The following is a 52,853-nucleotide window of genomic DNA, read 5'->3' as shown; positions in this document are numbered from 1 at the left end:
GCCCGGGCGGTGACGTCGGGGTCGATCTCGACGGTGACCACGTTGGCGTCGCCGAGCCGGTGGGACAGGAGCGCGCTGTTCCACCCCGTGCCGGTGCCGACCTCGAGGACGCGCTGCCCGGCCTCGACGTCCAGGTGCTCCAGCATCGCGGCGACCACCGAGGGCTGGGAGGCCGAGCTGGTCGGCACGCTGCCGGGCTGCTCTCCGTGGTGCCGGCCGTCGTCCCACTGCGTGACGATCGGGATGTCGGCCGCGGCGGCCGCCGCCCAGCCGTCCGGGTCGGCAGTCCTGCTGACGGCTCGGCTGGTGTTGGTGGCCAGGTCGTGCGCCCACATCAAGTCGGGCAGGAACAGGGAGCGGGGAACCGCGGTGAAGGCCGCGTCCCACGTGCGGGCGGGCCGCCCCGGGAAGGGGCGGCCCTCCTTCTGCGCGGTGCTGGTCACTTGCGGTGGCCTCCGTCACCGGGCGGCGTGCTGCCGTCGGGGTTCGGCGGGTCCGAGGGCGGCGTCCACGGGGTGCCCGGGTGCCCGTCCCCCTCGCCGCCACCGCCGCCCGAGCCTCCGCCGCCGTGGCCTCCGTCGTGGTCCATGCCGAGCTCCTTCCGTCGCTGTGATGGTGCCCTCCCGGGGCCCGGGAGGAGTAGAGGGCCGGCCCGGCCCGCGCGGGCTACGCCGGGCCGGGAGCGCGAGTGCGCAGATCCGCGTGGACGGTCTTGCCGAACGGCTCCGGCGTCACGCCCCAGTGCCCGCCGGTGAGGTGGTGGACCAGGGCCATCCCGCGACCGGACACGGCTGCGGGGCCGGCGTCGATCACGCAGGGCAGGCTGCGGGAGCCGTCGCGGACGCTGATCCGCACGCACCGCTCGGTGATCCGCTCGACGGTGACCGTCATCTTCTGTCGGCAGCCGGTCATCGCCGCGTTGCCCGCCAGCTCGCTGACGATGAGTTCGCCGGCCTCGACCAGGTCGTCCAGTCCCCAGGCGCGCAGCGTGGTGCGCACCAGGCGCCGGGCCGCCGAGGCGGACTGCGGCTCGTACGGCAGCAGCGCCCTGGCGAAGTCGGCAACGGGGGGAAGCGTCGGCGTCTCGACGGTCGTGGTCACCGTGAACCCCGCACCCGCCGGCGCTGCCCGGGCGCGGCCGTGGCCGGTGGGCGGGGTATGCGGTGCGCGGCCACGGCGGTTCTCCGCTCTCTCGTCGGCGGCGACGGCTGCGCCCACCCGACGGGGGGCGGGCGGGCGCAGCGGTCCCGGCACGCCCGCCGGGGGCCGGGTGTCCGGTCCGTCACGGCGGGCGACGGTTCGACGGTAGGGAGTGCACAGCTGGGTCCTCAACGAGGTTGCGCCTTCTTGCGCGAAGTCACCCAAGAGTGGCTATGGCCGCGGTGATCAGCTGACGGGCCCCGGCCCCGTGGACGGCCATGGCGGCCAGGTCGGTGAAGGTGCGGACGTAGTCGGCGATCTCGCGTGGCTGGGTGATCCGCAGGTAGCCGGAGGTCAGCTCGACGGCCACCTCGGCCTCGTCGAACAGGTAGAAGTCCTCGACCGGCAGGTGCGGGCGGTCGGGCCCGGTCGGGATGACGCCGACGCTGACGAACGGGCTGGCTGAGACGGCGAGCAGGTGGCCGAGCTGGGCGGCCATCGTCTCCGGGTCGCACACCGCGGCGCGCAGCACCCACTCCTCGATGAGCAGGCCGAAGCGGTGCCGGCCGGAGAACAGCATCCGCTGGCGCTCCAGTCGGGCCTCCACGGCGTCGGCGACGTCGTCGACCTCGACGCGGGCGCGCTGGATCGAGCGCAGCACGGCGGTGGTGTACTCGGGGGTCTGCACCATGCCGGGCATGACGCGGCTGGCGTAGACGCGGAACAGGTGAGTGCGGCGGTAGAGGGCGGCGACGGACTCCTGGGCGGCGCGCAGCCCGTTGCGTTCCATGCGGCGCCACTCGGTGTACATGGAGTCGACCGCGCGGGCGGCGGCGATCAGCTCGGGGACCTGGTCGTCGGCGCCGCAGGCGGTGCACCAGGCGCGCAGGTCGTCCTCGGAGGGGGCGGACTTGCCGCTCTGGATCCGGGAGGTCTTCGCCGGGTGCCACCCGCAGCGGGCGGACAGCTCGTCGCCGGTCAGGCCTGCGTCCTTGCGCAGGCCGACCAGGCGGGCGGCGAGGGCCTTGCGCGCTTCGATGACGCTGGACGACGGTGACGACGGCATGGTGCTGGCTGCCCGCTGGGGGTGGTGGTGGACGGTTGGTCAGACGGTGTACTGGGCGTGCGGGACGGCCCGTTCCCAGACCGCCTCGAAGGCGCCGGTCACCATCTTGACCACGGCCGGGTCCTCGGTGGTCTCGTGGCCGGCCCACTCGCCGTCACCGGTGAACCAGTGGAAGAGGACCAGGCGCTCGTCCACCAGCCACAGGTCGTTGCCCGGCAGGGCGAGGTCGGAGGCCTTCGAGCGGGGCAGCCAGCGGACCTGTTCGCCGAGCGCGATGTTGTGCCGCTCGGTGATCGCGTGCTCCCACCGGATGTAGGCGGTGACCGGTTCCGAGACGATGCGGGCCCGGCGCATTACCACCCCACGCCCGACGGTCTCCCGCACCAGGGCCGCCCAGGCGGTGTACTCGTCGGGCAGGTCGTACGCCTCGGGCCGATCGACCGGAAGGCCGGCGCGCCAGTCGGCGAAGACGGGGTCGTCCATGTAGGAGTCGCGCATCTCCAGGTGGCAGGCGGAGCGCTCAGCCTTCCTCAGCAGGGCGCCAAAGTCCGGCACGCTCGGCTTCATCGCACACCTTTCGCAGGAACGGGATCATCCGGACCGGGATCCGGACGACGCCCTCGTGGTCCGGGACGCCGGTGGCGTGGCCCTCCACCCACTCGGTCTCACTGATCACGCGGTACATCTCCATGTCGGGCAGCCAACCCTGAACGACGATCTCCGCCTTCTCGTCCTCCAACCAGATGGTCGGAGACCCACCGTTCGGCGTGTCCGGGTCGATGCCCCTGAACCGTAGTGCCATGACCGCTCCTTGTGCCAAGCCGGTTGCGGATCCTTGCGCCTCCACCGTTCCGCCCGGCTGACGCGCCGTCAAGAGTGCGCGGGCGCAGCCGGGCGCACGCACCGGCCGGGCGGTCCCGAGGAGAGCCTGCCGCCTCGGGCCCGGTGCGCAGTCAGGCGGCCGGATCTTCCCGTCTGCGATCAGGCCGCCGGTGCAGCGCGGCCGGTTGACCGGGTGCCCCGATGAAGGCTGCGTACGGGATCAGCCAGCCGCGGCCTGCTCCGCCTCCCAGCGTTCGGCAAGCTCTTGCTTCCAGCCCTTGGGCGGCGGCCACGGCACGCCCCAGGCCGCGAGCTGCGCCCTGGTCCAACCGCCAGCGGGGGTGCGGGCGGCTTCGATCTCATCAGGCGAAGGAGTCATGATCTGATGATGCCCGGACACGGCTGTCCGATGGCTCGGGTAGGGTGCGCTGAGTACGCAAGAGGGCGCCCGGCCACCACAATTGGCCGGGCGCCCTTCTTACTGTCCGTCGGCTCCGCGCCGGTCAGTCGGCGTTCCGCAGTCGGCGGAGAACGGCCTTGTAGACGGCGGGGTCACTGCTGTCGATGAAGGCCTCCGCGAGGATCCGCTGGATCTCCCCTGGGGTGAAGCGGCCCCGGCCGAGCGCGTTGGCGAGGTCGAGCGAGCGCCGGGAGACTGCCTGGCGTAGTTCCTTGGCCGTCAGCGGCTCGACGACGAGTTCCCCTTCGAGGATCTCGTGGTCGTCCTTCTCCTCGTTGGTCTGCTGTTCGCCGTTCGACGGCTTCTCGCCGTCGGCGGGGGTAGCAGCTCTCTCCAGCTGGGGCTGGGATGGGATCAGGGAGAGCTCGTAGGCGTTGATCGCTTCCGTGAGCCGTTCGGCGGTGACCTTCTGGCCGGCCTTCTCGATCGAGCCGACGACCTGGCGCGCGACATCGGGGCCGCGGGTGTGCAGGAAGCCGGCGATGGCCAGGGCCTGCGATTCGTTCGGGGAGGGCAACACCTTGGCGGCCACGACTTCGGAGACGATCGGCGCGGCCTCGATGAGCTGCCGGGCGCGGCGGTACCGGATGCGGAACCGGTCCCAGACGTACTGGGCGAAGGTGAGGCCGGTCGACGCCTTCGCGGTGAGGTTGTTCTCGTCGATGTGCCGCAGGATGCTGCCGACCACGATGACGTAGCGAGTCTGGGCGGACTGGATTTCGCCGTCCAGGCGCTGGTCGGCGGTGTGGACCATCTCCTCCAGCTGCTTGAGCTTGTCGGCGTCGGTGCCGGTGAGCTTGCTGAAGTCGACGGGTGCGGGAATCCCGTCTACCCGGTTGTCTTCCATCTCCTGCTTGAGCGCCTCCTGGTCGGAGGACATGGCGGTGGCCAGCTTCTCGACGCTCGTGCCCACGCTGGTGTCGATGACGAACTTCTTGCGCTCTCGGGTCTTACCGCTCACGCTGCGGCCTCCACGAATCCGAGGGAGACGATCATGTTGCGGAAGATCTTCGCGGCCTCGTCCTTCGGGGCGTACATGCACACGGGCTGTCCGCCGATCTCACGCGCTTCGGCGATCTTCGAGCGGACCGGGACCTCGCCCTTCACCGGAACGGGCAGGGTGAACAGGGCGTCGTAGACGGACTGGTTGAAGTCGGAGAACGGGCGGTCGATGCGGTTGATGACGATGCCTCGGTAGTCCATCGGCTTGCGGCCGAGGGCGTTCATCGTCTTGGCGGCCTGCGCGAGGAGCAAGTGGACGGCCCTGATGCTGAACGTGTCGACGTCCATCGGGATGACGGCGTCGGTCGCGGCAGCCAGGGCGGCGTCGGTGTCGTCGTCGATCGCCGGACGGCAGTCGAGGAGGACGTGGTCGTACTCGCCCTCGATCTGGGCCAGGAGCCGCTGGAGGCGCAGCTCGCCCATCTTCTGCTCACGCAGCCGGCCCGGCAGGAAGAACATGTCGAGAGAGGCCGGGATGAGGTCGATGCCCGGCAGGGGGTGGATGATGGCGTCGCGGATGTCGCCGCCGCCGATCATCAGTTTGGGGAGGCTGTTCGGCGCGTCCTCGTCCAGGTGCTCGACCTTGAGCGCGGTGGAGAGGTTGCCCTGCGGGTCGAAGTCGATCAGCAGGACACGGCGCCCGTACTCGGCGAGCGCGCCGCCGAGGTTGAGGGTGTCGGTCGTCTTGCCGACGCCGCCCTTCTGGTTGATCATCGCGGTTACTGTCATCGCCGCGGCCGGTGTGAGTGCCATAGCCCGTGACCCTAACCGGGCCTCCCGCCGGGATCGACAACCGCGTCCCCCACGTCGCCCGCTGGGGTGCAAAATTTTTGCACCCGGCCCCTGGCCAGTAATCAGGCCTTAGCGTCGGGGTCCACAAAAGCAAAAGGGCCCGCCTCCTCCGGCTTCCGACGCCGGGGAGGCGGGCCCTTCTAGGGTCAGTTGGTGTGCTGGCGCAGGTGCTTGGTGACCTCGGGGGCGACCAAGAGCTTGAGGTAGTTGGTGACGGTCTCGTTGCAGGCGGAGCAGGTGGCGCCGTAGCCGGTGCGGCCGGTGCAGTCGCTGTTCGGGTCCTTGGGGCGGCCGGTGCGCTGGTTGACCTGGTGCGTGCAGGGAGTGCCGTCGGCGTGGATGCCGGTGATGGGCATGGTCGTGCGGGGCATCGGGGTGGATCCCTTCCTAGGTCAGGCCGCGGCGGTGAAGGTGCGGCGTCGGCCGCGTCGGCCGCGGCCCTTGTCGGCGTACATGGCGAGGTCGGCGGCGTGGAGGAGGGTGGAGAGCTCCCGGGTGGGGTGGTCGGCGAGGGTGGCTGTGCCGAGGGATGCGCCGACGGTGAGCTGGCGGCCGTGGTGGTCGACGGGCTGTTCGAGGACCCGGCGCAGGGCTGCGAGTCGTCCGGGCAGGGCGGCGGGGTCGGTGTCGAGGACGGCGGCGAACTCGTCGCCGCCGAGCCGGCCGACGACGGCGGCCGCCCCGGCCCAGCCGGTGAGGCGACGGCCGGTGGCGGCGAGGACCGCGTCGCCCGCCTCGTGGCCGTGGGTGTCGTTGACGGCCTTGAAGTCGACCAGGTCCACCATCAGCACCGCGGGCGCGGCGGCGGTGGCGAGCAGCTGTTCGGCGGCGGTGGTGAAGGCGGCGCGGGCGGGCAGGTCGGTGAGCGGGTCGCGGCGTGCGACCTCCAGGTGCCGGGCGAGGTCGTCGCGTTCGGCGAGCAGCACCCGGGCGGCGGGCAGCAGGGCGAGCAGGTCACGGTGCAGGGCGCGGGCGGCGTCGGTGTCCTCGGAGCCAAGGGCGTGCTGGTAGCGGTCGAGGCTGGCCTCGGCGCGGGCGATCAGGGCGGTGGCGGTGGTCATGGCGGTGCTGCTCCCTTCCGGGTGCGCGACGGGAAACGGCGGCCCCGGGTGGGGCCGCCGTCTGGTTCAGGGCTGCTTGGGCTGGAGGGTGAGGAGGCGTCCGATGCGGACCTGGTGGTGGCCGGCCCAGCCCCGGCCGGGGTGGTCCGGGTCCGGGGCGAGGACGACGTGCTGTTCGGTGGCCAGCGCCCAGGAGGCCCAGGGGAGGTCGGCGATGCGCGGGGAGGGGACGAGGCGGCTCGCGCTGGCGATCCGCAGCAGGAACAGCGCTATGCGCTGGCCGTAGGCGCCGGGGGACTCGCCCCGGCCCCGGGGCGGGTTTGCCGCGGCCGCGTACTCGCCCAGCGGGCGGCGAGCGGTGCCGGCCGGTCCGTACGGGCGCTGTTCGTGCAGGCCCCAGGCGGGGTCGAGCAGGTCGGCGTCCGGTGCGCAGTAGCCGATCACGGCCTCGGTGAGGCCTCCGTCTGCGGGCCGGGTGGTGTAGAGCAGGGCGTAGGCGCCCCAGTCGGGTCCGGCGCCGCCGCCGGTGCGCAGCAGGGTGACCCTGCCCGCACCGGCGGTGTCGCCCGGCGTGGTGCGCGGGCGGGCGGCCATGGTCAGCCGGCCTGGGCGAGCGAGTGGGGGTGCGCGTCGTACCAGGCGCGCAGGACGGCCTGGGGGATGACGCCGCGGTCGGCGACGGTGTGGCCCTGCTGGGTGGCCCAGGCGCGGATCGTGTCGCGGGTGGCCTTGTCGGCGGGCTGCGCCAGGTCGGCCCCGCTCGCCGGTCCGGTCGTCCTGGCGGTGCGGGCGGTGGCGGTGGGCTTGCCGGCCTTGGCGTCGCGCAGGGCCTGCTCGGCGCGCTGCAGCCGGGCCTTGAGGGCGGCGACCTCGGCCTCGTGCTTCGCGACGGCCTGGTCGCTGGCGCGCTGCGAAAGGAGCTTGTCCAGCGACTCGCGGGTCTGCTCGGCGAGGCGGCGGATCTTCGTCTGCGGGTGCTGGTCGGCCCAGGCGAGGAGCTCGTCCACGGTGCTGCCGTAGGGCGAGGCCTGCTGCTCGGCGGCGCGGGCGGCGTCGGGGTGCTGGGCGATGAGGCGCTGGAGGTCACTCTCGTCCAGGCCGGTGGCGGCCAGGATCTTCAGCGGGCTGTCGCCCTTGGCGCGCATGGACAGGGCGACTTCGCGGGTCATCGGGTCGAGGTTCGCCAGGACGTCGGCCTGCTCGGGGCGGATGGCCGGGGAGCTGCTGAGGGTGTCGGACACGGGACTTCCTCCGGAGGGCTGGTCGAGGCGGCCGGCGGCGGCGCGGGCCGGGGTGGTGGCGAGGTGCGGCAGGAGCCGAGCGAGGTCGTCGCCGCCGTGGGGCAGGTCGAGGGCGTCGAGGAGCTGGACCAGGTCCTCCTCGTCGCGGGCGCTGCGGGCGGTACGCACGGCGGCGTCGGTGTTCTGCCGGGTCGTGGTGGGGGAAAGATCGATGCTCTCGGCGGCGATCAGGACGGTCGCCGGGTTAGCGGTGTCGCTGGGCATCGGTCAGCCGATCGCGGTCGGCGCGACGAGGAACCGGACGTCCCAGGACGCCAGGGTGTAGAGGTGCAGGACATCGAGGAGCAGTTCGTCGATCTCGGCGTCGTCGCCGGCCGGGTCGTCCGGGTCGGAGACGTAGACGCGCGGCGGGCTGGCCAGGCGCAGGTGGACGGCCAGGCGGCGGGCGGGGGCGTCGTCGGGGTCGACGTCGGCGCGCAGCTCCCAGATCTGGCCGGGCGCGGCCAGGATGAGCGGGTCGCCGTCGGTGGCGCGCTCGCAGGCCAGGCGCAGCGCGACCGGCTCGGGCAGCAGGTCGTCGTGCTGGAGGGTGTTGGCGGCGCGGCGGATGACGGCGCCGGCCAGGTGCGGGCCGAGGATCAGGTCCAGCGGCACGGTGTGGCCGTGGGGGTCGGTGCTCATGCTGCGGTCCTCCTCGGGGTGGTGGTGCGCAGGGCGGCCAGGAGTTCGGCGCGGTGCTCGGCGGCTCGGGGGTCGGCGACCGGCGGCATCGCCGACGTGGTCGTGCTCGCGGTGCGGCGGCGGGCCGGCGGGGCGGGGCACTGGGGGACGAGTTCGGCGGCCAGGCGCCGGTCGAGGTCCTCGGGCAGCACGGGAGCGGTCATCGCGGTCCCGCCTTCCGCGCGGTGACGGGGGCGATCAGGAGCCGGTGGAGCAGCGAGGTGTCGTTGCGGGCGTGGTCGGCGGGCCGCCCGCACGACCAGCAGTCGGCCTCGGGCCCGGCCCAGGCCACCTCGCAGCTGGAGCAGGCGTAGCCGCAGCGGTGCGGGCGGGGGGCGAGGCGGCCGATGGTGCGGATCGCGGCGGCGGCCTGGCGACGCTGCTCGGACGCGAGGGCAGGGGAGGAGAGGGGGAGGAAGGCGGTCGTCATACTGGGGTGTCCTTCTGATCTCGTGTCGGAGGGATGGCCCGGGTGCGGCCGGTCGGCTGTGAGAGGCAGGGTCGGCCGTGCCCGGGAAGGCCGCGGCCCGCCTGATCGATCAGGCGGGCCGCTGTGCCGTGCGGGAGGTTCAGAACGGGCGGTCGTCCGCGCCGACGTACGGCACGACGCTGGCCCAGGGGTCGTCATCCGGCAGCAGGCGGGGCGCCGGCGGCAGGCTGGCGAGGCAGCGGTGCCGGTAGCCGCCCTCGAAGGTGAAGCCGCTGCCGCCGCACTCGCAGTTCTCGCCGTGGACGTAGTGGTGGCGGCCGACCGGGCAGTCGACGGGCTCCTGATGGACCGGGACGAAGATGCCGTCGCCCTGGTCGTCCCAGGTCATGGTCTCCATCACCATCCCGGTGCCGCCGCACCCGCCGACGCAGTTCGCGTCGTGCGGCTCGTCCGGGCACGGGGATCCGTCGTCGGCGTAGTCGACCTCGCCGAGGACGTCGGCGGCCCGGCTCAGCAGCTGCTCGGCCTCGTCCATCTGGAGAGCGACCCCGAGGTGGCCGGCGGCGCGCAGGTCGGCGGCCAGGTCGCGGACCAGGTCGCCGAGCAAGTGGGCCGGGGCCTGCTCCTGGAGGGCCTGGAGGACGTCGGCGGGGTCCGTCCAGTCACCGGAAGCGAGCCAGTCGTGCAAGTGGCCGACGCCCTCGCGCAGCGGCGGGCAGGGCAGCTCGCCCCACCGCTCCGCGGTCTCGTCCAAGGCCGGCCTGGTGGTGGCGGGGCGCCGCAGGTGCAGGGCGATCCCCGCTGCGGCCAGCGCGGTGCCGGCCGCAGCGGTCAGGAGGATGGTGCGCTTCATGCTTCTCCGATCCAGGCGCCGGTGGGGTCGTCGCTGACGGCCTGCGTCCCGGCGGCGACGGGCGCGGCCGCGGTCCAGGGCAGGGCGAGGCCGTCGTGAGCGCGGCGGGGGACGAGGTGGATGTGAAGGTGCCGGACGCTCTGCGTGGCCTCGGTGCCGATGCTCGTGATGAGGTTCGCCGCGCCGGCGCTCTGCGCGAGTTCGGCGGCGCGGCGCATCGTCAGGCCGGTGACGACCGGGTCGAAGGCCGCGTCGGGGACGTGGCGGGTCGGCAGGACGAGGACGTGCCCGTCGGTGACCGGGTTCAGCGGGACGATGGCGAGCGTCTCCGGCCAGCGGCGCACGACCTGGGCGGGAGCCAGGCCCGCGCTGACCGCGCAGAACACGCACCCGCCACCGACCGGACCGGAGGTGGGGGCGGTCATCGGGCGTTCTCCACGACGGGCAGGTGGACGTGGCGGTGCGTCACGCTCACGCTCGCGCCCAGCGCCTGGCAGAGTTCGCCGACCTTGCGGGCCAGGCTGACACTGCGGTGGCGGCCCCCGCGGCAGTAGACGTGCAGGGCGACCGGCTGGCCGGGCAGGGCGGTGGCCTGGGCCAGGACGCGCAGCACGGTGCGCTCGGCGATCTCGACGGCACCGGGGGTGGCGAGCACGTAGTCGTAGACGACCTGGTCCAGCCCGGTGGAGGCGATCATCACCTCGCGGACCGCCGGGTCCTCCGGGGGATTGCGCAGCGCGGTGGTCAGGTCGAGCGTCAGGGCGTCACCGGGCGGCGGGTCCTGGTGGAGGACGCCGTAGCTGGTGATCTCCACGCGGGTGTGCGGGGCGATCAGCGGAACGAGGAGCTCGGCGATCATCTGGACGTTGCCGCCGACCCAGCTCGTCAGGTCCCGGCCGGTGCGGCCGGGGTAGTGGGCGAGGTTCTGTTCGGGGTCGGTGTGCTCGCCGGCGGTGCGCAGGTGGCCGATCGCGGCGGCGAGCTGGGCGATCAGCGGGGAGTCGATCCGCTCCAGCCGCAGCAGTCGGCGGTCGCAGGACTCGGGGGTGGCGCTGGGTTCGGGTGCCACGGTTCTCCGATCACAAGGAGTGGGTCCGGCCGGGCGGCCGCGCCGCTCGCCACGGCGCCCCGCCCCCGGGCCTGGACGGCTCGGCGGCGGGGCGCGGTGGCGGGCAGCGTCACGGCCCGGAGAACTCCGGTGCTTCAGTGGACAGGGCGGGCCATCGAGCGGCAGGCGGCGGCGTGGCTGTTCGCGTCCTCGTTGGCCTGCTTCCGCTCGTTCGGCAGGTACTGGTCGTCGAAGACGCCCACCCCGCCCCGGGTGTCGCATCCCCGGCACTGCCAGATGAAGCCGTCGACCTCGCGCCACTGGTCGCTGACGAAGGGACGGCCCTGCGGGGTGTAGCGGGTACGGAACTTGTGCCTCAGCAGGTCGACGTGGGCGCCGCCGACGGTCAGGTAGCGGGCGAGGACGTCCTCGGGCCAGGCGGTGGCCCAGGTGGTGCTGGTGCTCATCGGGGATTCCCTTCCGGGTTGGTCGCTGGTGTTGGTCAGGCGGTGCGGTGGTGCCGGATCTCGTCGAAGCCCTCGTCGGGCAGCGTGAGGCGGGCGGCGCGGGCCATCGCGTGCTGCCAGCGCAGGACGTCCTCGGGCACGCGCTCGTGGTCCGGGCGCAGGGCGTTGCGGGCCAGGCAGGTCGGCAGCGGAGCGTCCACCCACGCCGCGCTGCACCGGCGGCCGTGTTGGTGTGCCAGCTCCACCAGCTGCAGGCGGTGCAGTTGCTCGACCGAGGTGTTGTCCACGATCGACGTTCTGGCCCGGCGCAGGCGCATGCCGAGGATCTGGTGCTGGAGCAGGACCGCGTCGGCGGTGCTGTCCTGGTCGCCGGGCTCGGAGGCGACGGCGCGCAGCCGGTCCAGGCTGACGATCTGGTGCTCGGGGACGGCGGCGAGCAGGCTCGACTTGCCGCTCGCCGAACAACCGATCATCACGACCAGGTCGCCCGGTTCGACCGGGCCGAGCAGATGAGCGGTGCCGTGCTTCATGGGTGCCTCCGGGTTCGGGTGTGGGCCGGACAGCCGCGCCGCGCACCACGACACCCGCCCACCGCGCCTGGCGGGCGGGGCGGGCGGGGCGCGGTGGTGGGCAGGGCGAGGGCCCGGACGGACGGTCAGCGGTACTGGAGCTCGGCGGTGCTCTCGTCGGCGGGCAGGGCGAGGGAGGCGGCGGCGGCCACGCGGGAGCGGAGTTCCTCGGCCGCGCGGACGGTGTCCAGCAGCGCCCGGTAGAGGGCGCGCTGGGCGGGGTCGTGGAGGTGGAGGTTGGTCTCGGCGGCGGCCGCGAGGCCGTACAGGTAGACGGCGATGTCGGCGCTCTCCTGGTGCAGGTCGACCAGGCCGGGCTGGAACTCCAGCGGCGAGGTCAGCTTGCTCAGGGCGGTTCGGGTCTCGGTCTCCTGCCCGGCGCGGGCGGCATCGAGGTTGGCCTCCAGGGCGGCGGCCAGGGCGGCCGGGTCGTGCAGGGCGAGCTCGTAGCCGAGGCGGCGCACCAGGCGGGCGGGCAGGAGACGGAGCAGGCGGTTCACGGGACCTCCAGGAGGCGGCGAGTGTCGGCCGGGCGGCCGCGCCGCGCACCACGGCGCCCCGCCCCCGGGCCTGGTCGGCACGGGCGGCGGGGCGTGGTAGTGGGCAGCGTCAGCGCCGGGACGAAGTCAGCGGGCGAGAAGGAGAGCAGCGGCCGTTTCACAGCCGTGGTGGAACGCCTGGTCGAGCTCAAAGGACCCGCAAATCGGGGACAGGCGCTCGTAGAAGGCCTTCTTGCCGGTGGCCTCGGCAAGGCGGGCCAGGGGCCGGCGCCTGTCCGCGACGTAGTGGGTGGCGAACGACAGGGCCAGGGCGGCGGCGACGCGGCCCGGATTCAGGCGCAGGCCCAGCAGGCGCGAGCCGATCAGGAGGGCGCCGGCCTGGGTGGCGGTGTAGGTCGCACAGTGGTGGAGGCAGGCGAGCTGGCCTTCGCGGGTACCGTGCACGGTCTCGGTGCCGGCCTGCTCGTCGCGGTCGATGACGGGGTTGGTGTCGGTGGCGCCCTTGATCCGGGCACAGGTGTCGGTCTGGACCCACATGTCACCGATCGCCCCAGCGGCGCGCAGGAGGGCGTAGGCGGTGGCGAAGCGGGCGGCGCGGTCGGTGGCGGTCACGGTGGTTCTCCGTCCGTTGCTGAAGGTTCGGCCGGGCGGCCGCGCCGCTCACCACGGCGCTCCGCTTCCCCGGCCTGGCTGGCTGGTGAGTGGGGCGCGGTGGTGGGCAGCGTCACGGCCCGGTGGAACGGGGGATCGTCAGGCGGCGGCGAGTGCGGCGAGCTGCTCGCGTTCCTCGTCGGACAGTTCGCTGCACGGCAGGCAGGAGCCGAGTGAGCGCAGCGGCAGGCAGAAGTCGTAGGTGACTTTGCAGACCGGGCATGTCATCCGGGCCTTCATCGCGGCGGCGAGGGCGCGGGCGCGGGCCGGGGTCATCGGCCGCACCGGCTTGGCGCCAGCGACCGGGAAGAGGTGGCCGACCCGCTTGCCGCCCCGGCAAACAACCTGAGCGGCAACGGCTTGGCCCCCGGGCCGAAGGCCCATCTCGCGCAGTTGGCGGCGGGTGGCCAGCCGCTCCTTCTCGGGGCCGAACTTCCAGGGGAAGGTCGGGATGCCGTGGTGCTCGCCGGTCGGGTCGAGGTCGATCGCGCGCACTGCTGGTCTCCCGGGGTCAGTCGGTGGCCTGCTGCTCGAAGTGGTCGGCGAGGTGGCGCAGGATGCCGGCCACGGTGGCGGCCGGGATCCTGCCGTGGACGTTGGCGACGCTGTTCTTGTCGACGGTGATGATCAGCGGGTAGTCGTCGGTGTTGATCACCTTGACGTCGAAGTCGGGCACGGTTGCCTCTCGGTTGGCTGGTCAGTGGGCAGGGGAGAGGCTGGGACCGTGGGGGCGGTCCCGGCCGGGGCGGCTGGTCAGAAGTCGTGGTCGTCGCCGAGTTCGTCGGCGAGTTCGCAGGCCATGTCGTAGCTGTCGCTCAGGTGGCGCGCGGCACGGCGCAGCAGGGCGGGCTGGTCGACGTCGTCGGCGTTGTGGGCCTCGGTGAGCAGCAGGGCGGCGGATTCGAGCGTCTCGGCGTCCTGGTCGTGGCGGGCCAGCTCGAGGAAGGAGGCGGCGTCGTTCACGAGCTCGATCAGCGCGGTGGCGTCGATGCTGGTCGGGTCGTCGGGGACGGTGGAGTTGGTGTGCTGGCGGGCGATGTAGGCGAGGTCGCGGCCGTGGCGCTGGGCCAGGCTGGCGAAGGTCGGGGTGGCGGTGGCGGTCTTGGGCATGGTCACTCCCTGGTGGCGGTGTCGGCCGGGCGGCCGCGCCGCGCACCACGGCGCCCCACCGCCGGGCCTGGCTGGCTCGGGGGCGGGGCGCGGTGGTGGGCAGCGTCAGTGCCCGGTCGTCAGTGGTGGAGCAGGCTCCAGGCGATCAGCAGGACGAGGCCGATGGTGACCAGGACGGCCTTGGGGGAGATGCCGACGGCGCCTTCCAGGCGCCGGATCTCGGCGTGGATGGCGTCGCATTCGGCCTGGATGCCCGCGTGGGAGGAGCTGCCGGGGGTGAGGCCGGCCAGGATGGCGGAGCGGTGGTGGAGCCGTTCGTAGAGTGCTGCGATGCGGGCTTCGCGGGATATCGCCCAGCTCATCGGTGGTGGTGCCTTCCTGTCGGCGGTGCGGGGCAGGTGGTGGGGTGGCGGCCGGCGGGCCGCCACCCGGGGCGGGTCAGTGGCGCTGGTCGAACGGGCCGGAGGGGTTCGGCAGCGACGTGAGTCGGGCCGTTGCGGGGGAGGGCTTGGGCGCGGGGGCCTGGACGGTGATCTGCGGCTGGACTTCGGTCCGGTTGATCACCAGCGGGCGCAGGCTGAAGGTGATGCCGCGCAGGGCGAGGGCGGAGGCGGTGGCGAGGGCGGCCGCGGTGATGCCGACGGCGACCGTGCGGCCGGCGGGGTCGGTGCCGCTCCAGACCATGGCGACGGTGGCGATCGACCAGGCGGTCCAGGCCAGGCGCCAGGTCGCGGCCTGGGAGAAGCAGGCGAAGGCCCCGGCGGCGAAGCCGAAGGTCTTCCACGTGCCGTACGCGGCGGCTGCGGTGAGCGGTGCGGGCGTGTGTGCCGCGAGGTAGGCGTGGACGGGGCGGGTGATGGTGGCGGCCAGGCCGCTGCCGGGGAGCTGCTCGGGCAGGTGGACGGCGCCGATGACGGCGGCCGTGGCCTGGAGGATGACGCCGCCGGCGGTTCCGACGACCAGGACGCCGAGCGCGAGGGCCACGGTGTAGGTGAGGACGCGGACCCAGGGCTCGGCGTCGTCCCAGTCGTCGATGGCGTTCACCAGGTCGCGGCGGCGCTGGTCGAGCCAGCCGCCGGGGGCGGTGGCGGTGCGGAACTTGCGGGCGGCGGCCTCGCGCAGCGTGTCGCCCTGCTGCTCGTCGGAGGAGGGGCCGGGCTGGTGCTGTCCGAACGGGGAGGTGGGCTGGTTCACGGCAGGATTCCTGTTCTGGGTGGTGGTGCGGTAGAAGGGCGGACCGCGTCGTGCGGCCGGCCCGGCGGTGTGGTGCGAAGTAGCCGATCGGGTTGGTGACCGGCTCAGCCGTTGTGGTTGTTGATGACCCCGCGCCAGCCGGCGGACTGCTTGCCGATGGTCGTGGTGTGGGTGCGGTGGACCAGCGCCAGGACGGTGCCGGTCGCGCTGGCTCCGTCGCCGCTGGCCGTCGCGGACGCGCCCTTCGCCCCGGCGGTGACGGAGCGGAGCTTGCCGAGCAGGCCGGCCACGCCGAGCACCACGGCGGCGACGAGGACGGCGGCCCACTTGAGGAGGTCGCCGAGCTGGTCGGCGTGCGGGGCGACCTCGGCGACGGCGGCGCCGAGCATCCACACCGCCCCGCCGGCCGCCAGGGAGGCGATGGAGCCGTAGAGGACGTACTGGCGGACCGCCAGCGGCAGGCCCTGCTCGGCGGCCGTGTCGGCCACCGGCGCGAGGGCCGGGGCGGGGCTCATGGCGGCGACGGCCTGGCGGTGCTCGGCCAGCCGCTTGTTCATGGCGTCCAGGTGGGCGGAGATGTCGAAGACCGGGACGGCGGTGGCCTGGCCGTCGACGATCGCGGGCACGCACGTGGCGTCGCCGCAGTCCGCGCTCAACGGCACGGCGACGAGCTGGCCGTCCATGGTCGTCGGGGCGTAGCCGCGCTCCAGGAGGATCACGTTCGAGGGGGTGTCGGTGCCGGGCACGGTGGTCTCCTTCAGGGAAAGCGGGTGGGCGGTGCGGGGGCGCCGCGGCGCCTTCTGGGGCCGCCGGGCCCGGCCCGGTTGGCGGGCGGGGTCCGGCGGCCCCCGGAGAGGCCGGGAGCAAGGCGGCTACTGCTCGGCAGACGGCCGTGCCCGCCGCTCCAGGTGGGGCGGCGGGCACGGTCGGGGCCGATGGCGGTCAGTCGTTGATGCGGGTGGTGCGGCCAGCGGCGATGATCTGGCGGAAGAGGCGGGCCGTCTCGGGGGACTGCTTGCCGGTGCGGGATTTGCCGATCAGGTACGCGGCCTCGTCCAGGGCGACCAGGTCGACGCGGGCCGGGCCGGACGGCAGCTCGCAGCGCCGGGGCGCGGCGGGCAGCGCCCTGCGCAGGCGCAGCTCCATCAGCGCCCGGTGGGCGGCGAGCGAAGTGACGGCGTCCTCGGCGGTGCCCGTGAAGGGCTGGAACCGCACGCGCGGGTCGTGGGAGGCCTCGGCGATGAGCAGGTCGATGGTGCTGACCTGGCCGGAGATGCGCAGGCGCGCGGGACGAGCGGGGCGGCTGGGGTTCACAGGGGGTGTCCTTCCGGGAGGGTTGCGGGTCAGGAGGCGGCGTTGCTGAGCGCGGTGACCAGATTGGTGAGCAGCTGGTTGATGGCCGGGCCGACGCCGGTGGAGGAGAGCGTGAAGCCGAACAGCACGAGGGCCACGGCGGGCCAGAAGCCGACCGCGCGGCTCCGGTAGAGGACGGCGGTGATGATGCCGAAGAGAACGGCGAGGGAGACGGTGACGGCCACGGTTGGCTCCTGGCGGGTCGTTGACGGGTTGGGCGGACGAGCGGGCCGGGTGTGGCGTTTGCTGGTCCGGCCTGGTGGTACGTCAGGTTCGGGCTGCGCCCCGCACCACTGGGGTGCGGGGCTGGGAGAAGAGGGGGTCGTGGTGGCGCACGTGCACTACGCCTGCTGGAACTGCGATGCGGACAACCGCGTACACGGCGAGGGCTGCGACTGCTGCGACGTCGTGGAGGTCCCCGAGTCCTGGTTCTGCTGGAACTGCGACGCGGAGAACTTCTGCGACGACTGACCGCTGGTCAGCCGCGCAGACCGGTCAGCGCGTTGCGGACGCCGCCGAGGCTGACCTTGCGGCCGCCGTCGGCGTTGACGGCGGCGAGGACCTCCAGGTCGTCCAGGTCCTCGCCGTCGGTGCTCTCCAGCACCGCCAGCACGCGGTCGGTGAGGTTGAGCCGGGAGGCGGTCCGCGGCTCGGGAGCGGAGACGGGGATGACGGGGACCGGCGCGCTGCGCGCACCTCGCCCGCCCCCGCCGCCGCCACCGCCCCGGTTGCCGCCGCCACCGCCGCGGCCCCGGCCGCCACCGCCGCCGGTTTCGGATTCCTCGAACTTCTCCGGGCACGCGGCCTGGTAGGCCTCCATGCCGTCCAGCTTCCCGACGTAGGCCTCGCCCGCGTCCTGCCAGGACTCCTTCTCCAGCACGGCATGCGGACCGTCGCCGTACAGGGCGAGCATCTCGGGGTCCAGGCCCTCGGTCGGCACGTCGGAGCCGACCTTGAAGAACCGCATGCGGGCGGTGGGGTGCAGGCCGGAGAGGTGGTAGCCGCTGCCCTGGGTGCCGGGCCTGTCCTCGTCCGCCTCGGTGTCGTCGAACTGCGACACGAGCTCGACGGCGCCCGCGTACTTGGGGATCGCGGCGAGCTTCTGCCCGGCCGGGAGCAGGCCGTCGGAGACCAGCTGCCGCATGAGGTTGGAGGTCCAGCGCAGCAGGATGACCTCGCCCTCCTTGAGCATGGAGCGCAGGGTGTCGGAGCCGCCGAGCTCCTCGAGGTGGCCGGCCTGCGCGAACAGCGCGATGCCCATGCCCAGGCTCCGGCCGGTGCGGCCGATGTCCTTGATGTAGAACGTCGCCTCGTCCCGGTAGGGGGCGCCCTTCTCCAGGAGCCGGTTCGCCTCGTCCACCACCATGTACATCAGCGGGTCCGGGCGGTTCATCAGGAACTTGGAGCGGCCCGCCGCGGCGTAGCGGATCTCGCGGGCCTTCATGACGTTCCAGAACGTCCGCAGCTGCGCGATGGCGCCTTCCTGCGTGTAGACCGCCCAGTCGCAGTTGCCGCGCGCCTCGGGGGCGGACTGGCCGCCCTTGAGGTCGGCGTAGAACACGCCGACCCCGGAGCGCTTCATCGCGGCGAGGATGATCTGCCCGCCGGTGGACTTGCCAGCGCCGGTGGTCCCGAAGAGCAGCATGCGCTGCGCCGAGCCGGCCTTCGGGTCGTACAGGCGCAGCCGGGTGCGGCGCCCGTTGTGGTGCAGGCCGACCCAGATCCGGCCGGTGGCGTCCATGACCAGGCACTCGGGGTCGGGCAGGATCACGTCGGCGAGCGGGTCTTCGGGGTAGATGGTGACCAGGCCCCGGCTGCCGTGGGTCTCGATGGCCAGGCGGGCGGGGTCCTTGATGTTCATCGCGTCGGCGAGGCGGGCCATGTCGTAGCCGATGACGTCGCCGGGCGGGGCCTGGACGGTCAGCTCGTAGATGAGCCCCATGTCAGTGCAGTTCCTTCGTGTCGGTGTCGATGATGCGCACGCCGGTGATGACCGTGCCGGGCATGCCCTTGGGGGCGATGTTCTTCACCCAGTGCGCGTACGGGTCGAGGGCGACCTGGTCGGCGGTGCCGATGTGCAGGCGCCGCACCCCGGCGCCGCGGCCGGCCACCTTCTCGACGCGGATCTCCTCCTCGTCCCAGTCCAGGAGCGCGGACAGGGCGGTGATGGAGATCGTGGGGACCGGCGTGCCGGGCACCGCGGCGCGGATCAGGGCGGTCAGCGCCTTCTCGCCGGCGCGCTCGACGTCGGTCAGCACGGTGCCGGGGGCGACGCCGCCCTCGACGGCGACCCGCTGCGCCCACCAGATCGACATCGGGTGGGTGGAGCCGGCCGGGACGAGGGCCTGCTGCTCTTGGACCTGCTGGACGGCTTCGGGGGTGAGGGAGCGTTCGCGGCCGGCCAGGACGCGGGCCATGCGGGCCGGGCGGACCTTCCAGGTGGCCACCGCCCATGCGGCGTCCAGCGCGAGCTCCCACCAGTGCAGGCCGTGGACCAGGCGCTCGGTGACGAGCAGTCCGGCCGCGCCGGCGGGGGCCACGAGGTAGAGGGCGGTGGCGGCGTCGCGGATGCGGCCGCTCGGAAGGGTGGCCGACCAGATCAGCCCCCAGGCGGTGGCTGCCCCGGCGCCGCCGAGCGTGACGGCGAAGGGCAGGGGGTCGGTGGTGAGCGCGCCGGCCGCGAGTCCCGCCGTGGTGGCGAGGGTGGCGGTGCGGCCGACGTAGCCGCGGGCGACGGCGATGCGCCCGCGCAGCGGGCCGAGGGACATCATCGGAAGGCTCTCCTTCGCGGGTGCCGCCGGGGAAGCGGCGGGGCGGGGTGTGCGAAGGGGCGGCCGGTCCGTCCCGTTCAGCGGGGGCGGTGCCGGCCGCCCCGGGTGGGGTCAGCGGTTGGCGTAGAACTCGCGGTCGGCCAGCTCGCCCTCCTTGGCGGCGATCACGTCGTCGACCGGCCCGTAGTCGGCCTCGTGCGCGTCGGCGGTCTGCTGGAAGAGGGTGGAGAGCTCGGCGGTGGCGGCGGCCATGGCCTCGGCCTCCTCCAGGACGGAGAGCATCACCGCGGCGGCGTCGCGGTGCTCACCGACGGTGTCCCGGTCGACGTTCATCCCGGCGGCCTGGTCCGCGAGGCGCTGCACCGACTTGGCGCAGCCCTCGACGTACTCGTAGGTGCCGGTGACCTGCTCGGACAGGTAGGCCAGGCGCACCGCGGCGATGGCGAGCTGGCCGACGACGATGCCGTAGCTGACGGCGTCGCGGATCACCTCGCCGGCGGCGGCGAGCACCCCGCCGGTGGAGATCTCCAGATCGGCGCCGCCGCCGACGGGCCGGTCGGTGGGGGCGTCGTGGACGGCGGCCGGGGCGCTGCTGGTGATGGGCGCGAGATCGGTGTCGGACATCGGCTCTCCCTTCCTACTTCTCGTGGTAGTCGCGCTCGGCGGGGGCGGCGTGGCCCATGTCGCGCGTGATGTCGGCGACCGGCTTGTCACGGCGGGCCGCGTTCGTGCCGGCCGCGGCGATGGCCTCGGCGGCGGCCGGGATCGCCTCGGCGACCGCGTCGGCCTTCGCCTTGACCTCCTCGGTCTTGTCGATCAGGGAGGCGACCATGGACTCCAGGACGCCCGGCACCTTCAGGTCGACGACCTTGGCGTGCAGGGCCTCCAGGCGGCCGAGCAGCTTCTCGCAGCCCTCCGCCGCCAGGCGCGCGTCGTCGGCGCCCTGCAGAATCTCCTCCGCCATGTCGGCATCCGCCTCGATGACGTCGTGGATCGTCAGGTCCGAGTCACCGGCGTACTGGGTGCCGGAGCCCGTTCTGGGCACGGGGATGGTCACGTGTCGTCCTCCAACGGGTGATGCCGGCGGCATCGGGGTCGGGCGGGTGGTTCCGGGCCGGGCGTGCGGGCCGTTGTACGGGGCGCGCGGCAGCGAGGCCTGGCCCCGGCCGATCGCCGGGGCGGCCTTGTCGGGGTCGGGCCGGTCGTAGCGGCGGACCTTGTGCTCCGTGCTGTGCATCCAGCCGGGCGGCGGACCGAACCCGTCCGTGCCCGCCCCGGCGGCCTGGCCCGTGGGGCCGGTGCCGGTGCTGCTGGCCTGCTGCGAGCGGCGGGCGTTCGCCCGCTGGGCCCGCTCGCGTGCCTGCCGCGTCTTGCGTTCCTGGCGCTCCTGGCGCTGGCGGGTCTTGCGTTCCTGCTGCTCCCTGCGCTTTCGGGCCCGGATGTCCTCCGGGCTGCCGGGGGCGGTGGTGCCGGGCCTGCGCAGCCGCCAGGGCCGCGACCCGCTCTCCCCGCCCGGGGTGAACGTCCGCCGGGTGCGGCGGCCGCTTCGGGTACCGGCGGTCGAGCCGGTGCCCGCCGTCCCCGTCCCCGTTCCGGTTCCGGTCGAGCCGGGCCGCACGGCGAGCTCGGTGCTCGGCGAGGCCGGCTTCGTGGTGTCCGCCGTGCCGTCCTTCGCCGTGTCCTTGGGCTTCTTGCCGTTCAGGATCCGGTCCACTGCCCGTTTGCGGACCGCGCCGCGGATGGTGGTCGGGGTGGCGCCGCCACCGGTGTGGGCGCCGGTGGGCTTCCAGTTGCCGGTGGTGATCCGGTCGGCGACCCTGCGGCGGGCCGCTCCGCGGATCGTGTCCGGCCCGGCCGGGGTCCGCTCGGGCTTGCCCGGCCGCTCCCCCGGTCCCTTCCGGTCGGCGCCCGGCTGCTTGTCCTTCGGGCCGTTCAGGATCCGGTCGGCGGCGCGCTGGCGGGCCGCTCCGCGGATCGTGTCCGGCCCCGCCGGCTGCCGTTGCGGCCGTTGCTGACCGGTGTTCAAAGAACCGTTCCGAGAACCGTTTTGGGCCCCGGAATTCCCGTCCTGGCGGCCCTTGCGGCCGGAGTCCTCCAGGGCCTTCCTGCGCGCCTCCTGGACCCGGCCGGGCCCGGTGCTGCCCGGCGCGCCCGAGCGGCCGTCCTGCCCGCCTCCACGGCCCGTCTCGGGCTTCTTCGGCTGCGGGCCGCCAGGCCCCGTCTGCCCGGTGGAACGGAACGTCGAGGGCACCTGGCTATTCGCCCGGCCCGAATTCGGAGAGGAATTCGGACCGGAGCCACGCGAGTTCCGACCGAATTCCGGACCGGACTGCACGCGGCCGCGCTGCTGCGCCGCCAGGGCGGCGGCGCGGGCCTTTTCGAGTTCCGTATTCGCCTTTCCCGTGACCGCGTTCTGCTGGTCCCTCACGGCCTTGAAGTGCTCCGCGCGGGCCTTCAGGTAGCCGACCGCGTGATAGGCGCCGCGCAGGGCGGCGACCGTAATCCCGGCCATCATCACGGTGGACATCGAGGCGACCCCGGCCAAGGAGCCGGACCCGGCGGCCGGAGCGGCCTCCATTCCATGGGCGGCGGTTTCCGAATTCCCGCCGAGTTCGGGCCCCTCGGGAACGGAGAGGGACGCGGGCGGGGCGAATTCGGTGGTCAGCGGGGCGAGGGTCGGCAGGCCGTCGCCGGGGCCGTCCTCGCCCACGACCCCGGGCAGGGTCAGGCCGGGGAAGCCGAGCACGGTCCCCGTGGTGTCGTCGGCCATCCGGCCGCCTCCAATCGTTCGTCACTGTCAGTCACCGATCCGGGGCCCCTCGCGTGCGCGCACAGTGCGCGCACGTGGAGACCCCGGATGACGGCATCGCGGCGGATTCGGTGAGCGCGAAGAGTCACCCCGTCGCTCGGCCCGTCAGGAACCGGCCCGGGCCTGCGTCCACGCGGTGAGCATCCGGACCAGGTCCGCCCAGGCCGTCTCGTCCCGGCCGGCCATCGTGCGAGCCAGGTCCCACAGCGCCTGCGCACGGTCGGGATTCGTCGCGGTCGCCGCGATGCGCTGATTCCAGTGGGCAGCCTGCCCGGGTGTGAGCGGCATGGATTCACGCCTCCTTCAGGAAATCGAGAAACGTCGCGGCGGGCTTTTCCTGGGCGTTTCCGTCGCCGTTTCCGTTCTGCTGGTCGGTGAATCCGGCGGCGATTCCGTGCAGGTTCGCCGCCGTGTTCACCGCCTGCATTCCCTGCCCGTTCTTGATTCCGGCCTTGTGGGCCTTCTGGAGCGCCTTGGCGGCCGCGCGCTTCTCGCGCTTGACGGGGAGTTCGACGTACAGCCGGTTGTAGGTGGTGTCGATCTTTCCGGCCGCGTTCACGGCCTCCCGCAGGTGCTTTTCCAGGGCGGCCATCGGCCGGGTCGCGCGGAATGCGCGGACCTTCGCCTCCAGCGGCTTGTCGCCGTCGATGTGAATGTCCTCCAGGGCCGAGCGGTACTCGCTCAGCAGGCCCTGGACCTCGTTGGCCATCTGCCGCAGCCGCTCGCGCTGCTGGGCGGCGTAGAGGTTGGTGCCCTGCGGCTTGAGCAGGTGCTCCGACGTCCATCCGTTCTTGTGGTGCTGGTTCATGGGGGGTCCTCCAGGGAAGTTGGCCGACCCGGGCTCCGGCCGGATGTCCGGGTCGCTGCGGTGGTGCTCGGCGCCGCGGCGCCTTCGCCGGCCACCAGAACGCAAGGCGTGCTGGTGACCAGCGGAGAAGCCGGGCAGGTCAGCGGCGGCGCAGTCGGGGGTGGCACCACCAGCAGTCGGGGCCGTGATCGCGGGTGGTGCGGGCGTGGACCAGCAGGAACGGCGTGGCCACGACCGCGGCGATGGCCATCACCGCCAGGAGGAGGCCGATCGCGTACTCCAGGGCGTTCATCAAGGGATCCCTTCCTCGCTTTGACCAGGGGTTTCGGGCGCTCGGCGCCTTCCGAGCGCCCCAGTCCGACCAGGGGTGCGGGCCGTGCTGGGGCGCAGGCGAGCCGCCGATCGGCTCTGTGCGGGTGGGTCACGCCGCGTTCGGCATGTCGTCACGACCACCGGCGGCCTGGTTACGGCGGTCGGCGAGGATCTGACGGGCGCGGTCACGGCGGTCCTGGCGGGTGCCGCCGGTGACGCCGAGCGCACGCTCGATGTAGCTGAGCGTCACCTTCTCCTCGCCGAACTTCTCGATCAGGTCGGCGACGATCAGCGCCTGGCGCTCGGCCGGGCTACGGGTGGCGGACTCGTGGGCTACGGCCGCCGCCTCCAGGGCTACGGCCATCGCCTTCTCCAGCTCGGCGGCCTCGGCCTCGGCCAGCGCGGCGAGGCGCTTGTCCTCGGCCGCGCGGCGCTCGGCCTCGGCCTCGGTTACGACCGCCTTGGCCCGGGTTACGGACGCGGCCTCCAGGGCTACGGCCGCCTGCCGCTCCGCCTCCGCCTTCTTACGGGTGGCCTCGGCGGCGGCCTGCTCGGCCTCCGCCTTCGCCTTGGCGAGGCGGGCCTGCTCGGCCGCCGCCTCGGCCTGGCGACGGTTGGTCTCCAGCTCGGCCAGGCGGGCATCCTCGGTGGCCTGCCGCTCCAGCTTGTCGCGCTCGATCTGCGCCTTGAGCTGCGCCTCTTCGGCACGAGCGCGGATCTCGGCCGCCTCGGCCTCCGCCTGGGCGGTGGCCCTCGCGGCCTCGGCTGCTGCCTCGGCGCGCAGCCGGTCGGCCTCCGCGTCGGCCTTCGCCTGCTGGAGCTGGAGGGCCAGTTCGTGGTTCCGTACCACCGCGTCGGCGGCCGTACGGGCTTCCTGCTCGGCCCTGATCCGCTCGGCCTCGGCGAGCAGCCGCTCCGCTTCGGCGCGGGCCTTGGCGGAGTCGATGGCGGCCTGGCGCTCGACCGCGGCGAGGGCTTCCGTAGCCTCCTCCTCGGCCATCCGTAGGGCCAGCGCCCGCGTCCGTACCTCGGCCTCGTGCTTCCGTAGGGCGTCCTTCTCGGCGCGCCGGGCGGGCTCGCTGAGGGCGTCCTCGACCGTGACGCCGAACTTGGCGAGCGTGATGGGCATCAGCTCCGGTCGTGAGGCCTTCCGCCGCCACTTCTTACCGTGACGCTGGGTGAGCAGCTCGGCGTATACCTGACGGCTCTTCTCCAGCTCCAGCGCCTGGGTGTAGGAGGTGATCTCCCACAACTTCATCTGCCGGGCGATCTGCGCGGTGGCGATCGGGGAGAGCAGCCAGCGCGACGGGCGGATGCCGTCCATCCGCACCCGGCCGCGCAGGCGGCCGATGTGACCGGCGTACAGGTGAGCGGCGATCTCCGAGAACACCACCCACAGGGCCGCGAGGCCGGCGTGCCCGGCGGCGGCGGTCCCGGAGGCGCCGGCCTGCCAGTTCAGCCAGATCGTCAGCCCGGTGAGCGCACGCGGCACCCACTTCACCCAGGCCGCCTCCCGCTCCCAGCGGATCAGCAGCAGGTTGACGATGCTGAACGCCAGGATCGCCAGGTCGACCGCGACCGGGAGCATCCACGGCTCCTCCCAGCCCCAGCCGCCCTCGGCGGCCGGCAGCGCGGCCTTCGCCTCGACCGCCTTGTAGGAGGCGACCAGGCCGATGGTGGAGACGCCGACCGCCAGGGCCGCGCCGGCGCCCGCGAGCCACTTCTCCCACCTCGCCAGCACGATCCGCTGCGCCACCGGCGCCTGGTCGTCCTTCACGTACACGCTGTCGCTCACCGGAGCGCCCCTTCCTTCTTCTTCGTGGTGGTGGTGATGGTGAGCATCGGGTTGTTCCTTCCGGTCCGGTGCGGTGGCGGGTCAGGCCGTGCGGGCGCGGGTGCGGGCGTTACGGCGCTTGATCGAGCGCCTCTCGTCCTCGCTGAGCCCGCCCCAGACGCCGTGGTCCTCGCCGGTGTCCAGCGCCCGCTGGCGGCATTCGGTCAGCAGGGGGCAGCGGCGGCAGACCGCCTTGGCCTCCTCGATCTGGAGGAGGGCGGGGCCGGTGTTGCCGATCGGGAAGAACAGCTCGGGGTCCTCGTCGCGGCACACCGCGCGGCTGTAGTCCATGACGTCGTTCTCCTTCTTCTCTGTGCGGTCGGTGTGCTCAGGCGTTCTGGGGGAGCTGGGCGGTGAGGGCGAGCTGGTGCAGCGCGGCGACGGTGTCGGGGTGGGCGGCCTCGTCCAGGACGTGGCGCTGCTCGAGGAGCGCGCCACCGACGGCCGGCTGCGCCAGGGTGTGCTCGGCCCACAGGCGCATGGCCTGCTCGCCGGGGGCGGCGACGACCTGGTCGCGCTCGTCCCAGGCGGTGCAGTGCCAGCGGCTGCTGCTCTCGCCGAGCGTGCGGACGGTGATCTGCCAGACCGGCCAGCTCTCGCGCGGGCCCGGGTCGATCGCCAGGACCTCGTAGACGGTGTCGGAGTAGACGCTGCGGTAGAAGCCGCCGACGCGGCGCGGGCCGATCTGGCGGGCGACCCACCGCCGGTAGCTGGCGGCCTCGTAGTAGGCGCGGCGGGCGGGGGAGGAGGTACGGGCGCGGTGCTTCATGATTTGGCCTCCGGCCGGGGAAGTTCACGGGAAGCCGCTGCGCCCCGCGGACCGGGGTCCGGGGGCGCAGCGGCGTGGGGGAGGGGGGTGGTTCGTCAGCCGGCGGCCGGGATGCGGCAGCGGATGCGCTTGCCGATCGGCGAGGGCTTGACGGTCCAGCCGGGGGCGAGGACGTCGAGGAGGACCAGGCCGCGGCCGGTCTCCGCCTCGTCGCTGTCCGGCGCGGTGCCGGTGCGGCGCGGGCCGACGCCGGCGAGCGGGTCGTGGACGGTGACCACCGCGTCGTGCCCGGCGCGGTGGATCTCCACGACCAGCGGGACGTGCTCGCCGCAGGCCCGCACCGCGTTGCCGATCAGCTCGGACAGGACCAGCTGCGCGGACTCGGCGGTCTCCAGGTCGACGCCGTGGGCGACCAGGACGGTCAGCGCCAGGGCCCGCACGGTGTGCACGGTCTCCTGGTCGGCCGTCAGGTGGGCGGTGATCCCGCCGAGGCGCTGGCGCAGGAACAGGCCCGGCCGGGGCTCGGGCAGCACCGGGTCGTGCGCGGTCAGGCCGGGCGCGGTGCCGGTACCAAAGACGGTGGTGGTCATCGCCGACCCCCGCCCTGGCGGACCCGGCGCAGCGCCTCGTCCATGTCCGGGTCGCTGTCCCCCGCGGCCGGGTTCAGCTCGGGGCGTGCAATCATGGTGTGCAGCACAGTCGTTGCCTCTCTGATAGGCGCGACGATGACGGCCCCGGGATCGCCTTCCCGGGGCCGTCGCTGTTGGTGGGAGCAGCTCCTGCCGTCCCCCCGCCGTCTCCGCCCCGGGTTGTCGGGGCGGAGGCGACGGGCAGCGTCGCAGGAGTTCGAGCGGGTCAGGCAGCGGCGAGGACGACCGGCCGACGGGGCCGGTAGCGGGGGCCGGAGCGCAGCGGGCTCGCGGCGGCGACCAGCCTGTCCTCGGTCGGGGTACGCCGCTGGTCGACGGTGGCGGTGTTGGCCGGGCGGGGCTCCGGCGTGGTGAGCGCTCGGATGAGCAGCGGGAGCAGCTCGCGGGAGATGGTGGCGTAGCGCACGGAAGACCTCCGGGATGCGAAGCGGCGGCCCGGAGAGTTCCGGGCCGCCGCAGCTGGCTGGTGATGTCGATTCAGTTGGTGGCCGGGCCGGGCCCGGCTGGTGCGGTCAGGCGGCGCGGCGGGTGGGCGCCGACGCGGTCGAGCGGTTCTCGTTCCAGTGCTTCTTCTGGGCCGGAGTCAGCTCCGGGGTTCCGGCCGCGGCGAGGCGGGCCTGGCGGCGCAGCCGGTAGGCGGCGTCGCAGGGGCGGCCGGAGCTGCAGGCGCGGCATCCGCGGGCCTGGTGGTCCTGGAGGGCGAGGCGGAATCGGGCGCCCGCCGCCTGCATCTGGGTGGTGGCCGGCTGGACCGGCGGGAGCACCTTGCCGATCAGCACCTTGGTGGCCCGGCGGCCGGCGGCGTCGGTGCTGGCGTCCTTCAAGCGCTGCGCCTCCTTCGCGGCGGTGAGGTCGATCTGGATGCGCTGTCCGCTGCCGGGGCAGCGGGTGTCCCGCATGAACTGCTTGCCCTCGTCGTCGCGCAGGCTGCGGCCGAGGTCGGTGGAGCGGTGCGCCGGGATCATCGAGCGGGTGAGCCGACGCCAGGTGCGGCAGTCGGGGCAGACCACGGTCACCGGCTCGCCGATGTAGAGCGTGATGTCGGACGGGTTGAACTGCGAGGCCTTCAGGACAGGCCGGCCGTTGTGACGCACTGGGTCTCCCTGGTCTCGGAGGCGTGGGGGGCGGTTGAGTTCTCCGCCCGCCACGGCCGAAGGGGCCGTGGAGAGCGGGCAGCTCAATCGCTGCGGTAGGGCTGCCGTAGCCCGGTGCCGGGGGACCTCGTGGTTCGTCACCCCCGCGCCGTTGGGCCCGGTCAGGTCGAGCTATGGGGTTTTCAAGGAACAGCACCGACGCCCGCTAGGGCGGCGACTACCTGCGGTTTCGTACCGAGCAAAGTGACCAACAAACACCACCTTGCCCCCTTGCCCCTCTTGTTGGGACAAGTTGTATAGTGATCGTGCACCCACAGGGAGCTACAAGTCAAGGGGGTACGCCCAACATGTACCAACAGGCTGGTTCAGTAGGGCAAGATGGGCCCATGAGCAAACCGCTGTATCGCCAGGTCGCCGACGCCCTTCGGGCGGAGATCGCCGACGGAGTCTTCGGACCCGGTGACGACCTCCCGTCCGAGCGGGAGTTGCGCGAGCGCTTCGACGCCTCCCGCAACACGGTCCGACAGGGCTTGCAGCTGCTGGTCTCGGAGGGCCTGGTCAACTCCTCGCAGGGCCGCGCCTACCAGGTCAGGTCCCATGAGATCTTCGTCCTCAATGCGTCCAAGTTCGAAAATCTGCAGTTCTCCCAGCGGGAGGACGGCGACTCGTACGACAACGAGGTGTTGCATGCCGGACGGCAGCCTCACCAGGAGTTCCGAGTCGAGATGGTGAAGGTTCCGCAGGACATCGCCGAGCGCCTCAAGGTCGTACCAGGCGAACAGGGAGTCCTCCGGTTCTGCCACCGGTTCGTTGACGACACGCCGTGGTCGACGCAGGCCACCTACTACCCGAAGTGGCTGGTCGACGCGCACCCCCGCCTTGCCGAGCCCGACGACATCGAAGAGGGCAGCACGAGGTACCTGGCCGACCGAGGTCTCGAGCAAATCGGCTACCACGACGAACTGATGACGCGGATGCCGACTCCGGAGGAAGCCCGCGAGCTCCAGATCGGTCCCGGCGTTCCGGTGCTGATCTGGATCCGTACCGGCTTCAGCACGGACAAGCCCGTGCGTTGCACGCGCACCACGTTCCGCGGCGACCTGAACCACATCACCTACGACCTGGGCGATCTCCGAGCCCACGCCACCGGAGGCGACCTTCATTGATCATCACCCGCGCAAGGCCGACCGATCTGCCGCTGCTCCTCCAGTACCGGCAGGAGGCAGCAGCCTGGCTCCGCGAGCTCGGGATCGACCAGTGGAGCAACGCCTTCCCCGAGGACCACATCCTGGCGAGCATCGAGGCCGGCAACGTCTTTCTCCTGAAGGACGGGCCCCGCACCGCTGGCACGATCACGCTCGACAGCGAACCCGAGCCGGACCTCTGGACAGAAGCCGAGCTGCGCGAACCGTCCATGCACCTTCACAAGCTGATCGTCAGTCGCGCTTATGCGGGCCAAGGCCTCGGCAGTCGCCTGGTGGACTGGGCCAGCGACCGCACCGCGCAGGCCGGCGGCCGTTGGGTCCGAATCAACGTGTGGAGCACCAACGACCGTCTCCAGGCCTACTGGGGCCGCCAAGGCTTCCAGCATGTGCGGACCGTGGTCGGCGGCGGAGTCGGAGGCGCTGGCGTTGCTGGGTGGCTCGGTCAACGAGCTGCACATCGGAACGATCGGCACCGATTCGTCGAGACGACCTAACGGACTACTCACTGGCACTTCCCCCTCCTGCCGGAACCCGGTGTCGATCACCGTGCCTCGACAGGAGGGCCGCAGAAAGTGACACGGCACGGTGACAAGTGAGATGTCACCGGCTCTTGTCACCTCCGTACGACCCGACCGCAATGCCACACTCGCCGCACAGACAGCTGGGGAGGGAACTGCGATGGCTGATGAACGTCCGGACTGGGCACGTCGGATGGTTGAGGAGCGGGCGGCCCGGGGCTGGTCGCAGCTCGATGCCGTACGCGCGCTGATGGCGCGTCTCCCCGCGGACCAGGATCCGCTGGAGCAAGACCTGCTGCGCCAGTGGAAGCGGTGGGAAGCCGGGGAGAACCAGCCCACCAAGTACAAGTCCGCGATTGCCGCCACGTTCAGCACGACCACTGGCGCCTTCTTCCCGGAGCGCAGCCGGCGGGACGGCCGCGCCGAGATCCTCCAGGTCAGCGGCATGGACACCGTGGACATCATCGCCCGGCTCCGCGCAAGCGATGTCGACCAGGCCACGCTGGACGCGCTGCGCATCACGGCAGACCGGCTGTGCTGCGAGTACGCCTACATGCCAGCGGACCAGCTGCTCGTCGAAGGCCGGGCATGGCTGGCCCGGGTGGTTGGCCTCCAGCACCAGCGGGTGAGCCTGGCTCAACACCGCGAGCTCATCGCGCTCGCGGGGAAGCTGTCGCTACTGGTGGGGTGTGTGGAGTACGACTCGGGGAAGCCGCGCGATGCCGAGGCCACCCGCCAGGCCGCCTTGATGCTCGGGACGGAGGCCGGCGAACTCGGTGTCCAGGGGTGGGCGCACGAGATGCGGGCCTGGTTCGCGTTGACCCGGGGGGACTACCGCGGTGTCATCGCCGCCGCCGAGGCCGGGATCGCCGCGGCGCCGACTGAGTCGGTGGCCGCGCAGCTCTACGCCCAGCAGGCGAAGGCATGGGCACGGCTGGGGGACCGTCAGCAGACCGAGGTCGCCCTGGATAAGGGCCGGCTGTTGCTGGAGACCCTGCCCTACCCGGAGAACATCGAGAACCACTTCGTGGTGGACCCCGCCAAGTTCGACTTCTACCGGATGGACGCATACAGGCGCGTCGGCGAGGACCGGCTCGCGGAGCAGCTGGCGAATGAGGTGATCCGAGCGAACACCGACTTCGACGGGACCGAGCGGGCACCCATGCGCATCGCTGAGGCCCGGGTGACGCTCGGCGTGGTCGCGGCCCGCGAGGGCGACCTGGACACCGCGCTGACCTATGGCGAGCGGGCGTTGCAGGGTGATCGGCAATCGCTGCCGTCGCTGGCGATGGTCTCGGCCGACCTGGGCCAGGTGCTCCACGCCCGGTACTCGCATGCACCGGAGGCCGTCGAGTTCATCGCCCACCTGCGTGAGCTGCGGAATCCCCGATGAGCGAGGCGAACTTGTCTGAGTTTCTGATCGTTGGAGCGTCAGATCGACACGGTGAACGTAGCGCTACTCCGCGTCTTAACCGCAGGGGTAGGCTGTGCGCAGCATTGATCAAAAACGACTTCGCCGCCCGGACCGTGAGGGTCCGGACGGCGGTGAAGTGGCTCGGCGCCCCCTGCCAGGGGCCCGTCCCGGTCAACCACACGGGAGGTGGTGACGTGATGAAGGGTACCCGCAGTGGCACCCCCTCATACACACGGCACCCCGCCGTGGAGCGACCGAGTCGGTCTCGCTCCGGCGGGGTGCCGTTGTCGTGTGTGCGGCCGGGCCTGCCGCCCCCTTGCGGGGGTGTGCCGTGACCTAGCCGTTGTTGGCGGCGCCTGACCTTTCCACGGGTCCTGCTCCGCCAGCCGCTCTTCGGGATTTCCGCCCCGAATCGGCCTACCTGCTCCACCCCGCTCTCGGGCTTCCACACCGTTGAGCGGGTTGCTGGGGGATCGGCTTCCAACCGACCACCAGCGGTTTCTTTCGCGAGGAACCACAGCCGGCCATCCAAGGCCGGTCGCAGTACCCGGCTCCCTTGCCAGGAGCCGTTCCGCAGTCGGGGCCCTTGCCGGGGCCTCGGCTGCACCCAACCCGCAACACCCACCCAGCTCCAGCAGAAAAGACAGAGAGAGACAGGAGGTCGCTGATCGGTTTTCGCCCCCGTGAGGGGGCCTGTGTGTCCACACCCGCAGGGGGTGCTTCTTGTGAACACCCCCGAGGGGGCGCCGTTGCGTCCCCACGTGTCCGTAGGGAGGCTTTGTCATTTTGCAGCAGGTCAGGACCCCTTTCCAGTCCCGCCGTGTCCCCGTGGCGGCAGGTGGTGTCCCCGGTTTGAGCTCGGAGGATGCCGGGAGGGAGGGGGGAGATCTCTCCTCCCCCCTTGCTGCCTTGGCATTCGTCCAGGGACCGGTTAGCGGACCGGTTGTCGAACCCGCCGCGCACGCTGTCGACAATGTGACGCACATCACTCTTATGGGTGGTGTCCCGGGTGTCACACGATCGGGTCCGAACCATGTACTTCCGGCCGGTCCGGTCGTTCCTGGACAGCGGCAGGAGCAGGCCGACGTCACCGTGGGAGTCTCGACCCGGGCGGCTTGGGTGCCGGCCGAGCACCAGCTGGTGTCCGGGACGGCGGGGCGGGTCGCGCTGGACGGCTACTCGTGGATGCAGGCGGTGCACTGGGTGCACGGCGCCGGTCTCTACGTCCCGCCGCCGCGTCGCCCGAACTTCTGTGAGACCACGGTCCGGCTGGCCGAGGTGCTGTCGAAGCTGACGCCGTGCCGGCCGAGCATCCCGTACCTGATGCGCGAGCTGAAGTGCAGCCGGCGGACCGTGCAGTACCACCGGGACATCCTCCAGGCGACCGGCCTGCTGGCCTGGCGCTCGGTCGGCACCCGGCTGCCGATGATGCCCGGTCAGAAGCGGGTCACCTGCCTGGCCTCGGAGTACGAGCGGCTGATCCCGGTCAGCTACGACCAGGCGCTCGGCATCCGCACCGCGGGCGAGGGCCTGGAGCGCCGGATGACGGGCATCTCGGAGGAGGGCCGGTCGGTGATCGCGGAGCTCGGGAAGAAGGCCTCGAAGCGCCTGCGCCGTTCCCGTCGCACCACTCGTCACAGCCGTGCCGGGCAGCCCGTCAGGACCACTCGTTGCACCCCAATGGAGGGTGGTACCACTGACTGCCTGAGCTCTCCCTCCGTGCGTGATTCAAAAACTACGGGCACGGCCCGTGAGAAGACGTCCAGCACCAGGAAGAAGCGCGCTGCGCGGCAGGCCGGAGAACGGCGTCGCACGGTGCTCGGGCAGGTCGTCACGGCGGCGATGATGGCGGCAGGCGACCAGCTCGCCAAGGTCGCGTACCGGCGGGTGCCGTGGGTGCGCCAGGCCAGCCACGACCAACTGCGCTGGGTCCTCAACGACGTCGTGGCACGGGGCTGGGGCGAACAGCGCGCGGTGGCCTGGCTGGGTGAGATCGCAGCTCAGTACGGGTGCGCCGGGGTGCTGTGGCGCCCTGAGCGGCCGCACTCGCTGATCGCGCACGCCCTGCGCCAGGACGTCGAGCAGGAGCAGCACGACCAGGCCGTGGCCGAGCGGGCCGCCGTGCGGGTCGACGACTCCTCCGTGGTCGCCGTCCAGGAGCTCGCCAGCGAGCTGGAGTTCATGGCCGACCTGTTCGGCGCGGCCGCCACCACCGCGCCCGCGACCAGGCAGGACCTGCTCGAAGCCGCCTACCTGCCCGCGGCCGCGCTCGCCCAGATGGAAGCCGCCGGCGACCAGGCCTTCGACCGCTTCGGGACCGACCTGGTCGCCCGGTACTCCCAGCTCGCCGCCAGCCCGAACGTCCAGCTCGGAGTGACCCGATGACCGGCGACGCCCGATTCGCCGACGCCGCCGAGCACGCCCGCATCCCCGTCAGGAGGTTCACCGCATGACCAGCACCACCCAGGAGCCCGGCGGCGCCGACCTGGCCCGCACCGCGCTGCGCGCCGCCCGACGCACCGCCCGCCTCAACGGCAACGCCCCCTTGAAGAAGACCGCGCCGACCCGCCAGCAGATCGCCCGCGCCGGCCGGGACGCCCGCGACCCGTCCACCCTGGCCTCCGTCGTGCCCGCCATGGCCGCCGCCCAGGGCTGGGCGCTGGGCACCGCACAGGGCACCATGCGCAACAACTGGGCCCAGCTGGTCGGCGCGGAGGAAGCCCTCCACTGGTTCCCGGCCGGCTTCAACGCCGACACCCGCACCCTGCGGATCACTTGCGACTCCCCGGCCTGGGCCACCAAGCTGCGCCTGGAGCAGCGCCAGCTCCTCACCACGCTCAACACCAACCGGCCCGACACCGTCCGCGCCATCGAGATCCGGGTCGGCGCCACCACCGCCGGCCCGGCACCCGACGTCGAACCGACCGCCGCCCCGGCCCAGCAGCACCCGGCCTCGACCCCGACCGCGGCCGCGCGCCCGCTCGCCGACAGCCCGGCCTACCAGCAGCTCCGCCAACAGATGCGCGACCAGGCCCAGGCCCGTCAGGCGGCGCTCGACGAAGAAGCCGCCGCCCGCGAGGAGATCCTGCGCCAGCACTACAACCGCCTGCGCGAACCCGAGGGAGCCCATCGCCCCTGCGTCGAAGAGGAGGAGGTCCTGGCCCGAGCCACCCGAGCCCGCGAAGCCCTCGCACGCCACCACGCCGCCCTCGCCGTCGCCCGCGGCCACGCCGTCCCGCTGCGCACCGCCCGCCAGCCGATGACCCTCAGCGGTGCCGCGTGACCGGTGCTGTTCCGCCTTGCGCGGACCGGCTATTCCACGTATTTCCAGGACGCCAGGGCTGACGACACGTCAGCCTGATCAGGGAAGCTGTCGCGGCCACACCCGCTTCACGAGAGGACTGCACGTGACCACTGACGGGGAGAGCGTCGACCCCAAGCTGCTGAGCACACTGGAGAAGACCTTCGGCGAGTACCTCGCCGACGTTGCCGAACTGCTGCTCACCGCCGGATATCCGATCGGGACGGTCCTCGTGAGCTTCCACGGCATCGAGTGGACCGAGACACCCAAGGACCTCTCCGACATCCTGGACGAAGGCCGACTGGTCTTCCCGTTCGACGTCGCTCGCCGGTTCGGCGGCGGCAAGGGCTTCGAAGACCTGGGGCTGTACTGGTCGGCGATCTCCGGCTGGAACGTCGCCGGGACGTTCGAGGGCACCGAGACCACCCGCTGGATGAACGCGGGCCTCACCCCCAGCCCCAAGGCTGTGGTGGAGTTCTTCACCGAGGCCTCGACCGACGTCCTCGCCGCCGGCTACCCCGACCGTCGCCTCTACCGGCGCCCGGGAAGGGACCTGCCCGGCCTCGTGAAGCAACTGCAAGCGGTGGCTGGCCTCGAATACCGCGGCGGCAAGCACCGGATCAGGGACCTGCGCATGAACGCATGCCTGGACCATGCCAGCCGGGCCATCCTCGCCGACGACACGAGGACCCAGATCACGGTGACCGGCGGCGAGCTGAAAGCCCTCCAGCACCTTGTGGACTACTACGTCGCGCGCGAGCTGGGCGAGGACCGGCTCCGAGGCCTCGCCATCTCCCTGGTGCGGGACTTCCAGGTCCGAGCCGCCACCAAGGGCGCCGCCGTACCGCTGCAGGCCAACGCCCAGGCATACGCCCGCCGCGTCCAGGGCTGAACAGCAAACGATCGAGCCACACAACGAAGCTGGCGGAGACACAGTGCGTGTCTCCGCCGGCTTCGTCGCCTTCGCGCGGTCAGGCCCGGCCGAGGTGGAACACGGTCACGGTGACCGTCTGGTCGTAGACCTCGTACTGGACGCGGTAGAAGCCCACCTGGATCCGGTAGATCCCGCTGCTCCCGACCGTGAAGGCACCCGCCGGCCGGGGGTCGTCGGCGAGCAGGTCGACGGCCTGGAAGACCTGCTGGATCCCGGCCCGGTCGCCGGCGGCGTACTTCTGCGCCACGGCCAGGGCCTCGGGCTCCCAGACGATGCTGTAGGTCACGAGGCCTCTCCGAGGACCTGGCGGCGGGCCTCGTCGTGGGGAACGGCCGGCCCGGTCTCGCCGCGGGCCTTACGTGCCAGGTAGTCGGCGGTGGCCCGGTGGTACTCGAGCTCCTCCAGCTCGGCCGGGCTGATCAGGACGGCCATGGTCTGGCCTCGGTCCGAGAGGGCGATGTGCTTCTGTTCGGCGCTGACCTGCCGCGCCAGGGCCCCCAGCTTGTTGCGGGCCTCGGTGATCGGATAGGTGTCCATACGCCGAACCTAGCACTAGTGCGCACTTCCGCGCGGAACATCGCAGTATCGACTAAGGCACGGCCCCTCGGTCTCCCCACCCGGCCGGCGGCGGTACCTGCCCTCCCGGGTCAAGCCGGGTCCGGGCCTCGGCGGGCCGGCGTACATGTGACGTGATCCTGGGGTCACGTCACATGAAGTGCGGCCGCGCCTGTGCCCGTGGCGGATGGACTCATGGTTCATTTTGGTGATTGTGGTGTCCCCCAAAATGGACCATGAGTCCATCCGGGCTTCCGCCCCCTCGCTCTCCCCGCCCGGCCGGTGGCGGCGCGTGCCCTGCCGCGGGGAGCCGGGGCCGGGGCGCAACCTGGTGATCCACGCGGACCTGACCATGCAGATGGCTGGGCGCGGCGCGCTCCGCTACCGCACCCTGGCCAGCGCCCGGATGCGCTGGACCATCCTTCGCTGCCGCCTGGACTGCGCCGCCGGATCCGCCGTCAGGGCCGTGGCCGGCCCCGCCGTCGGCCCGTCACCGCACCGGCCGGACCGTGGCCGGTCCGTCCTGTCCAGTTGCCCCTCGCCAGGTGGCGGGTGCCCGTGCCTGGCCAGGGCACCTGCCGTACCGGCCTGCCCCGCTGCCGCCGACCTGCCCACCACCGAGCACTGGCCCAGGTCACCACCCACCTGCACGAGATCGCTGCGCACCACCTGGACGACCGGCACGCGACTGTCGCCCGACCTCGGGGACCGGCTGATCACCACCGAGCGGTACTGCTGCGCCAACTCGGCACGGGTGCCTGCCTGGTGATGGATGAGCGCGGAAAGGGCCGTCAAGGCCCGGTCGCGGCGGCAGCCGCGATTTCGTGATCGGCGCAGTACAGCCCGGCCGACCAGGTGGTGGTGTCGGCGGCGGCGCCAAGGCCGGGCGGCGGCAGCGGCACGGGTCGGACTCCTGCCGGAGGCCTCGTTGCCGACCACCGCCGAGGGCGACACGCCGGACCGGGGGAAGTCATGCGGGTGAACGTCACGGACGGTCATGTGCAGGGGGTGCGCGTTCCGCACGTCAATGACCACACAAGAGGTGCACGCCCGTCTAGGTCACTGACCTGCGGAAACGTCGATTCGTTGGTGATCCTGGGATCACCTCAGGTGATCCGGCGATCCCCAAGTGGTGATCCCAGGATCACCGAAATGACCTTTGAGTGCATGCACTCATGGGTCATATTGGTGGTGTCCCCAGCAACCTAAATGCACCATGAGTGCATGCACTGTTAGTATATTTACCGGTGGTGCTGCTGAGCCGTTCTGCACCGTCATGCCCACAGCACCCCGATTTGAGCTGGAGTGAGGAGCAGAGCCCATGGCGCGAGCAGCCGGGTCGCCCAAGCGCTACGACGCCGAGGGCAACGTCGTCCCGACGACGAACTTCGGGTACGCCGGTAGCTACAGCACCGTGGACAACTCCCGGATGAACGGGATCGCGGAGGCCGTCGAGACGATCACCGACCGCGAGGCCCGGGTGCTGATCTGGTGGCTGGCCAACACCCCGGGCCCGGACATGCACGTCGAGCTGACGATCACCGAGATCGCAGCCCGGCTCAAGATGGACCCGAAGGCCCTCAGCCGGAACGTCGCTAAGCTCAACAAGTTGCGTTTGCTGCTGCACGTGAAGACGATCGGCCGCAACCGCTTCTTCCGGGTCACCCCCTACCTGACCCACCAGGGAAGCGCGTTCGAGCAGCGCACGGCCATCAGGGACTGGAACCCGCCGGAGATCCCCGCGTACGTTCCGCCGCAGAAGGACAAGCCGAAGCGGGCCCGCAAGGCCGCCGCTGGAGAGGAAGAGTGACCATGGCACAGATCAGGTCCGCCGAGGACGTGAAGGCCATGCTCAAGCGCACGGCCGACCTGCCGCCCAACCAGCGCGTCGTGGTCATCCTCTACGCCAGCTCCGAGCAGAACGAGCGCACTGGCGCTGTCATGGCGACCGGCCAGGACCTCGCGGCCGAGATCGACATGAACCCCAGCCTCTTCTCCCGTCTTCGCCTCGCGCTTACCCGCTCCGGCTGGCTGGAGAAGGTCAGCGACAGCAGCCCGTACTACCGCCTCACCGCGAAGGCCGGCGGGGGAGACAACGTCCTTCCCCTGCGCCGCGCTGGCAGCGACGGCGAACACCAGGCCCGTCGAGCCTGACGCGGTCGGCCGGAACACAAAGGAGAGGGCCCGGGCACCCGCCCGGGCCCTCTCTCCTTGGCCCTACAGGTAGGGCCAAAGCACTACCACCGGTGATAGCGCTATGGCCCACCGGTCGGTTCGAGCTGCGAGACTGTGATCATGACTGACCGCCGCAGGCTCTCCCTGCGCTTCTCCGAGCCCACCGCCGACGCTCCCGTGCCCGCCCAGTCCGGCGGGCGCCGGCTGCTGCCGGTCGAGCAGGGGGCCGACTTCCGCCAGCCGCCCGGCGAGACCGTGGCCGCACTCGCCCCGGCCCGGCGCCCCCTCGCGGGTGGCGGCCTGACCTTCTCCAACCCAGACCAGTAGGTCCGACAGCGGGTGATCCGTTCTGCTGACGCCCCATCTCCTGGTCGGTAGCCTCAGCGCCATGGACGATCACGAAGCCCTCGAAGGCGCCGGCTACCTGGAGGAGTTCGCCGCTCTCGCCCGCCGCTGGGCCGACCGGGAACCGCAGCCCGAGGACGCCGAACGGATCGGCCGCCTTGCCGCGGTGATCCAGGAGTTCACCGCCCGGGTTCGCCAGGACCGGGGACAGCAGGACCTCTTCGACGCCGTCGCCGAACTCAACGACGCGGCCCAGGCCACCGACCCGCAGGTGCGTGCCCGCCGACTGCGCGCGGCCGCCCGCTTCGTGGAGACCGCCGAGCAGGCCGGCGCGGACCGGATCGACTCCTACCTGGCGGCGATCGTCCAACCGAACGGCGACGTGCTCTTCGTGCGGCACTCGATGATCCGCTACGACACCGCCAGCCAGTCCCTGGTCACCGCGAAGGTCTGCGGCGACACGAAGATGGGCGAATCGGTCTCCCTGTCGCAGATCCCGATCTCCCGCAACGGCCTGTGCCTCATGGTCCGAGAGCAGTCACCCCGGGAGGCCAACCCGTACGCCGAGCACATGCTGGACACCATCGCCGACCCGGACCTGCGCCCGAAGGCGCGCCGGCTGCGCGGCCCGGTCGCCTTCCTCTACTACGTCCACCCGGAACCGGGACATGATCCCGACTTCGCCCCGATCCCGTCCCGGCTGTTCAAGCAGCTCGGTGACGCCCACTACGCCGCGGCGCTGGCCCTCCAGCCGGGCGGAGCGGACCGGCTGCCCGGCAGGCCGCCGGAGTTCGCCGCCAGGTAGAAGCCGCTACGTCGCAGCGCTCTGACCTGCGACGGTTTCAAATTTGGGCCCTCAAATGAGGGCCCAAAAGTAGAAGACCTTCGTCGCTGGCCTGCGGTTCTACCAGCCGTCCATCGCGCGGACGTCGCCGGAGATGGCGTAGCGGCGGCAGGCCAGCAGGCGGTCGGTGGTGAGGCCGATGTCGTTCGCGAGGCGGGCGAGTCCGCTGTTCTCGGCCTGGCGGTCGGAGACGTAGGCCGGCACTACTTCGAGGGCGAGCGCGCCGATGCCGAGTTCGGCGGCGCGCTGCTGACTGATGGCATCGCGGCCGGCGGCGACGTGGCGGCGCCAGGCCTCGGTGGTGATACCGTCCGGGACAGGTCCGGTCGCCAGCTCGGCGGCCGGGACGTCGGGGCGGGCGCGGACCTCGGCGACCGCTGCGGCGACGATCCCGCCGACCGCCTCGGCCGGGAGCGCGGCGCCGCCGGCGGCCTGGTGGGCGTCGGTGAGGCGTTCGGCGATCAGATCGGTCAGTTCCGCGGTGCGGCCCTTGAGGTCGACGACCGCGCGCACCGGCAGGACCAGGTCGGTACTGTCCCACGTGTGGGACACCCCGAGCTCCGCCTGCACGGTGTCCTCGATCGCCTCGGCGACGGCCGCCAGGTCGAGCAGCCGGTACGCCGTCGAGCGACCGATGCCGAACTCGGCGAGCGCGTACGCCGACCACGACGGATGCCCGAGCACGGTCCAGACCCGGGCCTGGTGGGCAGCGCGGACCCGGCGGGCGAGGACCAGGACGGCGGCGCGGACGTCCTCGATCGCCGTGCGCAGTTGCTCGGTCAGTTCCCGGGCGCGTGCCGCGTCGACCGTCCCGGCCTGCTCATGGTCCTCCTCCATGTACGGCTCATTCCCGCGCGGCCGGCCGGGAGAACCGCTCCGGGCCCGCTACAGGAACGGCCGGGCGAGGATGCGCAGCTGCTGCTCGGCGATGGCGCCCATGGGGCCGGCGGTGCCGAGGTGGGCCACGATGGTGGTCTCGAACAGCTCCAGCATCGACTGGGCCTCGTGGACGGACTGCAGGGTGAGCTCGGCGTGCTTGCGGCGGTCGCCGTCGATGGCGGGGATGCGGCCGGTGACCACCGCGTTGTGGATGCTCTCGGTGGTATGGATGCGGTCGCGGTACTTGTTGCGCAGGAAGTCCACCATTGCCTGGGTGCTGTCGTCCATCGCGTCATCGTGGCGTACTGGCTGCCGGAGCACATCCCCTCTGACGAGGGCAGTTCCGCGGTTCAGCCCCGCCCGTCGGACGCGGTCGGTCGGGTGGCGGTGGGCCTTCGCTACTTGGTGAGCCACATCTTGATGACCGCGGCCGGCGGCGGCACCTTCACGTAGTAGGGGGCGATGGCCTCGGCGATGGCGGAGGCGAGCTCGTCAACGGTGCGCAGTACGTACCGGGGCGGGGTGATCCAGATCCGGGGTTCGGCGTCGGGGTCGTCGTCGTTGTGGATGATCTGGGCGTACAGGTGACCCAGGCCCGTCTCCCAGCCCCAGGTGCTGTAGTTGTCCCAGCCCGGCATGGAGAAGACTTCCAGCGGGCCGGCGGGTGCGCCGGGTTCGGCGACGCGGCGGGCGGGCTGCGGCGGTGCCGGGGTGGTGTAGGACGGGCCGTAGACGATCTCCCACACGCCTTCGGCGCGGTGTTCCAGGACGTCCATCGGGATGGTCGTCCTGAGGAGGCGCAGCTGCCGGCGGAACTCTTCCGGGGTGATGCCGAGCCGGGCCGCGTGGGTGGGGATGTCGCGGTCGTGGAGTTCCAGCCCCAGCACGAGTGGCGGGTCCTCGGCCCAGGAGGTCTGCCTCGTGTGCTCGGCGAGCAGCAGGAACACCTGCCGGGTGGTCTCGTCACCGATGCGAAGCCCCTGGACGTAGGCGAGGGCCTGCTTGCTCATCCGAACTCCCCTTCCAGCGAACCGCGATGGCCACGGTCGGTGCCTGCGCGCTCACGTTATCGCCCGGCGGAGTGGCCGTTCGTGGAACAACGGAAACCCGCGCGAGCGGAAGGCCGCCGACCGGGGTCAGCTGCTGTTGTGGCTCCCGCACCGGCCGCCGGACGGGGCCGGTTCTGTGGAGCAGCGGGGGCAGGTGACGCCGCGTTCGGGGTCGGGGTGCATGGAGCAGGGGTCGGTGGCTTCCATGCTGTGGGCGGTGGCGAGCAGGCCGGGACAGCCGGGGTGGTGGCACTCGGCGGCGCCGTCGTGGTGGACGACCAGGGGGCCGGCGCAGGAGGTGCGCCGGTACAGGTCGGCGATCGTGTTGATGACGTTGACGGTGCGGATCTCAGCGTCGCTGACGCCGGTGGGCACGGCGACGCCCTGGGCCGCGAGCACGGCGCGCTGGAGACCGCCGAACGGGCTGTCGCAGCCGCACGGCGCTTCGCGGGGCGTGATGGCGAAGCCGTCCTCGCGCAGGTCGAAGCCGCAGCCGTGCAGGATCGTGCGGGCCGCCTCGAGGAGATCGTCGGCGCCGGGCCGGGGGGCGGGCACAGCGGCGGGGTCCACGAACTCGGGCCGGCACCCGCCGCACTCCAGACGCAGCTCGCCGTCCGGGCCGGGAACCTCGAAGGGAAGGGTGGCCGGGTCGTCGTCCTTGCGGTCGCGGCGGAAGTCGACCTTCCCGCACGCTCCGCAGGCCAGGCCGGCCTGCCGGGCGCGGCCGCGGCTCCAGTGCGCGGCCTCGGCCGGCAGCTCCCGGGAGCACAGCGTCATGTTCTCGAACGGCCAGGCGCCGACGGGGACGGGGCGGAAGTAGGCGAGCTTCATCGAGGCCTCCCTGATGGTGGGTTCGTCCGTTGGTGCGTGCGCGGGGAGCGCGGCTACGCGGGGGAGACGATCAGGTCCCAGCTGGGCGGGCACTGGTGAGGGATGAAGAGGTCGCGGGCGCCGGGGCGGCCGGCCATCCAGTCGGCGCAGTCGTCGGGGCAGGTGTGCTCGTGCACCCACTCGGTCTGAGGGAGCCCGAACTTGGCGTGCATGACCAGCAGGAACGCCTCGTGCGGGGTGATGTTGCGATCGGCCGCGAGCTCCCGGATCCGCATGATGATGTGGACGTACTCCTCCAGGGAGTCTTCGGGCCACTGGCACTTGAAGACGCCACCGTCGTCGTAGCGCTCCTCCATCACGAGGAAGTGCTGCACGCCGTCGGCCCTGGCCCGGCGCGGCTTGTTCTGCTTCATCCTGCCCATGCCGCGAAGAACGAGCAGCAGGCCGGATCGGCGATCGGCCGTTCGGGCGACATCTACGCCGTCGCGTTGCCTTCGCCCGGTTGGGACAGGGCTGTCCCAGCTCTGTCCTAGCCGTGTCTCAGGTGTCCGTTTCGGGCGTTTTGCTGGGACGGATGTGGGACTGTCCTAGGACTGTCTCACCCTGTTTTGCCTGGTGGGAGCGTTTCGCGGGGATGCTGGGACAAGAGCTGGGACATCCGGCGGCTACCGGTCGGGTGCGGCGTCCTCGATGGCGGCGAGCAGGCGCGCGTGGACGGCGCCAGCGGCGTCGCGGGTGGCCGGGTCCGGGTCCTCCAGCTGTGCGGCGATCAGCTCGGCGGCCGCGGCGAGGACCGGCACCGGCACGGTCGCCTCGCGCAGGTGCAGGAGCTGGGCTGCCGCCTTCTCGCCGGGCGTCGCCTGGGTACGGGTGGGGATCAGGGAGCCTATGCCGCGCGGCTGGGTGCTGGTCACCGGGCCCATTCTTCCGCGCGCCGGACGGTGGTGATCACCACGGCCGGTCGCCGCAGGCCTCGGCGGGCAGGTGGCCGTGGTGGTGGCGGGCGACGGCCTCCAGCAGCGCGGCGCGGGCCCGGCGCCAGCGGACGTCTTCGGTGCGGCCGGCGTCGGCGGCCCAGTCGGGCAGCGGCCGGCCGTGGATCGCCGTGGTGAGCGCGCAGCCCAGCTCGCCGATCGCCTGCTGCCAGTCGGCGAGCTGCCCGAGCAGGCCGCGCACCAGGCCGTCGACGGCGGCCGCCGGGTCGGCGCCGAAGGCCCTGGCTTCGACGGCGGCCTCGGCGAGGACGTCGTCGTCCAGGTCCTCGAAGGCCTCGCGCCACACGGCCGCCCGCTCCTCGTAGGCGGCCAGCACGGTGTGCAGTTCAGCTTCGAGGGCGGCGGGCGACCACGGCAGCCGGGTGCGGGGCGGGCGGACGGTGTGGGCCAGCGCCCGTCCGGCGGCGTCCGGGGCGAGTCCGCGCCGGGCAGTCCGGCTCATTCGGCCAGCGTCTCGGCGCAGGCGCGGCCGGCGTCGGTGGCGGCCTCCATCTCGGCGGCCAGCACCTCGAGCTCGCGGGCCAGGTCGCCGAGCACGCAGGACGGGAAGGTCGCAGCGATCGCGCAGACGGCGATCAGCGGCATCCGCTCGCCGGGGTGGAGCTCGGGCAGCGTGCCGGTGGTGTGCGAGGAGCCGAGCACCACGTCCGCCGCCAGGGTGTAGCGCAGTTCCTCGGTCAGCAGGCCGTCGCTGCCCGGGATGATCTCGCGGCTGCTCGCCTTCACGATCGCCTCGGCCACCCGCTCCAGCAGCCGGCCGTGCTCCTCCTCGACCTGGCGGCCGGCCAGCTCGCGCACCCACCCGGCCGCTGCCTCGCCCGCGTCGGCGGCCCGGTGCAGCGCCGCCAGCTCGGCCGCGCGCTGCGCCTGGTCGTCGCCGTCGTTGGCGGGGGAGTGCAGCGGCGGCGCGGACAGCGCAGAGGTCTTCATGCCGGGTGCAACCGGTGCGGGCCCCGCCCGGTCACGGGCAGCAGCGGGTGCAGCAAGGCATGCCTTGCTGCACCCGGGCATGCTGCTGTCCCCGGTGCAGCAAGGGCACCCTTGCTACCCGCCGCTGCTTTCGGCGGTGCAGTAGCAGCGCGCGTGCTGCACCTCGGCGCTGCGACTGCGACGGCCTGCGCAACCGCGGCTGCGCAACGGGCGGTACCGGGTGCGACGCTGCGATGCGGATCGCAACCAGCGGGCGCGCCTTGCGCAACGACGGGTGCGGACCCTGTGCGTCGAGTGCGATGCCGCAGGTGGGCGCGGTGCGACGGGCATCGCAGTCGCGGATGCCGCAGGCCTTCGCCGGGTGGCCGGACGGGCTGGTTGCGCACCGGCTGGCCCCGGCCGGGATGCGCATGCGCACGGTGGCGAGCGGACCGTTGCGCATGCGCAGAGGGTGCTGCGCAAGGCGTTGCGCATGCGCAGCGGGACAACCAGGGGCAGAAGCGCGGGACAACCCAGGACAAGGGGGTGCGGTGCAGCAGGACAAGGGGGCAGGCGGCTACGGCCGGTGACGGGACAACATGCGGCGCTGCTGCACCGGGCAGCGGGACAACATGCAGCAGGGGGTGCAGCAGTAGCCAGCCCCGCCGCTGCACTGGTGCAGCGCTGCGTGCTGCTGCACCGGGTGCAGCGGCTCGGGAGATTCGGACCGGTCCGTAATCGGGGTTCCTTGACGGCCGCCCGGATGGCCGGGAGTTTCGGACCGATCCGAATTGGGCTGTGGCCTGCGGGATCGTCAAGGCTACGATCCGGGCATGCAAAACGGATCGGTCCGAAATTCCGGCACCTCTGACGTGCTGTTCGAGGTGGCGTCGGGCGAGGTGTGCCTGCGGGTGGGGTGCGGGAAGACGGTGCGGGCGCCGGAGCCGGGCAAGCGCGGCCGCCGCTCGAAGTACTGCTCGACGGCGTGCAAGTCCAAGGCGGCCCGGGACAAGCTCAAGGCCGACGCCGTCCGGTCCGGCGAGGGCCCGCGGGCGGAGGTGCTGCGGTGCGCGGAGGCGGCCGTGGACGCCGTCCGCGCGTTCCTGGACGCGGTGGACGCCGACCCGGTGGCCGCGTACGACGCCTTCCACACCGCGTACGCCTCGCTGTCCGCCCGGGCGTCGGAGGCCGCCGAGGACGTGCGGGACGAGGTCCGCTGGCCCGGCCTGACCGCTCGGGAGCGCGAGCTGCGCCGCGCTGAGGAGATGCTGAGGCGCCCGGACGTCCTGGCTCGCGTCGACCCGGACGTCTTGGCCGAGCAGCCCGTCCCGGCTGTTTCGGATCGGTCCGAAAATCCCGACCAGGTGGCAGCCCCGGCCGCGGCCGCTGTTTCGGATCGGTCCGAAAAGGCGGCCACTGCGGCCACCGGGGCGGCCCTGGTGGTTTCGGACCGGTCCGAATTCCGGGCGCCCGCGGGGGTGCCGGCACCCGCCGCGGCCGAGCAGCGGGCGGAGACCTTTGAGGCGCTGCGCCGGGCCGCGTGCACCAACCCGAGCATCCGGTTCGGCGAGCCGGACCGCCTCTACGACCTGAGCCCCACGCTCGGTGAGGGCTGGCTGGCGGCCTCCTGGGACGACCCGCAGGCCGAGGACGTCCACCAGCTGCTCCACCAAGGCCGGCCGATCGGCTGGACCGCGCCGCTGCCGGACGGCCCGTGGGGAGTGGCCGGGCACATCGCCGCCGCACACCAGGGCGAGCAGGCCGCCGTGATCCTGACCGACAAGGACAGCGGAGCCCGCACCCACCGCACCGTCGGCGACGCCCTGGACGCCCTCCAGCGCTCGTACGCCGCCCGGCTGGCCGCCGAGCAGGCGGTGGCCGGCGTGCCGCGCCTGGCCCTCAAGCGCCCGACCGGCTGGACCGTCCCTTCCGACCGCGGCCTGGGCATCCCGACCCGCTACGCCCTCGCCAACGGCCTGATCCACCTCATCTGGCCCCATCACCCGGGCGTCCAGGAACTGCAGCAGGGCGGCCGCCCGGTCGGCTGGATCGAGGAGTATGACGTCCAGCGCGGCACCTGGACCGCCCTGATCGACAGCAGCATCGTCGCCGACGCCGCCAGCGGCGAACCCCTGCTCTGCCCCGGCCCCGATGCCGCCCTCGCCCTGCTGCGCCGCGCCCTCGGAGAAGACCTCACCCGCTGGTAGGCCGGGCCGGCCGACGCGGCCGCGCGCGATGGACAGCTCCAGCAGCGCGCGGCGAGCCTATGGACAGACCGCGCGGGTTCCGCGCGCCGACCGCTCCGCACCGCGCGGTCCGCACCCGCACACCCGCACCGCACCGCGCCGGCTTCCGCACCGCACCCGCAAAGGCCGGTGCGGTAGTCGCGCCGCTACCGCACCGCACCATGCGGCCCGCGCCCGCACCGCGCGCCGGCCCGCGCGCGATGGACAGTCCCAGCAGCGCGCGGCGCGCCTATGGACAGGCCCTGCAGAGTGCGTCGCGCGCAGCCGCACCGCCCTGCGGCCGTGCCGGTGAGGGTCGCGTTTCCCCTGGACAACGGCGCGTTTCCCCTGGACAAAGGGCTACGCGACGGCGACCCGCAGAGCGCACCGCACCCACCGCACCCACCGCACCCACCGCACCGCACCCACCGCACCGCACTGGCCGCGCGGTCCCCGCACCGCACCGCACCGCACCGCGCACCGCCGCACTGCCGCGCGGACCCTGCCCCGCGCCGCGCGTCCCGCGTCCGCACCGGACCCTGCCCCGCGCCGCGCGTCCTGCGTCCGCACCGGACCGCACCGCGCCGCGCGGTCCGCGCGCACCGCACCGTGCGCGTCGGCGCCTGGGCGCGCGGCCTGACGGTCTGTGATGTCGGTCACGGACATACCGGGAGGACAAGGCCCTTGACCGGGGCGAATCGGACAGGACAACACGCTGGACAAGGGGTCGGACAAGGGGTGTGGCCAGGCCGCGGACAAGGGGGTGGTGTGCAGTGTCGGCCGCACCCGGGCGCCGGTCCGGGTGCCGGGCCGGCCACCACGCCGCTCCCGGCCTCCTGCTGACGGAAGGCCAACCCGATGACCACTACCTCGCTCGCCGCGCCCGACCCGGACGACGGCGACCAGGGCGCCGAGCACCTCGCCGACCGGTCGGGCGAGGCCTCGCCCGACCGGGACAACCCGCCCGGCCTCACCCCCGCCGGCACCTCCGCCTCCACCTCCACGGCCGATCCGGCCTCTGCCCGCGTTTCGGCAGGCCAGCGGCCCCGGTCAAGGGGTGCGGGGCGTGGCGACAACCCTCTTCTGCCCGCTGCTGATGTGCGGTGGAAGCGGGGTTCGACGTCGTCGGTGCGAGCGGGGGTCTTGGTGGCGCTGGCTCTGTTTCAGCGCTGCACCGCTCGTGAGATCTGGATGCTCGCGTGCGCGGGGCAGGCGAACGATCGCGCGGTGCGAGACGCGCTGCTGGACCTGCGGGACGCAGGGAGGGTGCGGGAGGAGCTGCGGTTGCCGGACGGGCGGAAGTTGTGGTGTCTGACGCGGGCGGGGCACCGGGAGGCGGCGGGTCTGCTGCCGGCGGGGGCGAAGCTGTCGGCGCTGCGTCCGGAGCGGGAGGGATCGGCGGCGGTGTTCTCCGAGCACGCGCTGGACGTCGCCACCGTCGCCGGCCTCCTCGCCAAGGGCGGCATCGGGCACCTGGTCGCGTTCTCCACCGAGGTCGAGCACGCGCTGCCCGGCCGCCGCTCGCTCTTCACCGACCTGGTGCTGCGCGACCCCGGCGCCGAGGTGCCGCTGCTGTGGGTGGAGGTGGACCGGGAGAACGAGGGCGTCGGCACGCTGGTGGCCAAGCTGGCCACCTACCGCACCTGGTGCGAGCTCCCGGCCAAGGGCGCCACCAAGACCGCGTTCGAGAAGTCGCTGGACCGCGCCAGGGAGCGCACCCACGAACTGAGGCTGTGGCCGGCCCTCTACCCGGCCACCGGCCGGGAGGGCCTGCCGCCGGTCGCCCTCATCTTCGAGGCCGGCCGCAAGCGAACCCGCCGCCCCGGCACGGCCCCGCTCACCCCGCAGGAGAGGAAAGAGAAGGCGAAGACCGACCACCAGCGGCTGCTGCGCCGCGCCCGGGCGGTGGAGGCCGCCTCCGAGGACCTCTGGTACGCGCCGCCGTACCGGGGCGAGGGCATCACCGCCCGCGACTACCACCGCGCCCTGCCGGTCGTGGCCACCACCTTGCCGCTGCTGCGCACCCGCGGGGCCGACGCTGCGATCTGGCGCCGGCTCGGCCGCCCCGGTTGGCACACCCTCAGCCAGGCGCTCGACAACCCGGACGGCGACCAGTTGCTCGAAGCCGAGCGCGTCGCTGCCGAGCAGGCCCGCCGGGAACGGGCGCGGCAGGAGCGCGAGCGCTACCGCCCGTCCTGCCGCCGCTGCTCGGCGAAGTTCACCGACGAGCGGTGGGCCGAGAAGGAGAGGGCCTGGATGGACGACGGGCTGTGCGCCGACTGCCGCCAGGCCGAAGCGGACCGGAAGGCGCGGGAGGCCGCCGAGCGCGAGCGGGCCGCCGCCGAAGCCGAAGCCGCGGCCGCCGAGGCCAAGCGCACCGGCTCCTGGTGGCGCCGGGCCTGACCCGCTGCTCCCCGCCGCGGGGCCGCTGACCTGCGGTGGGGAGTTTGGGCACCCCCGCTGACCTGCGGTGGGGAGTTTCGCCCCGGGGCGGTCAGTTTCGCCCCGGGGCCGCTGGTGAGTTTGCCCGCCCGCCCCGGTGAGTTTCGCCCCGGGGCCGGTGAGTTTCGCATGTCGCCGCAGGTCAGTGGCCGGTTAGAACGGACTGCGGTACGCCGTCCGGGTGGCGGCGGGGTTCGGCGCGGCGGCCGGGCGGGCAGAGCCTTCGGCATGACGACTCCTACCCGGCCCCGCCACCGTCGCCGCCGTCCGGCCTCGCCCACTGCGGCCGCGCCCGCCTTCCCGGCCCGCGCCGGATGGCCGCCGGCCCCAGCCCGGCCGGGCGGCGGCCCGTGCTGCCGGACCTGGTCGAGCGAGCACCTGACGCCAGGCGGGATGGTCGTCCGGACGACCTGGCACGAGCCCGCCTGCCGAACGTGGGGCCGGCCAGGTGATCGAGCGGTTCCAGCCCGCGCGGCCGACCGGCGCCGATAGGCTCGGCGCATCGTCGAGCCCTGAGCCGCCGTCACACCATCGAGCGGACTTCCCGGCACCGCGCGGGGGAAGACTGGCTCCGTGACCGACACCGATCTGTTCCAGCCCGGCACCACCGTGGTGCGCCGCGACGTCCACGCCGGCCGGGTGTGGACCGCGATGCCCCAGCGGGTGGTCGCGGACACCGGCCACGTGCTGACGCTGGCGTACTGGCCGGGGATCGAGAGCCTGGCACCCACGACGTGGATCACCGCGACCCGCACGGGCGACGACACCACCCGCAAGCAGGGCCTGGAAGATCTGGCGGCCGGCACCTGGACCCTCGGCCGGTACCGGTGGGAGGGCACCGAGCTCCTGTCGCACTTCCTGGTCGGCGAGTGGTTCTCGGTGCACTGCTTCCAGGACGCCGTCACGAAGGAACCGCTGCGCTGGTACGTCAACTTCGAGATGCCCTACCAGCGTCGGCCCGGCATCGGCATCGACACCCTGGACTTGTGCCTGGACCTGGTCGTCACCCCCGACCAGTCGGGGCACTACTGGAAGGACCGGGAGGAGTACAGCCAGCTGCGCCGCCTCGGCGTGGTCGACGACTACCTCCACCACCAGGTCGAGCGGGCCTGCGGGCGGGCGATCACCATGCTCGACAACCGCACCGGCCCGTTCGCCGCCGACTGGCCCACCTGGGCACCGGATCCGTCCTGGCCGCTACCCGAACTGCCCGACGACGCGGACGACGCCGCCGCGCCGCTGGCCCCGTACCGGTCATGACGGACAGCACCACCGGCAACCCGGTCCGGGTGAGGCGCCGCGGGTGGCTGACCCGCTGGCTCGGCTCCCGCCCCGGACGGTAGGTCACCGCGCCGCCCCCACCCGGCACCTACAGATCCGTCCACCCGCACGGCCGCCCAGCCTGAGCACCGAGCGGGTGCCAGATGGGCGCGGACGGGCCGCGCTGGATGAGGTCCTCGATCCGGGCGGCACCGGTCGGGACGGCGGCCAGCATCTCGGCGACCACCGGCCGCTCCTCGGCGGCCAGGCGCAGGTCCGCCACCGCGGTGCGGGCTTCTGCGGCGGTGGTGTTGACCAGGACGACCAGCAGCCGCGGGAAGGCCTTCCAGAGGCGTTCCCAGGCCCGTCCGGTGCTGTCCGGGCCGCCCTGTTCCCACAGGCGGGCGCAGGCCGCGAGCTGCCCGGCGATGGGCTCGGTGCCGGTGTCGGGGCGGTGGAGTTCGACGAACGCGCGCAGCCGCAGCCGGGTGCCGTCGAGGTTGGCGGTGTAGGCGAGTTCGGCGGCGGGCCGGTACACCTGCCCGTCTTCGGCGCGGTACTCGGGTGCGGGGGTCAGGTCGAGGGGCCCGCAGTCCTCGCTTCGGGTGCGGGCGTCGGTGACGAAGGCGCAGTGGATGCGGCCGAGGTTGAGGAAGTGGCTGCGGCCGTAGCGCAGGGCGTCCGGTTCGGCGGCTGCGGCCGCGCTGGTGCCGTCGGGGTGGCGCGTCTCGGGGAAGGCGGCGGTGGCGCTCGCGCCGGCGGCGGTGAGGTGCCAGGCCTTCGCCCGTCCGGCCTGCGGCAGGGTGATGAAGCCGGCCAGGCCCTCGGTGTGCAGGCGGGTCAGCCGCTTCTGGGTCTGCTTGAGGCCGGCCTGCCCGCCGTGGAGCTGGTGGAGTTGTTCGGCGGTGGCCAGGGTGAAGCGGGCGAGCGTCACCAGGACGTCGTGGTCGGTTTCCAGATCCCCGGTCACGAAGGCACTCCTTCGGGTTTCGTGCACGGGGCGATCCCGTGCTCGGGGAATGAAACCCCACGAAACTCACCGGATTTCTAGATACCAAGGTTGGTCTTGCATAACGATCCTGTAACTGTGCCTACCAAGGTATCCGGCGTTCTAACCGGTTTTCTAACCGGTCCGAAAACCGGTCCGTTATCCGGTCCTCACCAACGTTGGCGGCCGGGCCCGTGTGTAGCGTCCTGACCTGCTGGAATGACCGTCAAGGTACCCGGTGAGTTTCCTTGATAGGCCGTCAAGGAAGCTCACCGGGTACCTTGACGGGCCGGTGAGTTTGGCCGGGGCGCTTCCGTTCCCTCTACCGTTTCCTCTACCACGCCTCCTACCGGTCCTGGTGGTCCGGAGACGGAAGAATGGGCACGTCAGGGCCCAGATCCGGGGCCCGGCCAGGGTTCGACATCCCTCTTCTCCCGTCTTTTGCTTTTGGTTTTGGCTTGTGTCGTCTGTTCGGTTCGGGATGTGCGCCTGCGGCGGGCTTTTCTCTTTCTTCGCGTCCGGCTGGAGCCGTCCGCGCGAGTGGTGGAAAGGCGGCCGCCGCGGCCGCCGAGAGAGGGGCCGGGCCAGGGCACGGCGCGCGGGCCCGGAACGGGCTCGACGGCTGTCACAGCGGCCGGATATCCCGGAGGAACACCACGCATGCCCACGAACCTCGGGAGACGCCCGTGCACGCCCCCGCCAGCCCCGCCGAGCCCGACGACGACCACGGCCAGGCCGACGCCGCCCGACCCGAGTCGGCCGACCGGATCGCCGTCCGGCGCGGCAAGCCGAAGGCCAACGACAGCACCAGCGCGCTGCGCGCCGAGGTCCTGGGCGCGCTCGGCGTCCTCAAGGTCGCCACCGCCGACCAGCTCCAGCGCCTGCTGCTTCCCGACGCGATGTCGAACAAGGCGATCCGGCAGGCGCTGAACGACCTCGCCCGCCAGCACCTGGTCTCCTCCGACGGCAACACCAAGACCCGGGACAAGATCTGGCGGCTGGAAGGCACCGCTGGACTGGACGCGGCCGGCCACGTGCTGCGCCTGCCCCGCTCCGAGATGGGCGGCACCGCGCGGGGCGCGGGCAGCAGCGGCGCACAGCACGCGATGGCGGTCAACGAGAGCGTGCTCGCCTTCGTCCTCGGCGGCACCGCCCCGGGCGCGACCGGCGGCGTCGGGGTGATCGAGGACTGGGCCACGGAGGTGGAGTTCACCCTGCCCGGCGGCCGCCGCAAGGTCCGCCCGGACGCCCTGTGGCAGGCCCCCGAGATCGGCCTGCCGGTCCTGATGGTCGAGGTCGACCGCTCCACCATGTCGCTGCGCCGCCTGGCCGCGAAGCTGCCCGCCTACCGCGAGCTGTTCCGGGTCAAGGCCAAGGACAGCGACCCGGCGCTCGCCGACAAGGACCCGGCCGACCGGATGGTGCACTGGTGGCGCCGGACCTGGCCCGGCCACACCCGACCCGGCTACCCGCCCGTCGCCCTGGTCTTCACCGACGCCAGCGAAACCACCCTGACCAACCGGCAGCAGAAGGTCGCGCAGATGTCCGCCGACTGCTGGCAGGGCACCCGCTGGACCGCCCCCCGAGACGACAACGACGGCGACGGCTGGCGCGAGTACGACGACGCCATCCCCGTCATCGCCACCACCCTGGACCTGCTGACCGAGCACGGCCCCCTCGGCCCCGTCTGGTGGCGCTACGGCCGCCCCGGCCGCCACTCCCTGCTGGACGCCCTCGACAACCCCGACAACCGCGACGCCTACAACCAGCGCCAGAAAGCCCGCGAGGACAAAGCCCGCCAAGAAGAACGTGAGGCAGCACGCCGGCACCGAGAGGCGATGCGCGCTCTGGCCTGCGCCGACTGCGGCAACATCCCCGAGCAGGAGACCACCCGGGAGTACGGGCCCGACGGCCGCCAGGACTGGACCCGCCGCCCCCGCGGCCGCTGCTGGGACTGCCACCTCGAGCACCTGGAGAAGGAAGCCGCAGCCGCCCGCGAACGCCTCCACCAGGCCCGCGCCGCCAACGCCGAGCTGCGTCCGTGCTGGACGTGCCGGGGCTCGATCGGCGGCGAGGAGGACTCGGAGCTGGAGCTGACGCAGAAGGCCGGCCCCGACCGGCTGGAGTGCCCCGGCTGCGAGCAGGACCGCCAGGACAAGGGACTCGGGCCGCTGGTGCTGCCCGCGCCGACCAAGCGCGAGCAGATGGCCGCCCTGGTATCCACCCCGGCCGACCCGTGGTGGGAGGTGCGGGTGTTGCACGCCAAGCTCTACCCGGTGAAGGACCGCTGAGGTGTGACCTGTTGGTTGTGGTGGGCGTGGAATGGCCATGGATGCCGTGTTGTCTGGACCTTTGGTTGGACCTGTCGGGGGGTGTGGGTCGGGGTGGCTGTGGTCCGGGTTTGGTGACTGTGTGTGGTTGCGGGTGGGGTTGGGGGGTGGGTCGGCCCGGTTCGGGG

General features: G+C 72.7%; 70 protein-coding genes (1 of these 70 running past the window's edge). 16 read left to right on the top strand and 54 right to left on the bottom strand.

Annotated elements, in window-relative coordinates:
* The 30 genes from PUR71_RS09130 to PUR71_RS08985 form a co-directional block, all read right to left on the bottom strand.
* Window positions 1–443 carry the start of a methyltransferase domain-containing protein gene (locus PUR71_RS09130; protein ID WP_329925901.1) on the bottom strand. It extends 691 nt beyond the left edge of the window, so only the first 443 of its 1,134 coding nucleotides appear in the window; it begins with the start codon at window positions 441–443; its stop codon lies off the left edge, out of view.
* Complete coding sequence (locus tag PUR71_RS09125; protein WP_167745251.1) at window positions 440–589, bottom strand: hypothetical protein; 150 nt, start codon at window positions 587–589, stop codon at window positions 440–442. Before PUR71_RS09125 ends, PUR71_RS09130 begins: the two co-directional genes overlap by 4 nt.
* Before the next feature lie 77 nt (window positions 590–666).
* Window positions 667–1,101 carry an ATP-binding protein gene (locus PUR71_RS09120; protein ID WP_329925898.1) on the bottom strand — a complete coding sequence of 145 codons (435 nt, stop codon included), beginning with the start codon at window positions 1,099–1,101 and terminating at the stop codon, window positions 667–669.
* A 256-nt stretch (window positions 1,102–1,357) separates the two neighbouring features.
* Window positions 1,358–2,206, bottom strand: a complete 849-nt coding sequence (locus PUR71_RS09115) for a helix-turn-helix domain-containing protein (protein ID WP_329925896.1) — start codon at window positions 2,204–2,206, stop codon at window positions 1,358–1,360.
* A gap of 39 nt (window positions 2,207–2,245) precedes the next feature.
* Window positions 2,246–2,773, bottom strand: a complete 528-nt coding sequence (locus PUR71_RS09110; RefSeq protein ID WP_329925894.1) for a DUF6879 family protein — start codon at window positions 2,771–2,773, stop codon at window positions 2,246–2,248.
* Window positions 2,727–3,008, bottom strand: coding sequence for a hypothetical protein (locus PUR71_RS09105; RefSeq protein ID WP_329925892.1), 282 nt, complete (start codon window positions 3,006–3,008; stop codon window positions 2,727–2,729). The genes PUR71_RS09110 and PUR71_RS09105 overlap by 47 nt, the downstream gene beginning before the upstream one ends.
* 523 nt (window positions 3,009–3,531) lie before the next feature.
* Window positions 3,532–4,449: a hypothetical protein gene (locus PUR71_RS09100; RefSeq protein WP_329925891.1), complete on the bottom strand. Its 918-nt coding sequence runs from the start codon at window positions 4,447–4,449 to the stop codon at window positions 3,532–3,534.
* Window positions 4,446–5,243, bottom strand: coding sequence for a ParA family protein (locus PUR71_RS09095; RefSeq protein WP_329925890.1), 798 nt, complete (start codon window positions 5,241–5,243; stop codon window positions 4,446–4,448). The genes PUR71_RS09100 and PUR71_RS09095 overlap by 4 nt, the downstream gene beginning before the upstream one ends.
* A 185-nt stretch (window positions 5,244–5,428) precedes the next feature.
* Window positions 5,429–5,653, bottom strand: coding sequence for a hypothetical protein (locus PUR71_RS09090; protein ID WP_329925889.1), 225 nt, complete (start codon window positions 5,651–5,653; stop codon window positions 5,429–5,431).
* A gap of 21 nt (window positions 5,654–5,674) precedes the next feature.
* On the bottom strand, window positions 5,675–6,343 hold the full coding sequence (locus tag PUR71_RS09085) for a GGDEF domain-containing protein (protein ID WP_329925888.1): 669 nt from the start codon (window positions 6,341–6,343) through the stop codon (window positions 5,675–5,677).
* A 66-nt stretch (window positions 6,344–6,409) separates the two neighbouring features.
* Window positions 6,410–6,937 (bottom strand): hypothetical protein, encoded by a 528-nt coding sequence (locus PUR71_RS09080; protein ID WP_329925887.1) that lies wholly within the window; start codon window positions 6,935–6,937, stop codon window positions 6,410–6,412.
* 2 nt (window positions 6,938–6,939) lie between these two features.
* Entirely contained in the window at window positions 6,940–7,848 is a 909-nt protein-coding gene (locus PUR71_RS09075; RefSeq protein ID WP_329925886.1) for an Lsr2 family DNA-binding protein, read from the bottom strand.
* Between the two features lie 3 nt (window positions 7,849–7,851).
* The gene (locus PUR71_RS09070; protein WP_329925884.1) at window positions 7,852–8,265 is read right to left on the bottom strand and encodes a hypothetical protein; all 414 of its coding nucleotides are present in this window, start codon (window positions 8,263–8,265) and stop codon (window positions 7,852–7,854) included.
* Window positions 8,262–8,468, bottom strand: a complete 207-nt coding sequence (locus tag PUR71_RS09065) for a hypothetical protein (protein WP_329925882.1) — start codon at window positions 8,466–8,468, stop codon at window positions 8,262–8,264. Before PUR71_RS09065 ends, PUR71_RS09070 begins: the two co-directional genes overlap by 4 nt.
* Window positions 8,465–8,734 (bottom strand): hypothetical protein, encoded by a 270-nt coding sequence (locus PUR71_RS09060; RefSeq protein ID WP_329925880.1) that lies wholly within the window; start codon window positions 8,732–8,734, stop codon window positions 8,465–8,467. The genes PUR71_RS09065 and PUR71_RS09060 overlap by 4 nt, the downstream gene beginning before the upstream one ends.
* A 139-nt stretch (window positions 8,735–8,873) precedes the next feature.
* On the bottom strand, window positions 8,874–9,587 hold the full coding sequence (locus PUR71_RS09055; protein ID WP_329925878.1) for a hypothetical protein: 714 nt from the start codon (window positions 9,585–9,587) through the stop codon (window positions 8,874–8,876).
* A complete protein-coding gene (locus PUR71_RS09050; RefSeq protein ID WP_329925876.1) occupies window positions 9,584–10,012 on the bottom strand; it encodes an HIT family protein in 429 nt (142 codons plus the stop codon). Before PUR71_RS09050 ends, PUR71_RS09055 begins: the two co-directional genes overlap by 4 nt.
* The gene (locus PUR71_RS09045) at window positions 10,009–10,656 is read right to left on the bottom strand and encodes a RapZ C-terminal domain-containing protein (protein WP_329925874.1); all 648 of its coding nucleotides are present in this window, start codon (window positions 10,654–10,656) and stop codon (window positions 10,009–10,011) included. Before PUR71_RS09045 ends, PUR71_RS09050 begins: the two co-directional genes overlap by 4 nt.
* Window positions 10,657–10,790: 134 nt before the next feature.
* Window positions 10,791–11,102 (bottom strand): hypothetical protein, encoded by a 312-nt coding sequence (locus PUR71_RS09040; protein ID WP_329925873.1) that lies wholly within the window; start codon window positions 11,100–11,102, stop codon window positions 10,791–10,793.
* Between the two features lie 35 nt (window positions 11,103–11,137).
* Window positions 11,138–11,632: an AAA family ATPase gene (locus PUR71_RS09035; protein WP_329925872.1), complete on the bottom strand. Its 495-nt coding sequence runs from the start codon at window positions 11,630–11,632 to the stop codon at window positions 11,138–11,140.
* A gap of 125 nt (window positions 11,633–11,757) precedes the next feature.
* Window positions 11,758–12,171, bottom strand: a complete 414-nt coding sequence (locus PUR71_RS09030; protein WP_329925871.1) for a hypothetical protein — start codon at window positions 12,169–12,171, stop codon at window positions 11,758–11,760.
* A 126-nt stretch (window positions 12,172–12,297) separates the two neighbouring features.
* Entirely contained in the window at window positions 12,298–12,783 is a 486-nt protein-coding gene (locus PUR71_RS09025) for a hypothetical protein (protein WP_329925870.1), read from the bottom strand.
* Window positions 12,784–12,921: 138 nt separating this feature from the next.
* Window positions 12,922–13,317 (bottom strand): RRQRL motif-containing zinc-binding protein, encoded by a 396-nt coding sequence (locus PUR71_RS09020; protein ID WP_329925869.1) that lies wholly within the window; start codon window positions 13,315–13,317, stop codon window positions 12,922–12,924.
* 16 nt (window positions 13,318–13,333) lie between these two features.
* On the bottom strand, window positions 13,334–13,498 hold the full coding sequence (locus PUR71_RS09015) for a hypothetical protein (RefSeq protein WP_329925868.1): 165 nt from the start codon (window positions 13,496–13,498) through the stop codon (window positions 13,334–13,336).
* Between the two features lie 77 nt (window positions 13,499–13,575).
* On the bottom strand, window positions 13,576–13,932 hold the full coding sequence (locus PUR71_RS09010) for a hypothetical protein (RefSeq protein ID WP_329925866.1): 357 nt from the start codon (window positions 13,930–13,932) through the stop codon (window positions 13,576–13,578).
* 119 nt (window positions 13,933–14,051) lie between these two features.
* On the bottom strand, window positions 14,052–14,294 hold the full coding sequence (locus PUR71_RS09005; RefSeq protein WP_329925865.1) for a hypothetical protein: 243 nt from the start codon (window positions 14,292–14,294) through the stop codon (window positions 14,052–14,054).
* Window positions 14,295–14,370: 76 nt separating this feature from the next.
* The gene (locus tag PUR71_RS09000; protein ID WP_329925864.1) at window positions 14,371–15,126 is read right to left on the bottom strand and encodes a hypothetical protein; all 756 of its coding nucleotides are present in this window, start codon (window positions 15,124–15,126) and stop codon (window positions 14,371–14,373) included.
* 104 nt (window positions 15,127–15,230) lie between these two features.
* A complete protein-coding gene (locus PUR71_RS08995) occupies window positions 15,231–15,872 on the bottom strand; it encodes a hypothetical protein (protein WP_329925863.1) in 642 nt (213 codons plus the stop codon).
* A gap of 196 nt (window positions 15,873–16,068) precedes the next feature.
* Window positions 16,069–16,440, bottom strand: coding sequence for a hypothetical protein (locus tag PUR71_RS08990; RefSeq protein ID WP_329925862.1), 372 nt, complete (start codon window positions 16,438–16,440; stop codon window positions 16,069–16,071).
* Window positions 16,441–16,469: 29 nt separating this feature from the next.
* Complete coding sequence (locus PUR71_RS08985) at window positions 16,470–16,664, bottom strand: hypothetical protein (protein WP_329925860.1); 195 nt, start codon at window positions 16,662–16,664, stop codon at window positions 16,470–16,472.
* 139 nt (window positions 16,665–16,803) lie between these two features.
* Here PUR71_RS08985 and PUR71_RS08980 point away from each other — a divergent pair, with 139 nt between their 5' ends.
* Window positions 16,804–16,950, top strand: a complete 147-nt coding sequence (locus PUR71_RS08980; RefSeq protein ID WP_329925858.1) for a hypothetical protein — start codon at window positions 16,804–16,806, stop codon at window positions 16,948–16,950.
* Window positions 16,951–16,957: 7 nt separating this feature from the next.
* Here PUR71_RS08980 and PUR71_RS08975 read toward each other — a convergent pair whose 3' ends face one another.
* The 13 genes from PUR71_RS08975 to PUR71_RS08915 all read right to left on the bottom strand — a co-directional run bounded on the left by PUR71_RS08975 (window position 16,958) and on the right by PUR71_RS08915 (window position 27,526).
* Window positions 16,958–18,421, bottom strand: a complete 1,464-nt coding sequence (locus PUR71_RS08975; RefSeq protein WP_329925857.1) for a transfer protein — start codon at window positions 18,419–18,421, stop codon at window positions 16,958–16,960.
* Between the two features lies 1 nt (window position 18,422).
* A complete protein-coding gene (locus PUR71_RS08970) occupies window positions 18,423–19,250 on the bottom strand; it encodes a hypothetical protein (RefSeq protein WP_329925856.1) in 828 nt (275 codons plus the stop codon).
* Window positions 19,251–19,361: 111 nt separating this feature from the next.
* Window positions 19,362–19,874 carry a hypothetical protein gene (locus PUR71_RS08965; RefSeq protein WP_329925854.1) on the bottom strand — a complete coding sequence of 171 codons (513 nt, stop codon included), beginning with the start codon at window positions 19,872–19,874 and terminating at the stop codon, window positions 19,362–19,364.
* Window positions 19,875–19,887: 13 nt separating this feature from the next.
* Window positions 19,888–22,020: a hypothetical protein gene (locus PUR71_RS08960; protein ID WP_329925853.1), complete on the bottom strand. Its 2,133-nt coding sequence runs from the start codon at window positions 22,018–22,020 to the stop codon at window positions 19,888–19,890.
* A gap of 144 nt (window positions 22,021–22,164) precedes the next feature.
* A complete protein-coding gene (locus PUR71_RS08955; RefSeq protein WP_053651271.1) occupies window positions 22,165–22,347 on the bottom strand; it encodes a hypothetical protein in 183 nt (60 codons plus the stop codon).
* Between the two features lie 4 nt (window positions 22,348–22,351).
* Window positions 22,352–22,867: a hypothetical protein gene (locus tag PUR71_RS08950; protein ID WP_329925852.1), complete on the bottom strand. Its 516-nt coding sequence runs from the start codon at window positions 22,865–22,867 to the stop codon at window positions 22,352–22,354.
* Between the two features lie 139 nt (window positions 22,868–23,006).
* Window positions 23,007–23,159, bottom strand: a complete 153-nt coding sequence (locus PUR71_RS08945; protein WP_329925851.1) for a hypothetical protein — start codon at window positions 23,157–23,159, stop codon at window positions 23,007–23,009.
* A gap of 129 nt (window positions 23,160–23,288) precedes the next feature.
* Window positions 23,289–24,974 (bottom strand): DUF2637 domain-containing protein, encoded by a 1,686-nt coding sequence (locus PUR71_RS08940; RefSeq protein WP_329925850.1) that lies wholly within the window; start codon window positions 24,972–24,974, stop codon window positions 23,289–23,291.
* A gap of 81 nt (window positions 24,975–25,055) precedes the next feature.
* Window positions 25,056–25,304 (bottom strand): WhiB family transcriptional regulator, encoded by a 249-nt coding sequence (locus PUR71_RS08935; protein WP_329925849.1) that lies wholly within the window; start codon window positions 25,302–25,304, stop codon window positions 25,056–25,058.
* A 37-nt stretch (window positions 25,305–25,341) separates the two neighbouring features.
* The gene (locus PUR71_RS08930; RefSeq protein WP_329925848.1) at window positions 25,342–25,782 is read right to left on the bottom strand and encodes a hypothetical protein; all 441 of its coding nucleotides are present in this window, start codon (window positions 25,780–25,782) and stop codon (window positions 25,342–25,344) included.
* Between the two features lie 95 nt (window positions 25,783–25,877).
* Window positions 25,878–26,372 carry an ATP-binding protein gene (locus tag PUR71_RS08925; protein WP_329925846.1) on the bottom strand — a complete coding sequence of 165 codons (495 nt, stop codon included), beginning with the start codon at window positions 26,370–26,372 and terminating at the stop codon, window positions 25,878–25,880.
* Window positions 26,373–26,637: 265 nt separating this feature from the next.
* Window positions 26,638–26,838, bottom strand: a complete 201-nt coding sequence (locus PUR71_RS08920; RefSeq protein WP_329925845.1) for a hypothetical protein — start codon at window positions 26,836–26,838, stop codon at window positions 26,638–26,640.
* Window positions 26,839–26,944: 106 nt separating this feature from the next.
* Window positions 26,945–27,526, bottom strand: coding sequence for a hypothetical protein (locus tag PUR71_RS08915; protein ID WP_329925844.1), 582 nt, complete (start codon window positions 27,524–27,526; stop codon window positions 26,945–26,947).
* A gap of 386 nt (window positions 27,527–27,912) precedes the next feature.
* On the opposite strand from PUR71_RS08915, the gene PUR71_RS08910 reads away from it, so the two are divergent.
* From PUR71_RS08910 to PUR71_RS08885, 6 genes are all read left to right on the top strand, one after another.
* Complete coding sequence (locus PUR71_RS08910) at window positions 27,913–28,692, top strand: GntR family transcriptional regulator (RefSeq protein WP_329925843.1); 780 nt, start codon at window positions 27,913–27,915, stop codon at window positions 28,690–28,692.
* Complete coding sequence (locus PUR71_RS08905) at window positions 28,689–29,225, top strand: GNAT family N-acetyltransferase (protein WP_329925842.1); 537 nt, start codon at window positions 28,689–28,691, stop codon at window positions 29,223–29,225. Before PUR71_RS08910 ends, PUR71_RS08905 begins: the two co-directional genes overlap by 4 nt.
* A 184-nt stretch (window positions 29,226–29,409) precedes the next feature.
* On the top strand, window positions 29,410–30,642 hold the full coding sequence (locus tag PUR71_RS08900; RefSeq protein ID WP_329925841.1) for an XRE family transcriptional regulator: 1,233 nt from the start codon (window positions 29,410–29,412) through the stop codon (window positions 30,640–30,642).
* 1,140 nt (window positions 30,643–31,782) lie between these two features.
* Window positions 31,783–33,048 carry a hypothetical protein gene (locus tag PUR71_RS08895; protein ID WP_329925840.1) on the top strand — a complete coding sequence of 422 codons (1,266 nt, stop codon included), beginning with the start codon at window positions 31,783–31,785 and terminating at the stop codon, window positions 33,046–33,048.
* A 64-nt stretch (window positions 33,049–33,112) separates the two neighbouring features.
* On the top strand, window positions 33,113–33,946 hold the full coding sequence (locus PUR71_RS08890) for a DUF721 domain-containing protein (RefSeq protein ID WP_329925838.1): 834 nt from the start codon (window positions 33,113–33,115) through the stop codon (window positions 33,944–33,946).
* A 124-nt stretch (window positions 33,947–34,070) separates the two neighbouring features.
* Window positions 34,071–34,856: a hypothetical protein gene (locus tag PUR71_RS08885; RefSeq protein WP_329925837.1), complete on the top strand. Its 786-nt coding sequence runs from the start codon at window positions 34,071–34,073 to the stop codon at window positions 34,854–34,856.
* A gap of 79 nt (window positions 34,857–34,935) precedes the next feature.
* On the opposite strand, the gene PUR71_RS08880 is transcribed toward PUR71_RS08885, so the two are convergent.
* Window positions 34,936–35,184: a type II toxin-antitoxin system RelE family toxin gene (locus PUR71_RS08880; RefSeq protein WP_329925836.1), complete on the bottom strand. Its 249-nt coding sequence runs from the start codon at window positions 35,182–35,184 to the stop codon at window positions 34,936–34,938.
* Window positions 35,181–35,435: a type II toxin-antitoxin system Phd/YefM family antitoxin gene (locus PUR71_RS08875; RefSeq protein WP_329925835.1), complete on the bottom strand. Its 255-nt coding sequence runs from the start codon at window positions 35,433–35,435 to the stop codon at window positions 35,181–35,183. The genes PUR71_RS08880 and PUR71_RS08875 overlap by 4 nt, the downstream gene beginning before the upstream one ends.
* Window positions 35,436–35,784: 349 nt before the next feature.
* Here PUR71_RS08875 and PUR71_RS08870 point away from each other — a divergent pair, with 349 nt between their 5' ends.
* From PUR71_RS08870 to PUR71_RS08850, 5 genes are all read left to right on the top strand, one after another.
* The gene (locus PUR71_RS08870; RefSeq protein WP_329925834.1) at window positions 35,785–36,222 is read left to right on the top strand and encodes a hypothetical protein; all 438 of its coding nucleotides are present in this window, start codon (window positions 35,785–35,787) and stop codon (window positions 36,220–36,222) included.
* 552 nt (window positions 36,223–36,774) lie between these two features.
* Complete coding sequence (locus PUR71_RS08865) at window positions 36,775–37,263, top strand: helix-turn-helix domain-containing protein (RefSeq protein ID WP_329925833.1); 489 nt, start codon at window positions 36,775–36,777, stop codon at window positions 37,261–37,263.
* Window positions 37,264–37,265: 2 nt separating this feature from the next.
* Window positions 37,266–37,607, top strand: a complete 342-nt coding sequence (locus PUR71_RS08860) for a replication initiation protein, RepL2 (RefSeq protein WP_329925831.1) — start codon at window positions 37,266–37,268, stop codon at window positions 37,605–37,607.
* Between the two features lie 141 nt (window positions 37,608–37,748).
* Complete coding sequence (locus PUR71_RS08855; RefSeq protein ID WP_329925830.1) at window positions 37,749–37,955, top strand: hypothetical protein; 207 nt, start codon at window positions 37,749–37,751, stop codon at window positions 37,953–37,955.
* 61 nt (window positions 37,956–38,016) lie between these two features.
* Window positions 38,017–38,778, top strand: coding sequence for a hypothetical protein (locus tag PUR71_RS08850; RefSeq protein ID WP_329925829.1), 762 nt, complete (start codon window positions 38,017–38,019; stop codon window positions 38,776–38,778).
* Window positions 38,779–38,877: 99 nt separating this feature from the next.
* Here PUR71_RS08850 and PUR71_RS08845 read toward each other — a convergent pair whose 3' ends face one another.
* From PUR71_RS08845 to PUR71_RS08810, 8 genes are all read right to left on the bottom strand, one after another.
* Entirely contained in the window at window positions 38,878–39,654 is a 777-nt protein-coding gene (locus tag PUR71_RS08845) for a hypothetical protein (protein ID WP_329925828.1), read from the bottom strand.
* A gap of 48 nt (window positions 39,655–39,702) precedes the next feature.
* The gene (locus tag PUR71_RS08840) at window positions 39,703–39,984 is read right to left on the bottom strand and encodes a hypothetical protein (protein WP_329925827.1); all 282 of its coding nucleotides are present in this window, start codon (window positions 39,982–39,984) and stop codon (window positions 39,703–39,705) included.
* Between the two features lie 110 nt (window positions 39,985–40,094).
* Window positions 40,095–40,706 carry a hypothetical protein gene (locus PUR71_RS08835; RefSeq protein ID WP_329925826.1) on the bottom strand — a complete coding sequence of 204 codons (612 nt, stop codon included), beginning with the start codon at window positions 40,704–40,706 and terminating at the stop codon, window positions 40,095–40,097.
* A 126-nt stretch (window positions 40,707–40,832) separates the two neighbouring features.
* Entirely contained in the window at window positions 40,833–41,576 is a 744-nt protein-coding gene (locus PUR71_RS08830) for a hypothetical protein (RefSeq protein WP_329925825.1), read from the bottom strand.
* Window positions 41,577–41,629: 53 nt separating this feature from the next.
* On the bottom strand, window positions 41,630–41,989 hold the full coding sequence (locus tag PUR71_RS08825) for a hypothetical protein (protein WP_329925824.1): 360 nt from the start codon (window positions 41,987–41,989) through the stop codon (window positions 41,630–41,632).
* A 252-nt stretch (window positions 41,990–42,241) separates the two neighbouring features.
* Window positions 42,242–42,490, bottom strand: a complete 249-nt coding sequence (locus tag PUR71_RS08820) for a hypothetical protein (protein ID WP_329925823.1) — start codon at window positions 42,488–42,490, stop codon at window positions 42,242–42,244.
* Window positions 42,491–42,524: 34 nt separating this feature from the next.
* Window positions 42,525–43,013, bottom strand: a complete 489-nt coding sequence (locus PUR71_RS08815) for a hypothetical protein (protein ID WP_329925822.1) — start codon at window positions 43,011–43,013, stop codon at window positions 42,525–42,527.
* Window positions 43,010–43,501, bottom strand: coding sequence for a hypothetical protein (locus tag PUR71_RS08810; RefSeq protein ID WP_329925821.1), 492 nt, complete (start codon window positions 43,499–43,501; stop codon window positions 43,010–43,012). Before PUR71_RS08810 ends, PUR71_RS08815 begins: the two co-directional genes overlap by 4 nt.
* An 812-nt stretch (window positions 43,502–44,313) precedes the next feature.
* Between PUR71_RS08810 and PUR71_RS08805 the strand changes: the two genes are divergently transcribed.
* From PUR71_RS08805 to PUR71_RS08795, 3 genes are all read left to right on the top strand, one after another.
* Window positions 44,314–45,687, top strand: coding sequence for a hypothetical protein (locus tag PUR71_RS08805; RefSeq protein ID WP_329925820.1), 1,374 nt, complete (start codon window positions 44,314–44,316; stop codon window positions 45,685–45,687).
* Between the two features lie 1,245 nt (window positions 45,688–46,932).
* Window positions 46,933–48,108, top strand: a complete 1,176-nt coding sequence (locus tag PUR71_RS08800) for a hypothetical protein (protein WP_329925819.1) — start codon at window positions 46,933–46,935, stop codon at window positions 48,106–48,108.
* Between the two features lie 612 nt (window positions 48,109–48,720).
* Complete coding sequence (locus PUR71_RS08795) at window positions 48,721–49,407, top strand: DUF402 domain-containing protein (RefSeq protein ID WP_329925818.1); 687 nt, start codon at window positions 48,721–48,723, stop codon at window positions 49,405–49,407.
* Between the two features lie 109 nt (window positions 49,408–49,516).
* Here PUR71_RS08795 and PUR71_RS08790 read toward each other — a convergent pair whose 3' ends face one another.
* Complete coding sequence (locus PUR71_RS08790) at window positions 49,517–50,377, bottom strand: replication-relaxation family protein (RefSeq protein WP_329925817.1); 861 nt, start codon at window positions 50,375–50,377, stop codon at window positions 49,517–49,519.
* Between the two features lie 704 nt (window positions 50,378–51,081).
* On the opposite strand from PUR71_RS08790, the gene PUR71_RS08785 reads away from it, so the two are divergent.
* The gene (locus PUR71_RS08785; protein WP_329925816.1) at window positions 51,082–52,686 is read left to right on the top strand and encodes a replication-relaxation family protein; all 1,605 of its coding nucleotides are present in this window, start codon (window positions 51,082–51,084) and stop codon (window positions 52,684–52,686) included.
* The last annotated feature ends 167 nt before the right edge of the window (window positions 52,687–52,853 follow it).

The organism is Streptomyces sp. SP17BM10 (assembly GCF_036322405.1).
In the GTDB taxonomy this organism is placed as follows: domain Bacteria; phylum Actinomycetota; class Actinomycetes; order Streptomycetales; family Streptomycetaceae; genus Kitasatospora.
The sequence above is the reverse complement of the archived record's forward strand: the minus strand, read 5'-3'. Positions and strand labels throughout refer to the sequence as shown.

Coding starts and splice junctions, on each gene's coding strand:
- PUR71_RS09125 (WP_167745251.1), bottom strand. CDS start 589: ATGGACCACGACGGAGGCCACGGCGGCGGAGGCTCGGGCGGCGGTGGC.
- PUR71_RS09115 (WP_329925896.1), bottom strand. CDS start 2,206: ATGCCGTCGTCACCGTCGTCCAGCGTCATCGAAGCGCGCAAGGCCCTC.
- PUR71_RS09110 (WP_329925894.1), bottom strand. CDS start 2,773: ATGAAGCCGAGCGTGCCGGACTTTGGCGCCCTGCTGAGGAAGGCTGAG.
- PUR71_RS09105 (WP_329925892.1), bottom strand. CDS start 3,008: ATGGCACTACGGTTCAGGGGCATCGACCCGGACACGCCGAACGGTGGG.
- PUR71_RS09095 (WP_329925890.1), bottom strand. CDS start 5,243: ATGGCACTCACACCGGCCGCGGCGATGACAGTAACCGCGATGATCAAC.
- PUR71_RS09090 (WP_329925889.1), bottom strand. CDS start 5,653: ATGCCCCGCACGACCATGCCCATCACCGGCATCCACGCCGACGGCACT.
- PUR71_RS09085 (WP_329925888.1), bottom strand. CDS start 6,343: ATGACCACCGCCACCGCCCTGATCGCCCGCGCCGAGGCCAGCCTCGAC.
- PUR71_RS09080 (WP_329925887.1), bottom strand. CDS start 6,937: ATGGCCGCCCGCCCGCGCACCACGCCGGGCGACACCGCCGGTGCGGGC.
- PUR71_RS09075 (WP_329925886.1), bottom strand. CDS start 7,848: ATGCCCAGCGACACCGCTAACCCGGCGACCGTCCTGATCGCCGCCGAG.
- PUR71_RS09070 (WP_329925884.1), bottom strand. CDS start 8,265: ATGAGCACCGACCCCCACGGCCACACCGTGCCGCTGGACCTGATCCTC.
- PUR71_RS09065 (WP_329925882.1), bottom strand. CDS start 8,468: ATGACCGCTCCCGTGCTGCCCGAGGACCTCGACCGGCGCCTGGCCGCC.
- PUR71_RS09060 (WP_329925880.1), bottom strand. CDS start 8,734: ATGACGACCGCCTTCCTCCCCCTCTCCTCCCCTGCCCTCGCGTCCGAG.
- PUR71_RS09055 (WP_329925878.1), bottom strand. CDS start 9,587: ATGAAGCGCACCATCCTCCTGACCGCTGCGGCCGGCACCGCGCTGGCC.
- PUR71_RS09050 (WP_329925876.1), bottom strand. CDS start 10,012: ATGACCGCCCCCACCTCCGGTCCGGTCGGTGGCGGGTGCGTGTTCTGC.
- PUR71_RS09040 (WP_329925873.1), bottom strand. CDS start 11,102: ATGAGCACCAGCACCACCTGGGCCACCGCCTGGCCCGAGGACGTCCTC.
- PUR71_RS09035 (WP_329925872.1), bottom strand. CDS start 11,632: ATGAAGCACGGCACCGCTCATCTGCTCGGCCCGGTCGAACCGGGCGAC.
- PUR71_RS09010 (WP_329925866.1), bottom strand. CDS start 13,932: ATGCCCAAGACCGCCACCGCCACCCCGACCTTCGCCAGCCTGGCCCAG.
- PUR71_RS09005 (WP_329925865.1), bottom strand. CDS start 14,294: ATGAGCTGGGCGATATCCCGCGAAGCCCGCATCGCAGCACTCTACGAA.
- PUR71_RS08975 (WP_329925857.1), bottom strand. CDS start 18,421: ATGGGGCTCATCTACGAGCTGACCGTCCAGGCCCCGCCCGGCGACGTC.
- PUR71_RS08970 (WP_329925856.1), bottom strand. CDS start 19,250: ATGATGTCCCTCGGCCCGCTGCGCGGGCGCATCGCCGTCGCCCGCGGC.
- PUR71_RS08965 (WP_329925854.1), bottom strand. CDS start 19,874: ATGTCCGACACCGATCTCGCGCCCATCACCAGCAGCGCCCCGGCCGCC.
- PUR71_RS08960 (WP_329925853.1), bottom strand. CDS start 22,020: ATGGCCGACGACACCACGGGGACCGTGCTCGGCTTCCCCGGCCTGACC.
- PUR71_RS08955 (WP_053651271.1), bottom strand. CDS start 22,347: ATGCCGCTCACACCCGGGCAGGCTGCCCACTGGAATCAGCGCATCGCG.
- PUR71_RS08950 (WP_329925852.1), bottom strand. CDS start 22,867: ATGAACCAGCACCACAAGAACGGATGGACGTCGGAGCACCTGCTCAAG.
- PUR71_RS08945 (WP_329925851.1), bottom strand. CDS start 23,159: ATGAACGCCCTGGAGTACGCGATCGGCCTCCTCCTGGCGGTGATGGCC.
- PUR71_RS08935 (WP_329925849.1), bottom strand. CDS start 25,304: ATGGACTACAGCCGCGCGGTGTGCCGCGACGAGGACCCCGAGCTGTTC.
- PUR71_RS08930 (WP_329925848.1), bottom strand. CDS start 25,782: ATGAAGCACCGCGCCCGTACCTCCTCCCCCGCCCGCCGCGCCTACTAC.
- PUR71_RS08925 (WP_329925846.1), bottom strand. CDS start 26,372: ATGACCACCACCGTCTTTGGTACCGGCACCGCGCCCGGCCTGACCGCG.
- PUR71_RS08910 (WP_329925843.1), top strand. CDS start 27,913: ATGAGCAAACCGCTGTATCGCCAGGTCGCCGACGCCCTTCGGGCGGAG.
- PUR71_RS08900 (WP_329925841.1), top strand. CDS start 29,410: ATGGCTGATGAACGTCCGGACTGGGCACGTCGGATGGTTGAGGAGCGG.
- PUR71_RS08890 (WP_329925838.1), top strand. CDS start 33,113: ATGACCAGCACCACCCAGGAGCCCGGCGGCGCCGACCTGGCCCGCACC.
- PUR71_RS08875 (WP_329925835.1), bottom strand. CDS start 35,435: ATGGACACCTATCCGATCACCGAGGCCCGCAACAAGCTGGGGGCCCTG.
- PUR71_RS08865 (WP_329925833.1), top strand. CDS start 36,775: ATGGCGCGAGCAGCCGGGTCGCCCAAGCGCTACGACGCCGAGGGCAAC.
- PUR71_RS08860 (WP_329925831.1), top strand. CDS start 37,266: ATGGCACAGATCAGGTCCGCCGAGGACGTGAAGGCCATGCTCAAGCGC.
- PUR71_RS08855 (WP_329925830.1), top strand. CDS start 37,749: ATGACTGACCGCCGCAGGCTCTCCCTGCGCTTCTCCGAGCCCACCGCC.
- PUR71_RS08850 (WP_329925829.1), top strand. CDS start 38,017: ATGGACGATCACGAAGCCCTCGAAGGCGCCGGCTACCTGGAGGAGTTC.
- PUR71_RS08845 (WP_329925828.1), bottom strand. CDS start 39,654: ATGGAGGAGGACCATGAGCAGGCCGGGACGGTCGACGCGGCACGCGCC.
- PUR71_RS08840 (WP_329925827.1), bottom strand. CDS start 39,984: ATGGACGACAGCACCCAGGCAATGGTGGACTTCCTGCGCAACAAGTAC.
- PUR71_RS08835 (WP_329925826.1), bottom strand. CDS start 40,706: ATGAGCAAGCAGGCCCTCGCCTACGTCCAGGGGCTTCGCATCGGTGAC.
- PUR71_RS08830 (WP_329925825.1), bottom strand. CDS start 41,576: ATGAAGCTCGCCTACTTCCGCCCCGTCCCCGTCGGCGCCTGGCCGTTC.
- PUR71_RS08825 (WP_329925824.1), bottom strand. CDS start 41,989: ATGAAGCAGAACAAGCCGCGCCGGGCCAGGGCCGACGGCGTGCAGCAC.
- PUR71_RS08815 (WP_329925822.1), bottom strand. CDS start 43,013: ATGAGCCGGACTGCCCGGCGCGGACTCGCCCCGGACGCCGCCGGACGG.
- PUR71_RS08810 (WP_329925821.1), bottom strand. CDS start 43,501: ATGAAGACCTCTGCGCTGTCCGCGCCGCCGCTGCACTCCCCCGCCAAC.
- PUR71_RS08805 (WP_329925820.1), top strand. CDS start 44,314: ATGCAAAACGGATCGGTCCGAAATTCCGGCACCTCTGACGTGCTGTTC.